Here is a 56,686-nt window from a genome sequence, read left to right on the forward strand (position 1 = left end):
TGTTAAATTGTTTATATCTGAAATAGTTCATACAAAAGATTCCTTTTTATTAAAGTTATACTATAAATTCAACTTTGCAACAGAACCTAATTATACATGTATCTAAGAACTCAATAACTATCGTTCAACTTAATACTCGTGTTACGATAATATCGATGCAAACGCAATAATTGATTATACGTATTAATAATACTTAAAGGAGAATCGTAATGACATCAAAAGCCGATTTATCTCTATCTGTGTTTACTAATGAACACTATAAAAGTAAAAAATATACCAATAGTACCTTTAGAAACGCTATGTACGACGATTTAGAAATTAATAAGAGTTATTTTAAAAACTGCGACTTTTCTGAGGGCATATTTAAAAATGTTCATACCGTGTCTAACACTAAATTAATTAATTGTGACTTTAGCAGTAGTATTTTTGTAAACATTAATTTCTTTAAAACTCTAATGAGTAAAGTAAACTACAGTGTAACTACATTCGATGATAGTCAATTCAACACACTAACTATAGAACAGACTTCCTTCAAAGACTGTAGCTTACGCAACGTCACTTTCAACGATGTTGTTTTAAAGAAAGTCGTGTTTGAAAATGTCGCATTAGATTTATGTAACCTAGACAATGTTAAAATTAAAGATTGTGTTTTTAAAAATGTTTCAATCAACAATTCAGCAATTTCTGAGAAAGTGATGAAAGAATTACGCAAACAAGATGTTCGTTTTGAAAACATGTAATCCTACTGTTTCCCATTTATATCATTTCTAACTTATCCCTTTTTAATATCAAAACTGATATGTTTTAGATGTAGTGTTAAAAGGAATAAAGTATCAAAGTATCTTAAGGGGGGAATGATTGATGTCTACACATGAAAATGATCACTATGAAGCGTTTGAATCGAGTCAACTTAACCGTGAAGATTTAATGGATTTAAGCGAGTTAAGACAACAAGTTGACGCATTTAAAACAAATAATAATGATTCAGAATTAAAAGAACATATTGCTTCAGAATTAATTAAGTGGAAAGAGTATGTACGAGATCAATATAGACCAGAAGATCCAGCTGAACAGTCAAGATTGTCTAATATTGCTGATAAAGTTCAGGGTGATATAGACTCAGCTTTTGAATATAATGATGGCTCAAAAATATTTGCTTTTTTAGAGGCTTCTTATCAAAGAAGTAAGGAAGATTTAGTGTACGGTCGTACGTTAATCCTTTTTTCTGAAAAAGATACAATAAAAAGAGCACTTTCATTCTTTGACTCTGATGATGAAAACCATAAACTTGCTGACTTTATTGTTTCTAAAAATATTGAAATTGGTAAAGAAATCATGTCTAAAGATTATTTAGAGTTATTAGAAATTGAACGAGATTATATAAATGCTCGTTTCAAGTAGTAAAAAAGGTTAGCCACATATGTGTGACTAACCTTTTTATATTGTATGATCTTTAGAATAATTGAACGATGAACACGAGTATAATAACGAGTGGCATGACGAATTTAATTAAAAAATACCATGGCGCAAAGAATTTAAACTTGTCGCGACCGAAACTTTCTTTTAAAGCTTCTTTATCTAATAATTGCCCTACTACTAATGTTGTCCCAAGTGCGCCTAAAGGCATTAAAATATTTGAAACTATGAAATCCATATTATCAAAAATAGTTCCTGCACCAAATTTAACAGCACTTAAACTACTAAATGATAGCGTAGCTGGAATACTAATAATTAATACCAATATACTTGCGATAAATGCTACAGATTTACGCTTAGAATTATCATTTTTAGTGAAATTAGATACGTTTAATTCTAATAGCGAAATAGACGAAGTTAATGCAGCAAATAAGAATAGGATTAAGAATATGAAATAAAACATAACGCCAAAGCCCATTTGACTAAATACTAACGGTAAAACTTTAAATAATAGCCCTGGCCCCTCCTGAGGTTCGTATCCAAAAGTTTTTAAAGCTGGGAATATGGCTAAACCAGCTAATACAGATACTAAAATATTCATGATTACTATTGAAATTGCTGATGACTTTATTGTCATTTCTTTTGGCGCATAACTTGCATAAGTAATCATCCCAGTTGTTCCCAATGATAACGTAAAGAATGACTGACCTAACGCAAATAGAATCCCTTCCATTGAAATATCTTCTAGACGTGGCTGTAGAATATAACGCACGCCGTCTATCGAGCCGTCTAAAGTTAAAGATTTGACTACCACGATAATTAAAAAGATAAATAATAGTGGCATCATTACTTTAGATGCTTTTTCTAACCCTTTTTCAACGCCTAACATGACGATAATCATTGTTAAAAAGATAAAAATCCCCTGACCAAGAACCGTTAGCCATGGATTACTAATAATTGCTTCAAAATTAATGTTTGTTAGTGTCGTTTTCTCAATGGATAACATTTGTAAAATGACATTACCGATATATATAATGATCCATCCACCAATAACACTATAAAATCCAAATAATATAAATACTGCTAAATTACCATTCCATCCAATAATATTTAGCCAGTTCTTATCAGTTAACTTACTATATATTTGAGTAGTGTAAGTACGTCCCATCTTACCTACTGTCAATTCCATAATTAATAGCGGTAACCCTACAAATATAGTAAATATTAAGAATAAAAGTAAAAAAGCCCCACCACCATAAATGCCTGCCATGTACGGAAACTTCCACATTGCTCCTAGTCCTATTGCCGATCCCGCACTGGCTAAAATAAATCCGGTTGATGTCTTCCATTGTGACTCTTTGCTCAATTCATCCACTCCCTTTAACGCATTAAAGCGTTTATGCACTTAAGTAATACTTTAACACGTCTTTCTTATAAGTGCAATATACATAGATTTTTTATCTTTATAGTAAAATTTAACTAATATTGATTGCCTAAGGGGGGATATAATGAATTTACTTCATAAAAGAATTAAAGCTAATTATTGGAAAGGCGTAGAAGCTGTATGGGCCACATTGTATTTATGGATGATGGATTTAGATTTACTCCTCACTCATTTAACATTCAAGCTGATTCAGTCTTCGTAGCTTATCAACATATTCAAGAAATTTCGAAAGTTAATACTTTATTCGTTGTCCCAAATGGAGTCAAAATAATTGATAAGGACAAAAATGTTCATAAAATAGTTATTAATCAACGAGGAAAAATCATTGAATTTCTAAACCAAATGAAGTGATTCGTATTAGGTATAATGATATTCATTGTCTTATACTTAGTTAAACTAAATTATCAATAGGAGCACAATATTTAAATTTATAGATCAAGTCGTTGTGCATTTTGTAGCATAAAAAAGAGCCTAGGACATAAATCAATGTTCAGGCTAAAATTACATATTGGCAGTAGTTGACTGAATTAAAAATGCATTCGTAACAAGCTTTTTAATTCTAGTCAACATTGCCTGGCAGGCGAGGCCCCAGCAAAGAGAATTTCTTAAAAAATTTCTCTTTGCTGGGGATACAACGAAATAAATTTTGGAAAATATTATTTCTGTCCTGCTCCCTCTATTTACATTAGTCACGCTAATAATTAAATTAACCATTAAAATCGTACATTACGTTTTGTCCCTCAGTAACTTCTTGAATACTCAAACTTTCAATATGATCAACATTGATATAATGAGATTGTTGGCCATCTTTTAAAAATAAATAAGCAAGTTCATCAAATTCATCAATAAGACGTTGAATACATGCATCTTTATCAGGACCATTTTGAAAAGTTTTAAATTCAGTATAATTTTTTCCAGATGTTGTTATATAAGTTAGTAAAAATGTACGTTTCATCACATTCGCTCCACTCAATTAGTCATGAAAAATTCTGCAATTTGTGTTTCTACTTTATCACTGCCTTCACCATGCGTCATGAGATGCTTGCATAAAGGATGACTTGTTAAATCTTTATCTTCACTATTAATGTGCTCATAAATATAATGTGCACTATCTTGATAAGATTGTTCATCTTTTTCTCCATAAAGAATTCTCGCTGGTGTCTTGATATCGCCTAAATGCGCAGTAATATTGGAAATGAAATCTTTGAATACACGAACACTTGGGCGATAGTCCTCTATATGATTAAACTGTGCCTGTGAAACATCACTATCTAAATTCATTAACTCATTCATGCGCTGACCATAGCGTTCCATACGCCATACTATACCAGCTTCTTCTTTTTCACTTGGTGCTGACATAACCGCAATTTTCGCTACATCTACCGTTTCAGCTAATTTCAATGTGAATAATCCGCCCAATGATACGCCTGTTACATAAATGGTTTCATACCCTTCATCTTTCAAGTATTGATAACCATTTAAGACATCATTCCACCAATCGTGAACAGTATATTGCGTAAACTGATCTAGTGGTAATCCATGTCCTTTATAATTAGGTGCGTAACATGTATAACCCTCTTGATTAAGTTTTTGTGCTAAGGGTTTCACATCACGAATCGTTCCAGTAAATGAATGAAGCAATAAGACCGCTTCTTTACGTGTCCCCTTTAAATTAATTGGGCGTGGTGATTTTACTTTCATTCTTACTCTCTCCTTATTCTAAAATTAGCATATTATAATACTGCGCGTAGCCTTAAAATCTTCAAATCATTCAACCCACTCGAAAAATTCCAGATGAATACGTTGTGCAAGTAACTTTCCTTGCTCATAACCAGCATTGCCAATTTTTAGTATGTTATTGGGATTATAAATGTTATCTCCAATTTCAGCTCTACTCTTACTATCTGGACTAATTACTAAAACATGACTATGCTCGCTTAATAATTTCGCATCATCAAATGCACCTGGCATCATACCTAAACCATCTGCTATCGGCGCTAAAATAATAATACTGTCTGCACCTTTAGCTAACATAGCATTTGTCGGAGAAACCATACCTCCATCAATCCAATCATGATTGTTCAAACGTATATGTGGCCAAATGCCAGGTACTGCACCGCTCGCTGTCACGGCTTCCTCAAGTGTTACATTGCTATGTGAATGAAATGTAGCGACTTCTCCTGTCTTAGCATTCATAGCAGTAATTTCCAAATTATCATGCCACCCTACATCACCTAAACGTTGACGAATGGCTTGTTTACGTTTAGTTAAATCAACATGTGAAGGTCTCGTATATACAATATCACCCATCATTTGACCTACTTTAGTCGCATCATCACGTCCTACGATAAATGCATTCTGCCATAACCGATAAATATCTGAAGAAAGCTTCGCATGATCACTATCATCTCTTCGTTCATTTAGCTCATAGTAATATGTACGCATATCATAACCGTTAGCTAGTACTGCACCTACAAACGAACCTGCAGATGTGCCTATGATTCTATCTGCTAACTCTAAACCTACACCACTTTCAATCAATCCAGCTAACACGCCAGATTCCCAAGCAATTCCTGTAATTCCGCCTCCGCCAAGAACTAAAGTACGTTCCTTATCTTTTGACATTGCCATCTCCCCTTTGTAAAAAAGATATTGAACTATTTATTATTAGGTTTATTACGTAAATTAAGATAAAACAATGGTAATATCATTAAAAATAATGCTACCCAAATGATACCTAGTGTAACGCCTCCAACTACATCTGTAATATAATGCGCATGAAAATATAGTCGGCAACACAGTACACCTATCCAAATGATAATAGTGATAATACTGGCTATTATCCTTATTGCTTTGAATTTTATTAAAGGAATTAAAATAATTAACAATATTAAAGCAAGTAACGTACTTGCATTAGAATGCCCACTTGGAAATGAATATCCGTGGTCTCGCATCAAATGATTAAATGGACGTTGTCTCTCGATGAGTTGTTTAATTAAATAATTTAATAACGTACCACTCGTTATAGTTAACATCATCCAAATTGATAATTTATAATGTTTAAACAATAAAACAATTGCTAAAAATAGTGTGATATAGATAACTGACTTTACTTCTCCTATCTCAGCACAAAAAGTCATGAAATTATGCCAAATACCATCGCCGTATTTACGTTCCGGCTTACCAAAATAATCTGTCAGCCAATGTAAAGAACTTATATCGATATTTTGAACCAATAATGTATCGTGAATTACATTTATTGCAACAACGACAAAAATAATTAACCCGATCATGAACATAGGCACCGTCATCTTAGGTGAAATTCCACTTATTTGTTTATTCATACGCTCACCAGTCCCTAATTTCATTATTTCCAAAAATAATTAAAAATGTATTTTACTTATTAAAAGTCATTTAAATGTTTAATTTGTTGTCCCTCCTGATCAAAATTAGATGGTTTAAGCCAGTGTTCAAATCTTGCTTTTACATCTGGCCACTCACTATCCAACATTGAGAACCAAGCAGTATCACGATTACGATCTTTACAAATATTAGATTGTCTAAATAATCCTTCATATGTAAATCCAAATCGTTGCGCAGCATGTTTGGAAGGTGCATTTAAGTTATCACATTTCCATTCATATCGTCTGTAGCCTAACGTTTCGAACACGTATTTCGCTAACAGATATTGAGTTTCTGTAGCCACACGTGTTTTCTTTAACGTTTTAGAGTAGATAATATTGCCTACTTCTATAGACCCTTGTTCTGGATTTATACGCATTAATGCTAGAATACCTAAAGGTTTTTGTTGCACATTATCTAAAATCGTAAAGAAATATTTATCTTTACTATCAATAAGTTGTTTAATGTATTGTTCAAATTCGGTCTTAGAATCAAAAGGGCCCTCATAAAGATACGTCCAAATGCGTCTCGATTCAACATCACATAGAACGTCATATAAATCATTTATGTGTTCAATACTCAGCTTTGTTAGCCTTCCATAACTGCCCTCTAGCGTTTGTGCATCAGGAAAAGACGGCGTCACAAAATCATCTAATGCTTCTCCAATTGGTTGCTTAAACTCATTTACGCGCATCACTTTCAACTCCTAGATTCTCTTTGTGTAAATTGTACACTAATCCAATAAAATAATCTCTTAATTAGAAATGTTTAAATATAAATGGATAATTCATTAATTAAAACGCTTATACGTAAAAGCACCCTACAAAGTCAGCATAATAATCTAACTTTTAGGGTGCCTCTTTAAAATTGTATTAACATTAACGACATTGAGTTTAAAGTTGCTTTTCCAAATTAGTATCTAGTTTAAATACAATCACTCGTTCGCCTGTAATCGTACTTAAATCACTATGGAAACTACTCACACTGACGCCAGTAATATCTAAGATTAATTGCATCAAATCATCTTGTCCTGACTCCACAAGTTCCGAACGCGTACGTTTAATGTTAAGTAGGCCTTCTTGTGTCTTGCATACTCGATATTCTGCAGGAGTTAATACGCCTTGTAAGTTGACGATAATCATATCGCGTAGTATATCAGTTTTTACTGAAAGCGAGCCACGTCCGAGAAAATCCTTTTCCCATTGTGTAATTGCCTTACTAATCTCTGCCTCATAAGCACCTTTAGATTTAGCCATGATTAATCATTTATCTCCTATTAATTGATTAACCTTATTTTATCACTTTTTCCGAAAAAACCGAACTCTCTACCAGTCTTTCCAACTACCATTCTCATCAATACTTGCCAAACGTACCCATTGATTATCAACTTTCTGTTTGAATTTAATATTATTCTCAAGTAAGTCTTTAATATATTGATCTGGCGCTTGGATAACAACTAACAATCGAATTGGAGAATGATAAATTTTGTTATCTGCAGCCATAACCGATTGCCAAGGTAACCCAGCCAATAAGTCACTTGAATTACCTTGCATAACGCCAATACCAGATGTTACTGATTGGGTAGTCTTATTTCCGCTTCCATAAAAATGTGGTGCAACAGTCGACGCGTAATATTGTAGATTAATCCACTGTGCTACTAAAGCTGGACCCGAAATAATTGTATTTAGTAATTGCCCATCAGTGTCTTTCTTCCAATCATAATTATGTAAGAAAGCTCGTCCTTCTAAATTGGTACCTGCAGTAATATTACGCTGACCAATAATAAATTCTGCATTACGAGCTAAGCCCCATTCTGGACGGATTTCACTCCAGTCATTCGCAAAGCGATGCGCTTCTGCAACCGGGTCTTTCAAATTATCTTGATCTAAGCCAGGAAGATTAGCGAGACGTTCCGAATTCGCTTTATAACTTATACGTGGCATAGCTTCATTTAACATATCCAATGCATTTTGAGCTTCCTTAGTTAATTCTGGCATATAAATAAATTCTAATTCATCGATAGAGGTCTTATGCTCTGCAGCAACAAAGACGGTTGAGTCAGGAATCACTATACCCTCATTTTTTAAAGCTTTACGTACATGTGGTAAATTACACATCATTGCCAATAGCTTAGCATTGAATCCACTTGACGCGCCTCCACAAGCGCCACATTCTAACGAAGCATGATAAGGATTGTTATTGGACACACTTCCATGACCACCTAATACAATTAAAGGTGCAAAGTTTGTCGTTAAATCCATCAACTGTAATGCCTGTCTTGTGAAAGCAACTTGTTCTTCTTCAGTAAATCCTATTGGTAAATCACTATAAATTTCATGCTCACGATCTATTGTTAATTTAGCTTCAGGTTTCTTCAACCAATTCTTCGTAAAATTACGAACAAAGTGGCCTGTCTTCTTCGGCATTAATGTACTCGCTATCGTATTTAAGCTTAAAAATGATCCGCTTAATTCTGGTAATAGTAGACTCGGTAAGACATTATGTTTCATCAATTTGAATGTATAAAACATGGATGTAACCGAATGTTGTTGTTGGTTATACGTATTTAAATCATGGCGATCGGCATACTCTTTAATGGCATAGGCTGGTGGTACCATGACAGGTAATGAATTATGCGTAAATTGTTCATCTAACACTTCTTTTCTAATTGGAAGGCCAAAGAATCCTGCAATACCTATCGTCTCAAACGGTCCTTCACTCTCTAAATGACGACGAAAAGGCTCTGAACGCACATCAATGCAAAAAGCTAATTGGACTTGAGTTTCTTGCTCTACTGGCTTAACAGATTTATCATAAATCGCTTCGACTAACTCACGTTCATGTGTTTCTTCCCACGCTTCAAGCCATATTTTTTTGAAATAGAGTGGGTTAAAATCGTGAGCAAACCTTAAATGTTCCAGTTGGTCTTCTATAGACATTGAGGCCCAATCATCAATTGACATCTCTCCATAATATAACCATTTACTTACAAGTTCTTTGATTCGTCTTTCAACATTTAAGACTGCCGGACGGCTCATTTTTTCAGTATCTAGTAAAATACACTCCATCGTTAATCTTATAGCAAGATACTGTGTTAACAAATCCGCTTCATGTTCATGTTGTTCAGCACGGTAGTACATCATGCCTGCCCAACCTGGTAATGATAGGAAATGACCTGTTAAATATGATTCACGTTCATCTTCAGCTATATCTAAATGATTTAATGCCATGATTAAAGCCTCTCTATAATCTTGAGGCAGTGTCTTAATCATTTTACGTTGTGTTTTAGTAAGCATTGGATCATGCTGTGCTAAATGTAGCCAAGAAATATAGAATCCTTCTTCTCTTTTAGGCATAGTCCAACTTGATTGGAAATTATCTAAATATAATTTGGACCACTTAATAATATGTGTATTAAGTTCATCCATTAAAGATTCACCTTTAGCATTAAATGCATTCGCACTTTTTGATCGTGCATATTTAAAAGGCTCATTTTCAAATACACGTTTGAGCTTAGATACTTCAATCTTTAAGTATGCTTCTTTAGTAATTAGGTTTGTAGGCAAATCTTTGATGCGCATCGCATTTTTACAATAAATATCTATATGTGATTTTGGCACTGAAGTGTCGTAGTCTTTAATAGCTTGTTGTACTTCTGTTTCTACAAGTTTTTGGTCTATCTCGCCATTTTCTAAAGCAGTCATCACTGACGCGTGACTTGGGTATAAATCTATATCACGAACATGTTTAAACCATTGAGCTACTTGATCAAACGTTTCATGTTCCATTTCTTCCCATGGATTACGTGCTGCAAAGATAGATATAGGAGATAGTGGTGTAATCACACGACGTGCCGATTTAACTGTTTCTTCTATGTTATGTTTAGTTATTGTCATGTTAGATTTCACCTCTTATAAATAATTCTTTAAGTAGTTCGGATGACTTTCAACCGATTTAAATTTTGCTTCTCCAATTTTTACAAGCCATAAATATACTTTAGCGAAAGCTGTTGATGAACGACGACGTGCTACCCAAATGCTAAAGATACTACCTAATACTAGAATGGCCACACAAATGATAACGCTAATTAATGGTGGATGTGGCGTTACCATATATACACTATTTAAAATATTAACAAATACTTCATGTGTCACAACGTAAACGAGTGCCACAATGATAAGCATCGCAATACCAATTACTCTTCCCATCATACCTCTATTTAGTGCAACCATTTGATTCCACGATACAGATAATGACCATGCTAGGATAAAGACGCTAATTAATGTGTAAGGTGTATGCGAACTTGTTAAAAAGAAGGTAATAGCAATAACAACGGCTAATGTTCTTCCTAATACTGTCCAAGCATAAGAACGCTTAACATTTGGTGGTGTCGGAATATTAAAGCGTTTAACAACTGACCCTGATTGTAAAAATAGCGTTGCTTTAAATACGCCATGTAAAATCAAGTGAATAATCGCAGCAGAATAAACACCCAAAGCACATTGCACAAGCATGAAACCCATTTGACTCATTGTTGAACCAACAAGTTGTCTTTTGTAGTCAACATGCACTAAACTAATTCCTGATCCAATAAGTACTGAAATACTTGAAATAATAAGTAATAACGTTAATGCAATATTATTATCAAATACTGGTGAAAAACGCGTTAAAATAATACCACCAGCATTTACAATACCAGCATGCATAATTGCAGATACGGGTGTTGGTGCTACAACAGACTCAATTAACCAACTTTGAAATGGATATTGTGCTGCTGGGATAATAACAGCAATAACAAGTAATAAATCTACAATTAATTTCAGTCCATAACTCATTGAAACATCGTAATCTTGTGATGGATCGATAACCCAATCGCCAGTACCGATGAAAAATACAACTACAGCTAATAATAAAGCAACCCATCCAATGATAAATAAACGCGCAGATACTTTTGCTGCTTCAGCCGGCACTTTCCAAGAACGGTTTAGTCGTATAAGTTGTGTTAGACAAAATAATGTTAGTCCCCAACAAATAACCATCAAGCGTAAATCATTACTTAACCAGCCAATAGACGCAAATACTGTTGTAAATGTGTATAACGGGAAGTATTTACGATAATTACGATCGCCTAATAAGTAACGTGCAGAAAATTTCTGAATAATAAAACCTAAAGCTAACACAAAGGCACCTACTAACCAAGCTAGTTTATCTAGAGCAAAGATACCTATAACTTCTCTGCCATTAATAGTGATTAATCCAATTACTCCTACAATGACAGGTAATAGAAGTAAAGTTAAATGTAAACGTATGTATTTTACAGGAACCGATGGCACTAAAAAAATCAAGCCACTTAACACTGCAATGACAAGCGTTACGAAAAATAATGTTAGTAAAAAACCAGAACTTAACATTGCCGCTCCTCCATGTCTTCAATCTATTTCAACAAAAAGTTTCCTTATACTATTAACAATATAAGAAAAAACCTACAATAGTCTAGTTTTATCCTTAGGTATCAGATATTTACTAACTATTGTAGGTTTCTATGAGAACTCATTTACTTAATATGTAAAAATGCTTTTTCAAGCTACCTAATATGTATGGTTGAACATATGCCTTATCCTTCAAATGAACAATGGATATTGAAAATCCTTGCACAAATGCTTGATAAACACCTATGTAAAAATCATCGTAATACATACAATATATGAAAATATTGCTAAAAAGTCAATATATTATAGTAATTGGAAGTTCTTTCATACATTTAATAACACGTTACTCTTCAATCTTTCAGATAGGCATAATTTATCGTGTTAAGTTGTCTGAAATCTAACGAATACGAAACGCTTTCATTGAGTTAAGAATTATCAAACACATCCTCTCAAAGTCACGATATACTTTATTTAACATTTAATAAGGAGGTACTCAAAATGGGAATCATTTCTGGTATTATTGAACTTGTTAAATTCATCATCGACTTAACTAAAAAATAAGTCTCGCATTACGCACATAAACATTCCATATAAAAAAGAGTGAAATCGGATGATTTCACTCTTTTTTTGTGCCCATAAACAAAACGCTCAATCCCTATATATAAAGATTGAACGTCAGTGGATAAAATGAATTTATTTGTTTAACTATAAAGTAACATATTTTAACGATCATGCATGTAACAATTTTGTGAAAACGCTTAAAAATATTTCGAAAATTTTCTCAAAAGCTTAAAATAAGTTAATATTTAGTGAATTTTTCTTATTAAAACTTCTATTTCACACAAATACTACTAAAATTAGGGTAATAATCAAACAAGTAATAGAGACGCGCATAAAAATACAATTTATAATTTACAAAAAAGGACTGATTTAAATTCATATACTATCCATAATACTCATTTTACTTGTAGCGATTGAATTTCTATTTATTATGTATTTAGAGACCATAGCAACGACTTCCGATAGAACGAGCAAAGTCTTCGGTATTACTGTCAGTCAACTCAATAATAAAAACATAAATACCCTTCTTAAGAACCAAGGAGTGTATAATGGCTTGATTGGTTTACTTCTAATTTATGGTCTTTTTTTCAGTAGTGCTCCTAAACAACTATGCATTCCAATTCTAATTTACACCATTATAGTAGCTATTTACGGTGGCTTAACGAGTCATATTAGTATTTTCCTTAAACAAGGAACCCTTCCAATTCTAGCTTTAATCTCTTTATTACTTTAGTTATCTACTAAACAAGCAAAGTTGGTGTCTGCTATGATAGAACATTTAAAAAAGAAAAATCGTAAAACTATAAAAGTATTAGGAAACATTTGGCTTAATGCAAATTTAGATACACATACCTTTATTGATAGTTTCTACTGGATAGACAACTATAGTAATGTGCTTGATTCACTTAAAGATGCCGATGTTTATGTGTATAAGGCAAATGAACAAATAGTTGCTTTCTGTGGCTTAAGAGATAATTATATAGCCGGATTGTTTGTGAAAGAAGAATACCGTAATAAAGGTATAGGTCATGCCCTCATCAAACATTTACAATCTGAATACAATCATTTATCTTTAAAAGTATTTGAACAAAATAATAGAGCTGTTCATTTTTATGAAAGTTTAGGATTTATAAAAATGGAGTCCAGCGTTGATAAAACAAACCATACAAACTTACTAATGCAATGGAAGAAATAAAACAGTTTACAATTTAATATGTATGATTGGATAATCCCTACCCTGTCCATCTTTTGCAGATTCATCATATTTTTTGAATCCATTTTTAAGGTAAAATGACAAGGCATTGGGATTATCTTTATTTACATCCACATATTGAACCTTATGCTCTTGAATTAAAATTTGTAGTATTTCCGTGCCACAACCCTGTTTAAAGTATTTAGGATCTAAAAATAGCATTTCCAAATTAGCATCATTAGTCCCTGAAAATCCAATGACATCATCACCATCAAACCACAAATATGCCTCAACATGCCGGAAGTATGTTGGGATTTCCTTTTTAAGTTCTACTCTATCTTTCTCTTTTAAAAAGTCATGTGTAGCAATAACTGAACGCTCCCAAATAGCCAATGCCTTAGGATAATCCTTTTCTTGAAGCTCGATTTTGCTTAGTTTCATTTTATAACCTCACATAATAAAAAGGTTAGAAACCCTATCAAAAAGTGTTTCTAACCTATAATTATTTATTGTCCTTTATTCCCACTCAATCGTAAGTTTTATTTTATACAACATCATAATCTTTCAAAAGCTCTTTATATCAGTGCTTATAACTATATATTCTGAAAAATATATTCATACCTTTGCCCTTATTATCAAAAATATGCCCTTTTTCTGCCCTTAAATTTTCAACAATAAAATTCCATCTAATTTAGAATAACTCTCTAAACTTAAAAAAGGATTACATTGAATAAAACATTGTCACTTTGCCATATTGTTTAAATCAAGCATACTTTTTTTAACTCTTTCTTTTTCTTGATAAGAAAACTTTGTACCAACTTCATCCTTAGGTATTATTATTTCATTTACTTTTTTATTTTTATCTAATTTTTCAAATATTAAAGTAGCCCTTCTCACATGATCACCACTTGTGATAAGGCTTAATGAATTAAAATCTCTTTTGTCTGCTATTTTTAATGTCTCTATAGCATTCTCAATAGTATCACTTGAATTCTGTTCAGTAATAATATCCTTTTCCTTTACACAGTGCTGTATTAACCACTTTTTCATTTCATTAGCTTGTGTATTCCCATTTACTGGTCTTCCACCAGATACAATTATATATGCTTTTTCATTCTGTTTTTTAGCTTTCAAACATGTAGCTAAACGCTTAATGGTTTCTCTTTTCAATGTTCCATCTTTAGACAAGCTTGTACCTAAAACAATGTAAGCATGATGATTATTATTAAAATCAGTGGAAGTCTTCGTATTTAAAATGAGTTGATCTATATTTTGACTATTATATCGACCTAATACCATAGATTCTTTTGTAGTATCAGGAAATAATAAATTATGTAAGCATAGAAATAATAGAAAAGAGAACAAAATTTTATTTTTCAAAATATCCACCTTTGATTAACTTATAGATATTCTCTGTGTTATTACCATCAGTTTTTTCAACAAGTTTATTAAAATTTTTTCTATATTGTTTATTTTCATAATTGTTATAAAAATTATCTTTTATAGTTTTCAATAATTTATTATCTATACCATAAATAATATCACCAAAGGCATTTTCTTCTTGGAGTATATTTTTAGCACCATATTGCTTTTCACTTTCTTCTTTATCTCCCCAAAAGAAAATAACTTTACTTCCTCCAGCATATGCATAAAAACAGATTGATGAATAATCCGTAATTAATACCTTTGATTTCATTAGAGCTTCTTTTATATCACCCTCATATAAATACTCTTCTATACTTTTTAAAACATCAGGAAACTGTTCAGTTAATATTTCTCTAGCTTTAGGATGTAATATCACATTTACATTTTCCGCAAAATGTAATTCATTTATTAACTTTATGAATTGTAAATATCTATCAATATAACTATTTGATGAAATTTCACCCACTAAATCCCAAGGTCTCCATGTAAGCATAAAAGTAATATCTGTTTGTTTTTTTGTATTATTAACATATAAATCTAAATTCGGTGTCCCAGTCAAAATTAATTGTTTTGGCTTATAATCTGTATATATTTTAAATAAATTTTGTTCCACTTCTGAATTGGTTACTATAAAATCTGGTGCAATAGGTACTTTAGGATTAAAATACCCTCTTTCAAATACATTAGTAGCTAATGAAATACCATGTTGTAAAAAAATCTTTTTATTATTATTGTTTATTTTTGATTTTAAGAATCTACTGTTATCATATAATGTTCGGAACATATGTGTAGATAAATCAGAAGATATAATTTTATTAGCATTAAATATATTTATAAATCCTCTTATTGAATTATGAGCTACTACACTTTTCTTTCCATATATTTTTCTTAGTTTATTAAATTGGTCATGATTTTTGTCTAAAATATATACTGAATTTTTATCATTATACTTTTTAGATAATTTAAACACTTCAAAAGCTGATTCATTTGCCCCTTTACTGAATTTCTCGAAGTATATATCTTTATTTGTTCTTATAAAAAGACTTAAAAACTTACCTATTTTTTCTTTAAATATAATACTCTTCTTTAAGTAATCAGTCATAACTATGACATATTGTCCTGTTATTGATTTTCTAATAAAGCTATATATTTGTCTTTTTCTAAGTTTTATTCTTTTTGTGCTATATACATAATGTTTTTTGTTATATTTATCATAACCATCATATTTTAACGGATAAAAATAATTTAAACCTTCTTCAGTAATAGACTTTATGTAAACTGGATTATTAATCTCACCAGACTTTTCATATTTAGATAGTATATCTTTTTTATCAACACTAAAATAACCAGAATGAGCCAATAATGCTAATTTATTAGTCTTCTCAGCAAGAAAATCTCTAATTTTATGTGGGAAAAAATAAGTAAAATTATTACTTAAAGACTTATCATATCCAATAGCTAATTCCACTTTTTGCATATTAGCATATCTAAATCTTATAACACCAACAAAAATTAATTTTTTAAAAAATGATATTGGAATCACCTTATGAGGTGGATTACTTTCAGCCTTTTCAATAACTTTTTCCAGAGTTAAAACTTTGTGTTCTTTAACTATCATAAAAGATAATCTACCATTTGGATCAATATAAATTACAATTCTTTTTTCTTCATCCTCTGGATGTTTAATATTTTTTAATATTTTGACATTTTTCTCAGGATTGTTTTTTACTACAATTTTTCCATCTTCATATATGTAAAACTTTTTGAATTCCAACCTTTTTTTCTTATTGATAACTTTTGTATAATTAAAATCATGAAAACCATTAGACAAACTTACTTGAAAACCATCAATATTTATCATTTAATATTTCCCTCTCTAAAATTTTACGATTAAATAAAAAAACTATTAAAAATTTTAACATTTATTTTTGTGGTTTTGAAGGTTTGAAAAAAATATTAATGCTTTCTTTAAATTTTCCAACTTTATCAAAAAAATACTGTGTGGCCATATTTAATTATTATTTATAAATATCCTTTCATCATCTAACTTTATAGATGGCACTATTCTTCTATCTACGCCATTCTAGAACATACGGTTATCAGTCCTCATCTGGAATATCATTAATGATCATTGTTCTATTAGGATGTTGTTCATGTATTTCATCTAATGCTTTCCGTTTCTCCTCTTCCTCATCTTCTGGCCATTCACCTATATTAATTAAAATTGGTGTGTCCGTAGCTAACTCTTGCTTATCGGTAAATAGCTTATGATACTTTCCGAGCATATCTCTAGCACGTAAACGGTCACTAGGCTTAATAGGTACTTCCACCATTTCTACATGCTCATTATACACGAGGTTCATTCTGTCAGTATCTGGGTTACGTTGAAATTCACCACGTTTAACAACGACCTCCCTCACTTCACTCTCATCACCTACTGCTGCATTACTTAGAATATGAAGTAGTTCGTTAGCAGATAGTACACCTTCATCAATTACTTTCTTACGTTGCTCATCAATGTACTTAGCCACTTTTTCATTCTTTAGCAACCTACTACCTTGTACAGTTGCAGTATGAGGACTATAACCGGCCTTAATTGCACTTTGCGTTACATTTAGCGTCTTTAGGTACTCAGATATAAACTTTTCTTGTCTAGGGTTTAAATCACTCATATTATCCCTCCTATAATTTATCTAATAAACCATTCAATAGTTGACGTATTCTTTCTCTACTTAAATTGAATATCTTTGCAATTTCATTCATTGATTTTCCTTCACATAGTAAGAAAAAAATGTAGTATTCCCTTCTAGTACCTACTGCATAAATAAGTTGATCTAGTTCATTAAAGAATACTTGATTATCAGTATTCTCATTTAGTGCAAAAGGCTCGACTTCATCACTCAATGAAAAGAAATCATCTACATTAGTATCATCATAGCTTACAACATCTGACCCTTTCTCTTTGTGATAGTCCTTTATAAACTGTTTAATTGCTTGTTTATCGTACATCATGTAACAACACTTACTTTATTCTTGTAAGTGTATAAATCACGTTGTAGGCGTTCTATGAGGCTATAATCTATCGTTGAACCATTAGACTGCATGTAATACATGATTTTCTTTTGTTCATTAGGTGTATATTGCTTAATGACTTGTTTTAATTGCTGCATGTTTCTATTCGATTTTATTTTGAAGTGTTTCAATTTTTCTTTTTCACCTATAATATCAATCACTAACTTTTCTAGTGGATAGGATATTGATACAATGCCATGAACATCATTTGTAGTCATATGTGAGATATTTAAGTGATACATCATCTCTATTTGTGTAGTAATGGCTTTAATCTTGGTATTGATAAACTTTGGGTTATATTCTGTTAGTAAAGTATATTCAGATATTTTAGTTTCATAATATGATAGTGAGTAGTTTACTCTTCTAAGGTTCATGTATGCACCTCACAAATAAAATGAGCCTATCGCTGAGGATAGGCAAGATATTTATTTTTTAACTATGCGATTTTCTTCGGCCATTCTCATAAGTCTTACATCTCTTTGTGATTTTTGGGACAATTCGTCTTTTTTCTGTTCTCGGATATTTTGAGAAAATTGTTCTTCTACGACATCTAATACTTTTTGACATTCGTCTGCCGATAACGTTGTTTCTGTTAAAAGATAATTGCTAACCTTATCTAAATTGTATTTTCTAGCCATTATTTAGTGCCTCCTACTTCCATTTTATTTTTTATGTTGATGAATGGCAGTTCGCTTTTACTCACATAATCAGTATATTGATTAGCTCGGAAATGATTTCTTATTTCTTCTCTTACTTCTTTATCCTTCTCAAAGTTTTCTTTGTCATAAACTCGAACAAATCTATCAAATTCTATTTCATATTCATCATTTAATGCTGCGATTTCCCCTACCACTTTGTTATATTCCTGAACGATTGGCTCAAATTTTGCTAATATACGTTCTTTGTCCTTTTTGTACAAATGAGGTAAATCTGCTTGATGTTTAATAAGTTCAATCGCCTTTTTACATCTAGCCTCATCAAATACTTCTTTTTTAGTCGATAAGCGTTTCTCTAAGGCTTTCAATTTCTTCTCATTACTATCAAATGTAGTATAGAGTGCGTCAGCCTCGTCATCTTGTGAGTTAGCAATTAATTCTTTATACTTTGCTTTATCTTCTTTAATTCGTTGCGATAACTCTTGACGCTCATTTTCAATTTTATTGATATTCTCTCTTTGACCTGTGACATATTCGTTGTATTCATCAAAATATTTTGCAGTTTTCAATTAAGTCCCTCGTTTCAATTAGTATTTAAGCCTATTTCTCTTATGTAGTTATATGGCTTTTTAATCTCTTTTTGTGGTAATCGTTTCGGTATAGTTTGCAGTAATATTAAGACTTTCTCAAAGTCGATATTATTTTCATTTCTGTTATAAATAAATTCTTTAAATGATTTCTTATCTAGATCATTCAACTTTGCTACAAACTCATCATTATTCATACTCTTTTCAGTAGCACCATCTTCTTTTTCCCTGAGTGCTTTCTCTTGGTTAAGCGTCAACTTATGAGGATAAGTCTTTAATTTTTGATGCTTGTCATTTATATATGAATAATTGTTTTCTATACCTTTATTACGCTCATTTCTATTTGTTTGAATATATTTGTATAGTTCAATCTTAAAACGCTCTACCATGTTCATATGAGCCTCTGAGCGTGTATTAATGTAATCTTTAATATACTTTTGTTCTTTAGTAGAGAAACGCCCTAGAACAGTATAAAAGGCGTTTAAATCTCTTTGACTTTTCCTTTTATACCATTCTAATTTCTGACGTTCTTCTAATATAGCGATTGCTAGATTTTCAACGGAATAACTCTCATAGTAAATACTTTCTGATACAGTATCACTACATAAACTAGGTGTAGTTCGGTCATACATATCCTTAATATCGCTTTCTATGAGTGCTATTCTTGATTGAATGTAGTAAGTATTAAATCTAGTGAACAATTCATAATCGCTAACTTTCTCTTGAATAATTTCAATCGCTGCACTCACTACATCACCTTAAATCTCAGTTTTCTTTAATGCCTCATATCGTTTCATACTGCCCTCGATATGACGCTTGATACTTAGTAATGCTAATTCCTTTTGTTCTTTCGACTTTATCCAGAAATAGCCTCTAGTATCTTTCTTGTAGCTATATCCGATTGGATAGCCATAATCTACAACTAAACTATTAATAGTATGTTGTAACCATCTTTCATTGCTTTTAGTAAACTCCATATTCAATTGATTGAATATATTTTGTTTAGTAATAATATCGTGCTTAGTGTTGCGTAATACATTTAATACTTTAATATGATCTTGAGTTAATTCTTTTTCAATTGTTATTGTCATTATTTAATACCTCATTTTTTTAGTTATTTTGAGCAGACCTAATTAATGAGGAGGTTTTAAATGAAAATCTAGTGAATTTACATTTTTAACTATTGTATTCATGATTTCAGAGAACAAGAAAACTAAACAAATTATATAAAAGTATAATTACTTCTATAACACTATTATACTAAATTTACACTTAAATTACAAACTTATGTTCGCTTTTGAATAGTTTTATAGAACTTCTTAACATTCTATTTAACACTGTTATAAAAGTGTTTGTAGTATATTTCATATACTTTCATACATGTTCTTTTACAGAACAAATGTTTGTGTTTAACTAAACTCAATCTAAAATCATTAACAAATCTTAACAATTACGATTTACATACAAAAAAGCCATGCACCTACTAAGTGCATGACCGATAAATTTATGCTTTCACTTTATTGTAATAAGAGTGTTTCAATTCCTTTAATCGTTCAATTAATACTTTACTATCATCTGCATTAGCCTTTTCATTCTGAATAAATTCAGTAATAATTTTCAAGCCCTCAACTAATTCTGGTTCTGGCTCATTAATGCCAGTAGCTAACTGATACAACATTTCCATATTACCTATAACATCTGCATTACTAGTTTGAACGCCCTCAAGTTCATCTATATTAAAATCTCTACTCATATAATCGAACATGTCACTATTATTGCTTTCTGCGAATGTCTCCAGTCCATACATGAAATAATCATTATCAAACATGAAACTAGCCATCATATCGCTTATAGTGTCATGTGTGCCATCTGGTATTTCATAACCTGCATAATGACCCTCGATACTCTCTATAAGTCTCTCGGTATGCTTTTCTGAGGCTATCTCAAAAGATTTTCTCACTTCACAATCTTTTATTAATACATGAGCGTACATTTTACCTTTATTTACTAGATACACAGTATTAAATGGATCATTATATATCTTAAATGCAAAAGGTAATTTATAACTACTTTCACACAGTCCAGTAAAATACCTTAATAGTGTTGCTGCTCTAGTTTCAAATTCATTTGCTATAATTTCAACGTTCATTTTATTCCCTGCTTTCTTTTAATGTAATTTAAATAGTTTTTAGTTCTTGCAGCTACTAATTCAAAACTGCCATCTGCTATTGTTCTATACGATACTCTTTTATCATTCTTAAAGTCGTAAGTTTCACGCCATGCTATCCACTTAGTCCCAAAGTTTTCAAGATACAATGTTGAGATGCGACTAATTGAGCAATAATATATTTCTTCAGATATTCCAACTAATAAACCTAGTTTTCTTAATTCGTCATCTATATTAAATTCGTAATGAGTTTCTTGCACTGTTATATGAGGCCTCCCACTCTTCTAAAGTAAATTCATCACCATTTGCTTTAACATCACCAATAATTACTTTTAGAGGCTCTATATCTACGTTACATTGTAATGCGTAACTAATAGCCTTATATACATCATTATTACGTTCTATGCTTTCACCATTAATTACACGATTGTATGCCTCTTTACCTAGTCCACCTTTACCAGTATGTTGTAAATGATTGAAATTGTGATTAGGCAACACACTTTTTACTGAGAACTTTTCCATAGTCTGTTGTAGGTAATTCCCATGTTTTGAAAATATACGATCTTCAAATTCACCATCATAAGCGATTACTTTTTTCTTATTACTTGTGTATATTCCTTTAGCTGTTTTACTTCCAGCTAATACAAAATAGTTATTATCATGTGCTTTAATGTCTACTGATGGTAAATATCCTATTTTCTGAGCATATTCAACGCCCTCACGTTTTTTAAATATTACATGTTTTCCTCCACTTGCTGTTGTCTGCACTAGCGTATTTTGTGCATTAGAAACAAACTCATCATAGTAAGGAATGTCTTTCAAACTATCAAAGCCACTTTCACCATTTACGTGATTAATATCAATGTCGATACACCATAAACCACGAGTAAGAACACCTAATACATTTGTGTTTGCATATGCTAAAAAGTGATTATCTATAAAATCATCGTCAATAGTTACATTCTTAAATGATACTGTTGGCTTTTTATTATCGTTTAAGGGTACAACTTGCACATCTTTACTAAGTAGATATTTTGCTGCATTGTACATTTTCATGAGAATACCTCCAATAGAACACTAACCCTTTAAACTCATTATTTTCTCTATACATACATCTATTTATTTATATATAAAATATGCTAAAGAATATTTAAGTTATAAAGGTTAGTGCCTGTTATTAAAGTGATTTCAAAGTTAGTACAAAGGTTAGTAAGAGTTAAACTAACCTAAGTTTCAATTAAATCTAAAGCCATTTTGAATAGTTCTTTATTTTCTACAATATGAACTTTAGTATTTTGTCCCTCTATCCATTTTTGCTTATTGATAGCTACTCCTATTTTTTTCATATCTTCTTTTGCTTTTTTATATTTTAGATTTTTATAATCTTCTTCAATAGTTTTTTGTAGTATCTCATCACCTGAAAAAATGAAGTCCTGTTTAGATAACGTTTCTAGTATTAAGATTTGAGTGTCCGTCAATTCATCTTCGGTGTAATAGTTTTTAAGTGTTACGTTATTGAACTTAAATTCTTTGCCTATTTGTTTAAGATACTCAAGACTTAATATTAAAAATGATACTGACGCATTGACTGAGTTTTTCCCGTTAGGCTTAACAAAGTCCCAAAATGGTTTAAATACTTTATAACGTTCTTCATCAGTTTCGTTCTTTGGTCTATCCTTAAATGCAATCTTAACTGTACGTGTTCTATTTGCTGTAATTTCACCAGTATCAACACTTTCATTAGTATCTAAAATTAACACTGCATTATTTTTAAATTTAACGTTATTTCGCTGTATGCCACGCCCTGAAATATTTTCACCAGTAGCTATTTTGCGTAATATTCTCATCATGCTTTTATTAATTTCACCTGTTTCATTTGCATGAGCAATATCTGCACCATAAAAGTTAAGCCATTCATTTGCAGCCTCAAAGCCAGATGATAATAAGCTATCAAAATTGACTTTATTTACATTTAGAAGTTTCTCAAAAGTTTCCATAAATAAACCTTTACCAGATCGGCCAAAGTCTTTGATTAAGAACCATTTTTCAGCTTGAATAAGTTTCATTTTTCGATACATAGTATAAGCATGTACCAACATTAAATTATTTTTACTGCGTTCATTGTCACTTACTAAGTCAAAGAATTGTTTTGCTAGGTTAGTGTTTATATTCTTTTTATCTACATCATATTTAATGATATAGTAATCGTTACTAGTAATTTTTTTATCTACAAATTCTAATTCTTTGCAATTATATATCCAATCATTACCTGCAATAGCGTAAGGATAGATATTATACTGATAATTTGTCTCTAAATGATTTCTGTATACTTCAAGCATGACATCAAGAAAATCATTAATGTAGTATTTCTTATCTATTGAATACTCCAAAGCAAAGTTAGTATTATCTATAATTTCATACTGATTATTTTTCAACTTAATAAAGCTATCTAATTCATTTGAGTAAATAACTTTTTCAGAAATCAAATCAACTATAAATCTGGCATAGTTATTACCTTTACTATACTTAAAATGTGCTTGTTTATTTTCCTCACCGTTTTCTATTGTTGTTTTGACTGAAATAGTCCCGTAGACTGCACCAATTTTTTTGGGTTCTATGGTATAATTTAAAGTGAGATTATTAATGTAATCACCTACAAAATCATCTTTTTTACAGTGATAAACATTTCCTTTATTTTCATTTGATTGATTTTTTGTTGAAATTGACGCAAAATTTATCCTTTTACTAATTTCTTTAATAGGTGATAAATTAGGCGTATCAACGTAATCTAATTTCGAATGAAACTCATGATGTTTTTTATATAAAGAAACTTCGTCCATTTTAATCAGCCTTTCATTTTTGTGTTTTAAGAATAAGCACAGAAATGTTATATTATTCCTGTGCTTTTGATTTGAAAATTGCACTTACTCAGCGTTATCTGATTTAGTCGCCAAACTATTCGCATCAGATGACGCTTTTTCTATTTCTTTAAATCTTTCAATGAGTTCACCAAACTCTTTTTGATAGATCAACATTAAATCAATTGTATGTGCGTTTTTAATTCTATGTTCATGGTATCTATATCCATGATTTAAAATATCCTCTTTATTTAATACGTGGTTAGGTTCATGAGTGAAATAATCATCATTAAACCAAACAAAAGATGTTACTACATCATCTATTCTTTCTTTTAATACTTCTAAATCACACAACGCATTATTTAATTCAAAATTCATTTACTACTCCTCCAAACTTTTAACAAAAATTGTCATTTCTTCAATAGCTATTTTTAAGTTTTCAATATCATCTAAAGTTAAGAATTTACCAATATTAGAACCTTCGTAAATGATAGGAAAATCTGTAAAAGTTTCTGTTGCTGATATTAAATTTTCATATTCTCGATAATCTGCAAGAATTTTTGAAATTTCATTATCACTTAAATATGGATATTCACTTTTAATAACTGATAAATTTTTAGCATGACGTTTTTGTAATAATTTAACCATTTTACTAGTATGTTTTTTTCCATTCGCCATATGCTCATAGTTCAATTTGCCTTTAATATTTTTAAAATCTTGATTAGTTAAATTTTTCATTTTTTCATTTTCCTCTCTGAAATTATTTGTTGTGTTTAATTTTTGATTAATGTTCATTTACTGCTCCTCCATTTTCTTCAATATTTAATGCTGCAATCACACTACCTAACATGTAAATTGTGAAAGCTACATGTATTCCTAAAAGCCAACCACTAAGGAATGAAATTACTGAAATTAACATTAGTTTGAATAAAAATTTGGCCATGTTATCCCACCTTCAATCTTTTTATAAATATTTTTTGTGTTTTGCTTTCAAATACTTTTCAAACTGTTCTACGTTCACAAGCGTTAGCGTGCTACTAATGTCGATATACATATCTTCAATACCTAAATTGTCATCTTCGTAAGACTTTAGAAGTCGGTAGAAAGTTGAATAACTAATATTGAAAATTTCACAGATTAATTTTGGCTTTGCGTATTTCACTGGAAATACGATTTGCTTTTCTTCAAGTGCAGTATTCTGTTTAGTTGGTAAATCTTGTAATTTAGTATGTGCCATTTTTATGCCTCCTCTTTTTGTTCAATTTCAAAAATTTCACTTATTTCTACATTTAAACCATTAGCAATTTTTTTAGCGTATTTTCCACTAGGAATTACTTTGAGGTTTAATACATCACTTAAATAAGGTGCTGATAAATTATTAGCGATAGAAAAACTTCTAAGTGAATGTCCTTTTTTAAACATTAATAATTTTATAATTTCTGTTTTTGGTTTTATATTCATTTTCTCACTCCCCTCATAATGTAACTAGATAGGGTTACATTTTTGATTACAAATACATAATATAACTATTTTAGGAACATTTCAAGAACATTTTTTTAATTTAATACTAAATTTAACTTTTTTTGTTACAATAATAAGGAGGAGGTAGAAAAATGGAATTATTTGCAATGAGTGACTCTCATGGAAGATTAATACAAAGTTATAGAAAACAAAAAAATATGACGCTTGTTGAATTAGGTAAAAAAACAAATTTATCTCATGCATATCTAAGTAAAATCGAGAATAATAAAGCTACTCCTTCTAGAGAAGTTTTAAAAAAAATAAGCGAAATACTTGATCCAGATGGTAACGAGGATTTATTCAATAAATTAGCAACTGCTACTGGTAAAACTCATCAAGTTGAAAAAGATAGTGAAGTATACAAATGGTTGCTTAAATCTGGAAGAATTAAAGAAAACGGATTAGGAAAAATTGAAGTTTTAGAATACTCATATTTTAAATTGAATTACATTCTAGAAGAATGTAAACCACTTGTTTACGATGTTAAAAAAGAAATTGAAGGTGAATCTCTGGCTACTATACCGTTAACAGAAAGAATGATTAATAAAATCTATGCAGCTATTAATACAATTGTTTTTCAAGAATTAGTTGAGAATCCTGATTTATTAAATTCTATTGAAAATGAAGAGATTTTGAATAACCATGTGAGAAAACAAGAAGATAAATTACACCTTTTATCAAATTCAATAAATAATTTAACTTTAGAAGAATTAGCTATGATAATACATGATGACGATAAATTAGTTTAGGTAACTATATTTAATTAAATTTATGTGCAATCATTTAACAGTAAAGCGTGACGAACAATTTCTAATACACTATAGAAAAACGAATATAAAGGGTAATAAAAATTAGGGAGCATACATATGAAAAAATTACTAGGAACATTATTTGCAGCTACGCTTGTTTTAAGTGCTTGTAGTCAAGATGACGCTAAGGAAGATGAGAATAAAAAGGCAGAAAGTACTACTGAAAAGAAAGCTGATGATAAAAAAGAAAAGAAAACTAAAGAGGATAAAAAGTCTAAAGAAGAAAAGAAAACACAAGAAAACGAAGATAACAAGTCTACACAAGAAGATAGCTCTACTGAAGAACAAACTACACAAGAAACTGCTTCAAGTGAACAAGTTCATTCTCAACAACAAACACAACAAGCTAATAACACTCAACAAACTCCACAACAACAGCAAAATAACCAAAACTATAATCAAACTCAACAACCTAATCAAAATGTAAAGTTACCTAAAAATACAGAGATTGATGATCAGTATATACATGGTGAAGTTTCTAACGCCCTAGACCGTAAAACTGAAATCGAAAGACAAGCTAACGAAGATTATGAAAATGGGAAAATTAGTGAAAGTGAAATGATGAATAGACAACAACAAGCTTCCCAAATTTTAAATCAAGCAGTAGAAAATCAATATGGACCACAAGATTAAGTAAAAGGAGGCTCACTCACATGTGGCATCAAGAATTTGCTTATAATAATGACTCTTTTAACACATAACATTAAAATACAAATAATTAGGAGGACATTATGAAATTTGGTAAATACAAAATTGATGAATTTTATCTAATCATGATTGGTGGGTTTTTAGTAACTTCTATTTTTGTACCGTTCATGCTTATTTCAGTAGTGATAATGCTAATTATAGGATTGGAGAAAGAATAATAATATAAATAAAGGAGGATTTTATGTTAATACTCATCATTATTATATTTTTAATAAGTGCCATTTTGTATATATTAAGTTTCTTTTTAGCTCAAAATGAAGGTTTATATTATAAAAATAACTGTAGAACTATATCTATTATTTTTATTGCAATTGGGGTGCTTTGCTTAATGGGTTACCTTGTGCAGTATTTATCTTCGCATTATTTAGGAATATAAAACTTATCTTTTAGCGTCCTAGTGGCGGTTTAATATAAATATATAAACAAGGGAGGGATGCATAATGAAAAAATTCTTAGCATTAATTTTCGCAAGCACATTAATTTTAGGAGCATGTGATACTAAAGATGTGGAAGATAGCACAAAGAAAAGGAAAGATCCTAAAACTGAAGTGGATGATAAAGGTAGAGCTAAGGGTGAAAAAATTGAAAAAGAACTAAAATAATATTTCACAGATTAATTATTTCACCATTCTAGTGGCGCTTTAATATAAATTAAGGAGGAATTAAAATGTTCGAAAAATTATTAACTTCAATAGGTATAGAATCATTAGAAATAGACACTGTGTTAAAAACACAACAAGTTCATAGTAATGGTATATTGGACGGAAGCGTGGTCATAGAAAGCGGCGCATCTGAACAAACTATTAATCAGATTGAGCTTACATTAATTGAAAGATATGATAATCCCGATGAGCGAAGTCAATTTCCTATTTTAGATAACGAATTACAAACATTTACTTTACACGTAGACCGTAGTATATGTGAAAATACCAAAGAAATTGAACATTTCCATTTTAATATTCATGAACTAGAATTTAAAACTAATCCTAATAAATTGATTTTAAAAACACATGCTTACCTTTCTCACTCTGTTGATGCTTACGATGAAGATGAAATAAAGCTGATTGATTAATTGTGTTCTACTTTTTCAACATAAATAAAGGAGGTTGAGGAATGGAATAATCTTTTGTATTTAACAATTTCATTTTAAATTTGACTAATAAAGAAAATACATCTATAATGCAAGTTTGAAATAGTTGTTCTGTGAAACTACTCAAGAAACCTCTCATGCTTGCATGAGGGGTTTTTCGTTGTAGGAGAGAATTCTATTGAAAGTTTAATCAATAATTTTTGGGTAGCTCGCCTACCCTTATTATTTTTTTACCTTTTTAGGAGGGATAGCATGTGGCATGAGAAATTTACTAATAAACATGGTGAAACTAAATATCGCTATTATGAGAAGTATAAAGATCCACTCACTGCTAAATGGAGACGTGTTAGCGTGGTACTTAATAAGAATGGTAAGCAATCACAGAAAGAGGCTCAAAAGCGTTTAAATGAGCGTATAGAGGCAAAGGTAAATGACAAGACACCTACTACACTCAAGACGCTAACTTTCCATGCTACATGTGATGAGTGGTTTGAACATTACAAAATAATATCTGGATCTAAACAGTCAACTATCACTACTAAAAGCTATAAGGTTGCTCACATCAAAAGAAATATAGACAAAGATATTCTTGTTCAAAATATGAATGCTAAAGTTATACAAGATTTAATTAACTCATCATTAAAAGATGGACTAAGCCATAAAGTAGTTAAAGACGATTTAAGTATCATCAAAAATATACTTCGATATACTCAAAAGAAATATAACATCACTGATATATCATACATAGATGATGTTGTTATGCCTAAAAAAGCGACTACAAGAGAAGAAATTAAAGCTAAACGTGAGAATTATTTAGAAATGACTGAAATTCTGGCTATTGCTGAAGAATTAAAACGCATAGCAAATAAAAAGCGTGCTAGTTATATGAAAAGATCATACTTATTTACTGCTTACATAGTTGAATTTCAAGCATTAAATGGCATGCGTATTGGCGAACTCTTAGCAATTCAACCCGATAATATTGATTTTGAAAATAAGAAACTTCTCATTGATGGCACTATACACTGGCGTAAAGATGGTAACAAAATAGGTTTCAAAGATACTACAAAAACAACATCATCATATCGCACTATATCTTTAACTACTAGAAGTTGCGATATTTTGCGTAAGGTTATGTTGGAAAATAAGAGAGCGACACAATGGGAAAACATGTATGTTGATAGAGGTTTTATATTTACAAGTCATAGAGGTAACCCTCTACCTCTTACATCAATAAACAGAAACATACAAATAGCTACACAAAATATAGGGATAGAAAAACATGTAACAAGCCACAGTTTGCGCCACAGTCATATATCCTTATTATCACAGTTAGGTGTATCACTGCGTGCAATAATGGATCGTGTAGGTCACACAGACCATAAAACAACATTACAGATATATAGTCATGTAACTGAGCAAATGGATAAAGATATGATGAATAAATTAGAGAAAGTTGGAAATTAATTTAATATGCCCTTTTTCTGCCCTTTTTATAATTTAAAAATCATAAAAACAACCTCTTAAGCCTATGCCTAAGAGGTTTCTTCATTTTATGTTATTATTCCCACTCAATCGTGCTTGGTGGCTTAGAAGTGATGTCATAGACTACGCGGTTAACGTGGTCTACTTCGTTTACGATACGACTTGAGATTTTTTGTAGGACTTCCCAATCAATGCGGGCGAAGTCACTTGTCATACCGTCAATAGATGTAACTGCACGAATACCTACAGTATGATCATACGTACGATAGTCTCCCATAACACCTACAGATTGAATGCCAGGAAGTACTGTGAAATATTGCCAAATGTCTCTCTCAAGACCTTCCTCACGTACAACTTCACGTAAAATCGCATCTGATTCTCGTACGATTTCTAATTTATCTTCAGTAATTTCACCTAATACACGGATTCCTAAACCTGGACCTGGGAAAGGCTGTCTCCACACTAAATGTTCAGGAATGCCTAATTCTATACCTAATGCACGCACTTCATCTTTAAATAACGTGTTAATCGGCTCAATAAGTTCAAATTCCATATCTTCAGGTAATCCACCTACGTTATGGTGAGATTTGATAGTTTGTGCAGTTTTAGTACCTGATTCGATGACGTCAGTGTAAAGCGTACCTTGTGCTAAGAAATCAACGTCAGTTAATTTTGCCGCTTCATCATCAAACACATATACAAATTCATTACCAATAATTTTACGTTTTTGTTCTGGATCAGATACACCTTTTAATTTATCCATGAAACGTTCCTGTGCGTTCACACGAATAATATTCATATCGAAACCTTCACCAAATTGTTCCATAACCATGTCACCTTCGCCTTTACGAAGCAAACCATGGTCAACAAAGATACATGTCAATTGATCGCCAATCGCTTTATGTAATAAGACAGCTACAACTGATGAGTCTACGCCCCCGCTCATCGCACATAATACTTTGCGATCTCCAACGCGTTTACGGATTTTTTCAACTTCGATATCGATAAAGTTTTCCATTGTCCATTCGCCTGTGCATTCACACACACGGCGTACGAAGTTTCTTAATAAATCATTACCGTATTCTGTATGACGTACTTCAGGGTGGAATTGAACACCGTAAATTCGGCGTTCTTTGTCTTCAATTGCTGCATAACTTGTACTTGGACTATCCGCAATCACTTCAAATCCTTCTGGAATTTCAATCACTTTATCAGAATGACTCATCCATACAGTTTGTTCAGCTGGTAACCCAAAGAATAACTCATCTGATTTTGCATTAATAATTGCTTTACCATACTCACGTTCATTAGCGCGCTCAACTTTTCCTCCTAAAAGTTTAGTCGTCAACTGCATACCATAACAAATACCTAGTACAGGAATGCCTAAATTATAAATTTCAGGGTCGATAGTGAATGAACCTTCCTCATATACTGAATTCGGACCACCTGAAAGAATAATACCTTTAGGATTCATACGTTTAATTTCATCAACCGAAATTTCGTGATCATGTAATTCACTGTATACGCCCATTTCACGAATACGACGCGTAATCAATTGATTGTACTGACTACCAAAGTCTAAGACAAGAATCAACTCTTGCTCTTGAGCCATTTCCATAATTGTGAATCTCCTTTTAATTGAATTTTATGTAAATAATAGAGAGACACTTCCCACAATGCATTGCTTTTAGATTCTTCTTAAAAGTGAACAACCTCTATGACAATCACATTTAAAATGAAAAGTGCTCCCCATTCTTTCTAACAAATTGACTTCATCACACTTGATTTAAATTAAAATGAATAGTTTGGTGATTCTTTTGTAATTTGTACGTTATGTGGATGGCTTTCTGCTAAACCAGCAGGGCCCATACGTGTGAATTGTGCTTCATCACGTAGTGTTTTTAAATCAGGTGAACCTGTATAACCCATACCAGCTCTTACGCCACCCATAAGTTGATAAATTGTATCTTGTAAAGGACCTTTATATGCAGTACGTCCTTCAATACCTTCAGGGACAAATTTTCTAGGCGTTTTGTCTTCTTGGAAGTAACGGTCGTTTGATCCTTTTTCCATAGCGCCTAAAGAACCCATACCACGGTAAACTTTATATTGTCTGCCTTGGAATACTTCAGTTGCGCCTGGGCTTTCTTCAGTACCAGCTAATAAGCTTCCTAACATTACTGCATGTCCACCAGCAGCTAATGCTTTAATAATGTCACCAGAGAATTTAATACCACCATCCGCTATGATTGCTTTACCAAATTTACGAGCTTCAGTAGCACAATCATAAATCGCAGTAATTTGAGGCACACCTACACCAGCTACGACACGTGTTGTACAAATTGATCCTGGTCCAATACCAACTTTAACGACGTCAGCACCAGCTTCAAACAATGCACGTGTAGCTTCAGCAGTGGCTACGTTACCAGCTACGATTGTAATCTCTGGATATTTTTCTTTCATTTTTTTAACTTCTTGAATAACGCCATTAGAGTGACCATGTGCTGTATCGATAATTAATGCATCTACGCCAGCTTCGACTAATTTTTGAGCACGAATTTCTGTATCTTTAGATGTACCGATAGCTGCAGCAGCTAGTAAACGTCCATGTGCATCTTTCGCTGCATGAGGGAATTCAAGCACCTTTTCAATATCTTTAATTGTAATTAAACCTTCTAAACGACCATTTTCAACTAAAGGTAGTTTTTCAATTTTGTGTTCTTGAAGAATTGTTTCGGCTTCATCTAACGTAGTGCCTACAGGAGCTGTAATTAAGTTTTCTTTAGTCATAACGTCAGAAATTTTGATTGAAAAGTCTTCAATAAAACGTAAATCACGATTAGTTAGAATACCTACTAGCTCTCTTGATTCTTTATCACTAACAATTGGTACACCTGAAATACGATATTTACCCATTAAAGCTTCTGCTTCATACACACTTTCGTCTGGCGTTAAGTAGAATGGGTTTGTAATTACACCGTTTTCTGAGCGTTTCACTTTTTGAACTTCTTCAGCTTGCTCTTCGATGCCCATATTCTTATGAATGACACCTAGACCACCTTGACGTGCCATTGCGATTGCCATTTTAGACTCGGTTACTGTATCCATACCAGCTGATATAACTGGAATATTTAATTTAATTCGTTCTGATAATTCAACACTAAGATCCGCATCACTAGGTAACACATCTGATGCAGCTGGGATTAATAAAACATCGTCAAACGTTAAAGATTCTTTAGCAAACTTATTTTCCCACATTGATAATACAGCCTCCATTTTTTATATAGTTATTTCTATTATTTCACATTTTCTTCGCTTTGTTTATACTTTAGACCATTAAAAAAGAAATTAAGAATAATTGCTGAAATAGCACCTAGTACAATGCCATTTTGAGTTAGCCAAGCAAATTGCTCACCTAACGCTTTAAATGCTTGAGGTACTGCACTAATGCCTGTACCTAAACCTACGGATACTGCAATAATTAGTAAATTATTTTGATTTTTAAAATCAATATGTCCTAAAATGCTAACACCATAAGCCATAACCATACCAAACATTGCAATCATTGCACCGCCTAATACAGGTAATGGGATGATATTAGCTAATGCACCTAATTTAGGAATACAACCACATATTAAAAGTAAAATAACCATGCCGTAAATGACATTGTTTTTCTTAGCACCTGATAAAGATACTAGTCCAACATTTTGAGAGTATGCCGTATAAGGAAATGCGTTAAAAATTGATCCTAATACAATAGCAAGACCTTCCGCAGTGTAACCTTTACGAAAATCTTTTCTTTCCAACTTTTTACCAGTAATTTCACTTAGTGCATGATATACACCTGTCGATTCTATTAAACTTACGATGGCTACAATTGTAAATACAAGTATCGCACCTAAATCAAAACCAAAACCAGAAAAACGAAATGGTTGAGGTATTCCTAACCAATGGGCTTCTCCCACTTGTTTAATATCTACTAAGCCAAGCACATTTGCCAATATTGTACCTGCAACTAGTCCGATTAAAATCGCAATGGATTTTAAGAACCCCTTCGTAAATCTTTGTAAAATAAGAATAATGACTAAAGTAGCGCCTCCTAAAATTAAATTTTTAGGATTTCCATAGTCTTTAGCACCTTCTCCACCAGCTAAATAATTCATTGATACTGGCATTAAATTAATTCCTATAATTGTAACCACACTTCCAGTTACGACAGGTGGAAAGAATTTAACTAAATAAGAGAAGAATGGTGCAATAATAACAACTAAAATACCTGATACAAACAATGAACCATATAGCACATCCAAGCCCTTCGTTTGACCGATTAAAATCATAGGTGCTACCGCAGTAAATGTACATCCTAGTACAATGGGTAATCCTGTACCTGTCACTTTGTTAGCTTGTAAAAATGTTGCTACACCACACATAAAAACATCCACTGTGACTAAATACGCAATTTGTTCCGGCGTAAATTTAAGACTGGTACCAACAATAATTGGTACTAATATCGCTCCGGCATACATTGCTAATAAGTGTTGTAAACTTAAAATGAACGTCTTCATTCATTTTCACCTAGTAGTGTCACTTGGTTTCCTTTTAATGAAGCCACTTTACATAATGAAGAAACGTTTAAACCTGCCTCTTCTAATCTTTGTCTACCATCTTGGAAACTCTTTTCAACAACAATACCAATACCAACCGTTTTAGCTTTAGCTTGTTGCGCAATATCATATAACCCAAGTGAAGCATCGCCATTGGCTAAGAAATCATCAATAATTAAAACCGTATCATTCTCATTTAGAAATTCTTCCGAAACAATAACCGTACTTGTTTTATTCTTTGTAAAAGAATGAATATCGGTACTATAAAAGCCATCTTTCAACGTACTTGGTTTAGCCTTTTTAGCAAATAAACAAGGAACATCAAAATGTAAAGATGCCATAATAGCTGGAGCAATGCCTGAAGCCTCGATTGTCAAAATCTTTGTGACACCTTTATCTTTAAATTGCTCATAAAATGTTTTGCCTACTTCATGCATCAATTTTGCATCGATTTGATGATTTAAAAAACCATCCACTTTCAATATTTTTTCGTCAATTACTACGCCATCTTTTTTGACTTTCTGTCTAAGCGATTCCACGTCAAAACCTCCTAAATTTGTATACAAAAAAAGCCTCAAACTTTGCGAAAAAGTTTCAGGATCCATGAGCGTACAGGCAATACATAGTATTTTGAAATTTCAAGAAGCCGTATATTTAAATGTCTTCTTCTTCAAACACTTTATAATTTTAAATTTGTTTTACCTCATAGGATGAAGTGGGTGTATATACAACCTCCAAAGCTAAACAACTTTTATATAGTATTCTAGATAGCTATTTAAATAAAACTTGCTCTTTTATGTATTGAGTCTGAACTCATAGTCATGTCGTTTGTGGCAACATGGTAGAAACTTCTAAAGCCATATTCTTTAGATTATATGAGCGATATAAATTATTTAACGATAATACCAAACTTTTGCTTTATTTTCAATATGATAGAAATTGTTACAAGCCCTTTCATAATAATATTTTCAAGTGTAAGCGTTTAACTAAATATTGTTCATCACTATTTGTAAACCATTCTTAATTAATTATATAATAACTATAGTTGAGTTTTATAAATATTCTTAAGGGTATATTTTTATTAAAAGTAGGACGAAAAGATGGAGGGCGATTAATATGGCAGATTTTACCGTATTAGACAAGCAAGATGAGATTTATAACGTTATTGATAAGAAAAAAGCTGAAGGATACTCAGAAAATGAATTACTCGTTGTAAGTAAACGTAAATTACATTTAGATGATTTACATGATTCTCAAGTTACTTTAATTGCTACAAGTGGCTCTTTTAGTGACCGTATGTCTAAATTATTAACTGGTGAGGATGGCGAAGAAGCCGTTTTAGCTCGTTATGAATTATCTGAAGAGCAAACAGAAAAATACAAAAAAGATATTTTAGATGGTAAATTTTTAGTAATTGCCAACAAAGATAACTCTTCACATGACGAAGTTGAGGAAAATAACTCAGCTTATGAAGAAATTGATATTTCACATTATGCAAACGAATCTAAAGGTCCTAAATCATAATCAATATTCATTTTAAACTTTGAGACCGTGAAATGAACGTAGTTTTAAGTTCATTTTACGGTTTTTTTCAATCTCAATATCTTTTTAACAATGACGTCAAAATGTTTAAATATGCTATAATTAAACAAACTATCGTGGGGGTGACATAATGAATTTTCACGTTATTCAATCAATAAAAGATGAATATTATGACAAAGCAATCACTTTTTATAATCAACAATTAGATGAGAATTTCTATGAAGATAGCTATATTATTGAAAGATCCTTAAAAAATAATAAGACCGAAAATGATTACGTATTTCTTGTGGGCATACAAGATGATGAGATTATTAGTTTAGCAACGGCACATTATGAAGCAACAACAAATTCGGCATTTTTAATACATTTAATCGCCAATGATACACCAGATTATGAATATGTCCTAATTAATACACTTCAAGAAATAGAACATCAATTAAATCAACTTTCTAATAAAGTTCATTCTCGTGATGTTAATTTTGTAATGGTGGAAGTTCCTAAGACGGTTCATCCATTAAAAGACATCAATCAACAAGCTTTAACTCAACGCCAACAATTATTATTATCAAACGGCTTTGAACGACAAAGTGAAATTGATTATATACATCCTAACTATTCAAAAATTGACTCGCCTTTTAAAGTAGACTTATTCATTAAATCAAATATAGAATTAACAAAAGATATCTATCCAGCAAGTGTTAAATCAAATTACATTTTAAAATATGTGTTTGCTAACGGCATTTCTCGAGATATTATTTATCCTTTATTAGTCAAAATGAATTTACGCCTACCCCATTAGGAACACTTGAAATGAGCGTTATAAAGGGTTAAACTAATATTTGAGGTTAGACTGACGTTTCACTGACAGAAGACAAACGTCAGTGTACATAAATCAAAGAACGAAAGGACTTTCAGCTATGTTAACCAAAGAATTCGCTCAGCGTGTCGAACTAAGTGAAAAACAAGTCCGTAAGATAGTCCAACACTTAGAAGAACGTGGCTATCAACTTAGTAAGACAGAATATCGTGGCCGTGAAGCTACTGACTTTAAAGAAGAAGATATCGAACTTTTCCAAGATATCGCTGAAAAAGTAAAACAAACGAATAGTTATGATTTAGCTTTTGAAGAGCTTGAAAAAGAAAAAGACTTCTTACAAGTGATTGTCAAAGAAGATAATGAACAACTACCTGCTGATCAAGGTGCTACACAATTGGTAGAAGAATTACGCACAGAAATTCAAAAAATGCGAGAAGAACGTCAAATGCTCGGTCAAATGATTAGCCAAGTTCACCAACAACAAACGGAATTAAAAGAACTTCAAAATCAAATCACTGAAAAATTAGATACTCACAATCAATCATTATTGGCTATTCAAAATTCACAAGAAGCCATCCAAACAGCTCAAAAAGAGCAATCTGAATACACTAAAAATAGTTTAGTTAAAGAAATTAATGATAATAATCAACAATCTATCGATACATTAAAAGAAGATATTAAAACGCAATCTTCTCTTAATAGACCTAATGATGAGAAGAAAGGTTTCTTTGCGAGATTATTTAATTTATAAAGATTTCAATTATTTAATGATTGGTAACAGGACCTATTTGTCGCAATACTAACTCTTTATACAAAGGTGAGACAGAATTCATTTTGAATTCATTGTCTTACCTTTTTTCGTTTCTATATTAATATGATTAATGATTTAAATCTTTAAATTATTTTAATTCAATTAACTATTGTGTGTTTTCAAAAACTTATAATTTATACTTTTTATTTCAAGCTATTGAAATATAAAATAAATAGTATTATCCTTATTAAGTATGTCGGAATTAGAATATTCAAAGGAGAATAATTATGGGGACTTTTTTTACAGTTATTAATATTGTCGTTATGATATTGTTTTTAATTGGGTTATTCATAATGGCTAAAAAGCACGTCTCATTCCCTAAAAGAGTATTTACCGCATTAGGGTTGGGAATTGTGTTTGGTATAGCGTTACATCTTATTTATGGAGCAAACTCCAAAGTACTTGAAACAACTACTGACTGGTTTAGTATTGTGGGAGACGGCTATGTGGCTTTGTTACAAATGATTGTAATGCCACTTATATTCATTTCAATTGTGTCAGCATTCAGTAAAATACAAATTGGTGATAAATTCGCTAAAATTGGTACTTATATTTTTATGTTTTTAATTGGTACTGTAGCTATTGCTGCTATAGTAGGAATTTTTTATGCCATTGTATTTGGACTTGATGCCTCAAGCATTGATTTAGGTAGTGCAGAAAACTCAAGAGGAAGCGAAATTAGTAGCCAAGCTAAAGATCTGACTGCTAATACGTTACCACAGCAAATTCTTGAATTATTACCTAGCAATCCATTCTTAGATTTCACTGGTCAGAGAACAACTTCTACAATTGCAGTGGTTATCTTTGCAATCTTTGTAGGATTTGCATATTTACGTGTTGCTCGCAAACAACCAGAAAGTGGTAGTTTGTTAAAACGCGGTATCGATGCTATATACGCATTAGTAATGTCTATCGTTACATTCGTTTTAAGACTAACACCATATGGTATCATCGCGATTATGGCATCTACCATCGCTACGAGTGATTTTCAAGCGATATGGACATTAGGTAAATTTATGATTGCATCTTATGTAGCATTAATCACAATGTACATTATCCATTTAATATTATTAGCAGTAATGGGAATCAATCCAGTGCGTTACGTTAAGAAAACTTTAGAAGTGCTTATATTTGCATTTACTTCTCGCTCAAGCGCTGGTGCATTACCTTTAAACATTCAAACTCAAACACAACGATTAGGTGTACCAGATGGTATCGCTAATTTCTCAGCATCATTCGGCTTATCAATAGGTCAAAATGGTTGTGCGGGAATTTATCCTGCTATGTTAGCCATTATGGTAGCACCAGTTGCAAATGTAGATATTGATTTACCATTTATTCTTACATTAATTGGCGTTGTTATAATCAGTTCATTTGGTGTAGCTGGTGTCGGCGGTGGTGCAACTTTCGCATCTATCTTAGTATTATCAACTTTAAATCTACCAGTTGCACTTGCAGGGGTACTTATTTCAATAGAACCAATTATCGATATGGGACGTACTGCCCTTAACGTTAATGATTCAATATTAGCAGGTACTGGAACTGCAAAACTTACAGGTAATATGGATAAAGATAAATTCAATTCAAATGAATATGGAGATTTATCAACAAATTAATATTTAAAAAAAGCGTAGCTAAAACATTACAATGTTTATTTCGAACAATTGTAACCATTAGCTACGCTTTTTTATTAATAGCTTATTTTTTCATTAACCCAGATTTATTTAGCTCTTCCAACATATCTAAACGTGTTTTACCACTTAAGAACCCAGCAACTTGTTGTGACCATGTTTCTTGACGCTTTCCATTCGTACGTTCTTTATAATACTCACTGATTTTCTCATCATATTTCTGAATAGCTTCTCTTTGTTCTTTAGCATTGCTATTATAAACGTTTTTATGGAATACATGCTCAAACGGTAAACGTGGCTTAGGTGCACCATTTTCATCATCTGCTGGCTCGCCAACAGCCATTCCAAATAATGGAAAAGCATATTCAGGTAAATCTAAAATTTCTTTGACACGCGCAACATCATTTCGTAGTGAACCTAAGTAAACAATACCATAACCCATATCCTCAGCAGCTAAAGCAACATTTTCAGAAACTAATGCCACATCAATAGCCCCTACCAATAATCCTTCTGCCGATTCAAAAGATGTTTGCATATCAAAGTCTACATTTTCATTTATTAAATTATGACGATAATAATCTAAAACAAATACAAATAAATAGCCATTATCGACAACATATGACTGTCCTGAAACTTCTTTCAATTGTTTTTTAATTTCAGGATCATCTACACCTATAATTGAGTATGTTTGTAAGTAACTTGACGTTGATGCGCTTTGCCCTGCTTCTACTAACTTTTGAACTGTTTCATCACTTAGTGCTTTATCTTTAAATTGTCTCACTGAGTGGTGTTTTTTCATCAAATCGTAAACATAGTCTGACATGGTATCTACTCCTTCAAGTCTATTTATTACATCGTAACAATTTATATTTCATTTTGCTTTTATAAAGGTTTAACTATCTTCCGTAAAACATTTGCATGATAATAATTTTATAGTTATCATAATAATAACAATTTTCAGATATTTAAGGGGAGATATCATGAGTCAAGCAAACAAAGAAGTATCAAATGCCTTATTTCAAGCATACATTTCAAAAGAACCTATCAAATTTGTAAGCAAAACATATAATCTAACTGAACCAGAAGCTTACAAAACACAAGATGATCTTATCCATCAAATTCAAGCCGAGAAGAATGTACCTATTAAAGGTTATAAAGTTAGTATGACGAGTGCTGCAACTCAAGCAATTGCTAACACTAATGAACCAGCATACGGTACTATTTTATCTCATCAAGTCGTAGAAAACGGTCATGGTGTGTCTCTTACAACGTTATTTGCACCACTATTGGAGCCTGAAATTATTTTCGAATTAACTGCGGATTTACCTGAAGATGCTGATACACAAACGATATTAGAAAGCGTAAAAGTCGCACCAGGCATCGAAATTCCCGATGCACGTTATAAAGATTGGTTCCCAAATTTCACTTTAGGTGATTTAATTTCTGATAATACAGCTACTGGACTTATTGTGGTTGGTGAACGTATCACACCTCTTGATTACGAGGCATTTGCTGATATTAATTTAAAGTTATTCAAGGATGATAACCAAATTGAAAGGGGTCACTCTAGTGAAGTGCTTGGCAATCCAATTGAATCAGTAAAATGGTTAAACAAAAAATTACATTCTCATGGTAAATCATTAAAAAGAGGACAATTTATTTCATCTGGAACCTTCATTTCTCCTTTAAATTTAGAAGAAGGTACTTATACTGCTGACTATGATAGAGTAGGATCTGTCACAGTTAAAGTTATTGATTAACTGACTATTTAAGTTATAAAGAACTAATCCATACATTAGCCATTGTTGAACGGGATATGAAATCTTCATCATTAATGTTGATTTCTATTCCGTTTTTTTAATTATTCATATTATTTATTATCAAAAACATATGTTTAGTTGAGAATGGAAAAGGTTAATTGATATTTAGAAGCACTTTTAAAATAACATTTTCAAAATAAACACTAAAACTTAAACACATATTTACTTTCTCAATATATGATTCAAAAAACCTATTTGAACAATGTTAAATCAACATTTCAATAGTTATAAGTGCATTAAGTTGACGAATAGGAAATAGCATGTAATAATATTATTTAAGAAATTAGAATTATTATAAACAAGCAATAATTATTATGTAGTTCTAATTAATATTCATGATAATCAGGAGGAATTTAAGTTATGTCATTAATCAATAAAGAAATTCTACCATTCACAGCGCAAGCTTATGATCCTAAAAAAGACGAATTCAAAGAAGTAAGCCAAGATGATTTAAAAGGTTCTTGGAGCGTAGTATGTTTCTACCCAGCTGACTTCTCATTCGTATGCCCAACTGAATTAGAAGATTTACAAAACCAATATGATAAATTACAAGACTTAGGTGTAAATGTATTCTCAGTATCAACTGATACTCATTTCGTACACAAAGCTTGGCATGATCATTCAGATGCAATCAGTAAAATCCAATATCAAATGATCGGTGACCCTTCTCAAACAATCACTCGTAATTTTGATGTATTAGATGAAGAAGCTGGTTTAGCTCAACGTGGTACTTTCATCATTGATCCAGACGGCGTTGTTCAAGCAGCTGAAATTAATGCAGATGGTATTGGCCGTGACGCAAGCACATTAGTAAATAAAATCAAAGCCGCTCAATATGTACGTCAACATCCAGGTGAAGTATGCCCAGCTAAATGGGAAGAAGGTTCTGAATCATTACAACCAGGATTAGACTTAGTAGGTAAAATTTAAGGAGGCATTAAAGAATGCTTAATGCTGATTTAAAACAACAATTACAACAACTTTTAGGACTAATGGAAGGCGATGTAGAATTCAGAGCTAGTATCGGTTCTGACGACAAATCTAAAGAACTTAAAGAACTTTTAGATGAAATCGCTGAAATGTCTGAACATATAACAATCGTAGAAAAAGAATTAAAACGTACACCAAGCTTCTCAGTCAGCAAACCTGATGAAGAAGCTGGCGTAACGTTTGCCGGAATTCCATTAGGTCATGAATTTAATTCTCTTGTATTAGCAATTTTACAAGTAAGTGGTCGTGCACCTAAAGAGAAACAATCAATTATTGATCAAATTAAAGGTTTAGAAGGTAAATACAACTTTGAAACCTACGTTAGTTTGACATGTCAAAAATGTCCTGACGTTGTTCAAGCATTAAATCTAATGAGTGTTGTTAACCCTAATATCACTCATACAATGATTGATGGTTCTGTATTCCGTGAAGAATCAGAAGATATCATGGCTGTCCCAGCTGTATTCTTAGATGGTGAAGAATTTGGCAATGGACGTATGACTATTTCAGATATCTTAACTAAATTAGGCAGTACGCAAGATGCTTCTGAATTTGAAGGTAAAGATCCATATGATGTTTTAATCATCGGTGGTGGTCCAGCTAGTGGTAGTGCCGCAATTTATACGGCTCGTAAAGGACTACGTACAGGTATTATTGCTGACCGTATTGGTGGTCAAGTTAATGATACTGCTGGCATCGAAAACTTTATCACTGTAAAAGAAACAACAGGTTCTCAATTCTCAGCTAATTTAGCTGCTCATATTGAAGAATATGATATTGATACAATGACAGGTATCCGTGCTACTAATATCGAGAAGACAGACCAAGCTATTCGTGTCACACTTGAAAATAATGCAGTTTTAGAAACTAAAACCGCTATTATTTCAACAGGTGCAAGCTGGCGTAAACTTAACATTCCTGGTGAAGATCGCTTAATCAATAAAGGTGTTGCTTTCTGCCCTCACTGTGATGGTCCTTTATTTGAAAACAAAGACGTTGCAGTTATCGGCGGAGGAAACTCTGGTGTTGAAGCTGCTATCGACTTAGCAGGAATTGTTAAACATGTTACTTTATTTGAATATTCATCAGAACTTAAAGCAGACACTGTATTACAAGATCGTTTACGTTCACTATCAAACGTAGATATCCACACTAATGCACGAACTGCTGAAGTATTAGGTGAAGATCATGTAACTGGTATTAGTTACGAAGATTTAAATTCTGGCGAAATGAAAGAATTAAGTTTAGATGGTATCTTCGTTCAAATCGGACTAGTTCCAAATACAAGTTGGATTGGTGATGCAGTAGAACTAAATAACCGTGGCGAAGTTGTTATTGACCGTAATAACAATACAAACGTTCCAGGTATATTTGCTGCTGGTGACGTTACCGATCAGAAAAATAAACAAATTATTATTTCTATGGGTGCAGGTGCCAATGCGGCATTAAATGCATTTGATTATATCATTAGAAATTAATAATCTTTTTAGGATATGTTAGAAGTTTATTTACTTCACATTTATCCATATTAAACACTTAACCTATCAAATATCTTCATATAAAGCAGAGACGTTTTTTACAAACGTCTCTGTTTTTTTATAACTTTCACTTTATCTTTGCTAATCTATGTTTGTACAGATAAATAACATTGGAGGTCACAGTATGGCACGAATCTCTTTCCCTAATTTCAGAAGAACAATTGAGTAATTTGAAGCTACTTGTAAATCCATCATCTCATTACAGTAAAGTCTATACGCTACTTCAATTCGCTTCACAATCCGAAACATTAACACAACTTTACAATGAGATGATCCAATATGAAAGAAATTATATTAATACTTTTTTTAAAATAGTGAATCACTTATACTAATTAATAAGAGAAAATTAAAAAAGTTACCTATGACCCATAAAATCCTAGATAATCTTTTAGCCGATTTACAAACTATGTAACTAGATAAATGCCACAAATTGTTCATAGATGGCTATGAATTTAAGTACTTAACATTCAATTATTTTTCGATAAATGATAATCTATTATTATGTAAAATTATAGTTGCGTTACTAATAAAGGAGATTTATAAACCTATGAAGAAGAATATATTAATAGGTCTCTTTTTATCATTATTACTAACATTAAGCGCTTGTGCACCTGAGGATGATAATGATACAACAGACCATCATAGTAATGGCGTTAATGCACCAAAACACGCTAAAAATTTAACAGAAAGTGATATTTTCACTTCAAATAAAGAGAACCAAAAACTTAGCGAAGATGAAATGAATAAAGCCATTAAAAAATATTTAGATGTTAATAGCGATATTTTAGATAATAAATACGTGATGCAAAGTCAAATTGACCGACAAAGTACAGGACAAACAAGGGTCACTGATAAACAAGCTAAAAAGCTCAGCAAATTATCAAACTTAGCTGTTAAAAATGATTTACATTTCAAAAAATTCGTTAAAAACAATACCTTACCTTCTGGGTATAAGGAAAACACTGAGCGTATTATTAATTATTTCCACGCCTTAAATAGCACAATCGCAGATGTTGATAAGAGCATTGAGCAGCTTAATTATGAACCACAAAATACAATTAACGTTGTCGATGTGCCTACACATTATGCAGGTGATGTAAATGGTAAACAACAAGATAAAATTCAAAAATTCCTAGACGATAAAAATATTAAATCTGACGTTTTAGATAAATAAAATGTTGTGACTGACATACTTTTCTAGGCACATAAAAATCCAAACCGTTAAAATATACGGTTTGGATTTTTGCGTGTTAATTAATTGTTATTATACATTTTATACTTCTAAAAAGTATGGTTTACAATTTTCAACATTGTAATCTAATGCTTCTTCTTCACCAATTACATTGAAATATGCAAATATACAACGAATAACTACTTGATGTGCTACGATTACAATTATTTCATCGTCACTCATATTCATTTGTTCAAAGAATTGATGAACTCTATTATATACATCTCTATAACTTTCACCCATAGGCGCTTTTTGAGTGAAACTATGACGAAAATCTTTATATTCAGGATCGTTAAAGTAACGATGATATTGTGCATCTTGCATTAACTTATCTTTATACTCTCCTTCAAATACTCCTAAAGAACGTTCTCGAAGCAATGAAGTGATAGTAGAAGGTATGTCATATGGAAAGATATAATGATAGGTTTCCTGTGTTCGAGTTAAATCAGATATATAAACATGATCAATATGTTTGTCTTTAAAGTAGCTTTCCAAATTTTTTGCGCCTTCAATACCTTTCTTGGTTAATGGCACATCTAATTGGCCACAGAAATAAGCTCGATTATGTTTATTATCATAATTTGATTGTGATTCTCCATGTCTCACTAAATATAATTTCATATACTACAATCCTTTACTGAAATTTAACTACTCTTGCTTAATAATAAATTAATTGATAATCCTATTAAAATAAAACCTACAGTATAATCAAATATAGCTTTTACTTTAGGCTGACTGAATAATAATTTAATATATTGAAATACAAATACACAGAATAAAAACCAAATTAAGATAATCATAATGACTGCTAAAGATAAAATGGCTACTTGTGATTTCACTTCAATTCCGCCAGTTGACAAAAATTGCGGTAAAACACTCACATAATAAAGTAACGCTTTAGGATTCAAAATTGTGCTTAGAAAGCCTTGTCGATATGAGGTAAAACAACTCACATCATTGACTTTAATACCACCCGTATTAAAGTTCATCGACTGATGAGCTGAACGAATACTTTGTACGCCTAGATAAATCAGATAACAGGCACCTAGAATTTTTATAATCAAAAATACGTAATATAAACTTGTAAGAATATATATAATTCCCAATACAGCTAACGATGAATAAATGATATGAGCAGAGGTAATACCTAAAGCTGCCATAGAACCATTTAGTTTGCCCGAATGGATTGTGTTTTTCATGACAATCAAAAAGTCTGGACCAGGCACAATGATAATAAGTAGCGTAATAGTAATAAACGTTATTATTCCATCCATATATACACCCTCTTCAATAAAATATTAAAAACATTATGCCATAACTTATATAAATATGTAAGTCTACGCGTAGTCTAAATGTTAATAAGCAACACAATCATTTTAAGTTTAATAAATAACTTTAATATAACTTTTTACAAATATTAGTACTAAACGGAATTTTTTTATATTTTAAGCACTTTTTATTGTCATTATGGTAGGTAACATGGTAATATTAGGGTGTAGTTAAATAATAACTACAAAGTCTTTTATATTCATGAACATAATACTCCTGGGTGACGCCTTAACCCGACGTCACCCTCTTTTTATGCCCAATTTTAGCTACTTTTAAAATATAACCCCCCTCAAAAAGATAAGTGAAATGATAATCATTAACATTTAAGTAAAATTACTGTCATCATGCCTTTTTACATGCTACATTATAACTAAGTAATCACACTTATTGGAGGGGAATCAATAATGGAATTACTAGGTTATAAAATGGTAAACGACGAACTCATGGCAACTGTTAAATCGGATCACGGACATATATTTAGGTATTCATTTAAAATTGAAACGCCTGAGTATGAAATTCTGGAAGTATTAGAAGAAGTTAATAAGCACGTTGATAATGGTAGACATCCCTTAGGATGCGAAATTATAAAGAACTATGATTTTGAAGATATTCATAACCATCAGGCTTTAATTAATTAAAATTTCATTAAACTAAAAAAGAGAGCTACTATTAAAGTAGCTCTCTTAATATCGCTATTATTTTCTAAGTGCTTTTAAAATTAAAGAAACAACGAAAATAACAATAATTGCACCGATTAGTGCTGGAATGATTGGTACGCCACCCCATACAGGTCCCCAAGTACCTAACAATTTACTACCTACAGCTGAACCGATTAAACCAGCGATGATGTTACCGATGATACCACCTGGGATATCTTTACCCATGATCATACCGGCAACCCAGCCGATTAATCCTCCGACTATTAACATAACAATAAAGCCCATATTCAGAACTCTCCTTACATCTTCTATTTTTATATACTTCTTATATATACCACGCATCAACATGAATAAACATTAGGATATAATTTTATTATATTTTTATTTTAACTTATATCAAATCTCATTATAAAAATTATGGATAATTTATATATTCGTTTTCCACTACTACAAATTCGATTTTCATTCTGAAATTCTGTAAAATTTTAATGCATTTTTATAAAAGATCTTCTCTTGTGTCTCTTCATCAAAATGCTTTTGAATTAACTCAATATCTCGTTCACTAAAAGGACGCTTTGCTCGCGTGGAAGGTAAATCTGTACCAAACATAATGGCATCAGGATTAATGTCAATCAGTTCCTTAATGGCTGCAATAGGCTCAACTTCTATACGTTCAAATCCTGTTGCTTTAACATAAACACCTTGTTTGACTAATGCTTTTAAATCTTCAAAACCCTCTACGGTCAAGCCAAGATGATCGATTGATACTTTAGGTAACGAACTTATAATTTCTTTATAGTCTTTTAATTGTTTGGATTCAATATATATTTCAGAATGCCAGCCAACTAAATCATAGACTCTTTGTGCAAACGTCTTAATAAGCGTTATATCTTCAGACCCACCACGTTTAACATTAAATCGAATACCTCTAACTCCTTCATCATATAATCGAAGAATTTCATCGTCAGATGTAGATACAGGTAGCTGCGTTATCCCAACAAATTGACCCTTAAAGCTGATATTAAATAATCTTGGTCAAATCCTTGAAATGACCCTGATACAATTGCGCCACCAACAACATTTAATTGCTGAGTATAATTTAAATAGTCATTAACCTTAAATGATGGAGGCATATAGCCGTTATTTTCCTTCGCCGGAAAATCATAATCAATGATATGAAAATGCGAATCAAATAGTTTCATTATAAATTTCCACTTTATTTATATTTCTTGAAATAAAGATAACATAATTAATATTTATCAGCTAAAAGACTTGATAATTATTGTGAACAAGACTAGTATAGTTAAATAACTTAGGTTGTATATAAAAACTCAAATTATTTACTTATAATTAATGAATTGGAAAGTAAGTAAAAATAATTTAAATTCAAACTTGTTTTTTAGGAGGTTATGTTTCATGAGTTCACATACACTTTTTAATTTAAGAACTAAACGAAATCTTGAAATTAACGAATTAACAGAATTAATTAATAAAAAATATGGTACACATTATGAACCCCATCAATTATGGGAATGGGAAAATCATCAACATGAACCTAAGTTTAAAGATGCAATGATTCTCGCAGACTTCTTTGACACACCTTATCAAATGTTAGTCGAAAGTAAATACAAAGAATATCAACAGCAAATTGACGATATCGATATTCGTTTATAATTTCTATTAAATGCCTCTCATACTATATATTTAGTGTATGACAGGCATTTTTATCATAATTTTCGTTTTAAATAAAATTAATTGCGATATAATGACTTGAATTTAAATTAATGTCACAAAATAAATTTTATAGCTATTGTATGTAAATTTTAATTTATGTATGATTGTAATTAGTGTTAACCAACTACAAGGAGGATATTTTAATGGCATTTAATGAAGAGCCACCAAATAATACCAATTCATCTCAAGAACAATCACAAGAAAACAATATACATAATCAAGATAAAAATGAAAATGTGAGTAATAATGAAAGTACTCAAAACGATGATTCCAATAGTTCTAATAAAGGGAAATATTGGCTTATTGGATGCGGCGCCGGTTGTGGCTGTCTAGTTATTTTAATTATATTAGTACTAGCAGCTTGTGTGATTTTTATGAAAGTCTCAGACTCAATTTCATCAAGTGATAGTGAAAATGCAACACATGAATCCAAACAAGAAGGTAACTCTCGTAAAGCTGGCGGGAATGATAAAGAAGAAGCTTTGCAACGTGCTGAAACTTATGCTAAATCGATGTACATGTCTAAAAAAGGTATCTATAACCAATTGACTTCTAGTAGTGGTGATAAATTTAATTCTAGTACAGCTAAATATGCCGTTAATCATTTAAAAGATGTAGATTATAAGGAAAATGCGTTAAAAACTGCAGAAGAAAGTAGTGATAACTTACATTTTTCGAAAAAAGAACTAACTGATTATCTTAAAAATGATGAAAATTCAGGTCAATTTACTAGTGAACAAGTAGATTATGCGATGAAGCATGCAAAAATTGACTATAAAGAAAATGCGTTAGAAACAGCAAAACATATCAGTGACCAATCTTATTCTTCAAAATCGCAACTTGAAGACGAACTTACGTCTAAAGATGGGCGTCAATTTACGAAAGATGAAGCAGATTACGCAATGAAACATTTGAAGACGGATTTTAAAAAGAATGCATTAAAAAATGCCCAACGATATATGCAAGACTCTATCGAATCAAAAAGTGAACTTTATAATAAGTTAGTAGAATACGACGATTTCACAGAAGATGAAGCAAAATATGCTGCCGATAATGTAAAAGTAGACTACAAAGAGAATGCACTAGAAAGAGCCAAATCTTTATCTAAGAATGGCGATACTTCTAAATCAGATATTAAGGATATGTTGTCTTCTAAAGATGGTTTCAAATTCACTGAAGAAGAAGCACAATATGCCGTTGATCATTTAAAATAATGATTTAATGACCATAAAATATTAGTATTTATAATATTAAATCCCCTTCAAGCTAAATTATCAATTTAGTATTGGTGGGGATTTTTTTGTGTAGTACTACTAAGTGCTTTATGTAAAATTATTATTATATCCCTTTTCTATCCTTTCCCTAAAATTCAAAGCACAAAAAAATAACCCCATAAGCCTTAAGCCTACGGGGTTTAACCAATACCTATATATTAGTTTTCGTCTTTAACATATGGTAATAAAGCCATATGACGAGCACGTTTGATAGCTGTAGTCAACATACGTTGATATTTAGCTGAAGTACCAGTTACACGACGTGGTAAAATTTTACCGCGTTCTGAGATAAAACGTTTTAATAATTCAGTGTCTTTATAGTCAATGTGTGTAATACCATTTGCTGTGAAATAGCATACTTTTTTACGACGACGTCCGCCTCTTCTTGGTCCACCTGCCATGGTTAATTACCTCCTTTGGAATATTTTTTTATACGTTCATTTTGTTATTAGAATGGTAAGTCATCATCACTAATATCAATCGGTCCGTTTGCGTTTGCAAATGGATTATCAGATTGTTTATTGTTTGATGAATTATTGTTATTGTAAGACGTATTTTGTCCTGATTGTTGACCACCAAATCCTTGACCGTAGTCTTGGAAATCATTGTTATTACTTTGATTACGTTGGCCACCTTGAGCATTTTTAGGTTCAAGGAATTGAACACTATCTGCTACAACTTCAGTAACAAAGATACGACGACCTTCTTGATTTTCATAACTGCGTGATTGTATGCGACCATCAACGCCAGCTAGACTACCTTTGAATAAATAATTATTCACATTCTCTGCTTGTCTTCTAAATACAACAACATTGATGAAGTCAGCTTCGCGTTCCCCTTGAGCATTCGTGAAAGTACGATTAACTGCTAGAGTAAATGTCGCTACACTTACGCCTGAGGGAGTGGTTCTGTATTCTGGATCTTTAGTTAAACGACCTACTAATACAACTCTGTTTATCATTAAAACGCCCCCATTAATTTATTACTTATCTTGGTCTTCACGGATAACGATATAACGGATGATATCGTCACTGATTTTAGCTAAACGTTGGAATTCGTCTGTAGCTCTGTTGTTATCAGTTTTAATGCGTACGATGTTATAGAAACCTTCTTTGAAATCTTCAATTTCATAAGCAAGACGGCGTTTACCCCAGTCTTTTTCTTCTAAAACTTCTGATCCTTCTGAAGCTAAGATACCGTTGAAGCGTTCAACAACTGCTTTTTTAGCATCTTCTTCAATGTTTGGACGTACGACATACATAATTTCATATGTTCTCATTTTATACTTGCACCTCCTTGTGGTCTATGCGGCCTATCGAATACTAACGATAAGCAAGGAATAATTTTCATTACTCACAATCAAGGATTATAGCACAGAGTATTACTTTTTACAATATATTTTATTCAGCATCTGTCCCGCTAATTTACATTGTTCATAACCTTATTTTTCTACATATGTATCGTGTCAATTATAAAGTTGAGAATCATTAGTTTTTGTACTAACATCACAACTGCATTTTGCATATTAATATTATTTTAAAAAAATAAAATATCTAAAGGAGAGCTCAAATGTTCAAGAAAACAACATCATCTATTGCATGTTTAACTATTATGGCAACTTCTATAGGTGCGTTAAATGCAAACGCTTCTGAACAAACTGAAGGTAGCCAAAAAGGAACGATGGGGTATGGATATCAAAAATATCTAAAAAATCATCCCAATGAACAAAACAACGCTACTAGTAACCGTTCAACCTTTTCAACAAAATCTAAAGCAATCACAACACAAAATGGTGATCGTGTGTTAGATATTTCAGAATGGCAAGGAAACTTAACGGATGCACAAGTTAAACAACTAAAGCAAGATTATGATTTCATCATTATCAGAGGTCAATATGGTTCAGAATATGTTGATCAATGTTTGGAGAATAATTCAGCTTTATTAGATAAAAATAATATGAAATTCGGCGTCTATTCATATAGCCTGTATGAAAATGCTGATGATGCTCGAAATGAAGCTCAAACGCTTTATAGTCGTGCACCTAAAGCTTCATTCTATGTAAATGATTTTGAACAAAATTCAATCACTTCTGGTGATGCTGACACTGCTACAAAAGCTTGGGCTGATGAAATGAAACAACTTGCAGGGAATAAAAAAGTATTATTTTATTCTTATGAGAACTTTATGACCAACAACGTTCCGAATGCTGTAAGTGCCTATGATGGTTATTGGTTAGCAGCTTATCAAACGCAAGAACCTAATAGAGAGAAAGTTTTATGGCAATACACAGATAGTTACTATGCCCCTGAGCTAAACCAAAACGTTGATGCGAATTACTTAGATGCGAATGTTACTGCTGATTGGTTTACTAGTTAAAAAATTTATACATAGCACTTTATTTTTACGAACACTTGTTCTATAATATAGTCGAGGTGTAAAACATGCAATTAGATTTAGATTGGAATAAAGATTTTCAAGAATTTCAAGAAGTCTTAAATTGCGGTATCAATCCAGAATGGTTATATTGTGCGAAAGCCAATATGATTCTAGAACCTGCTTACACTGGAGAAGGTAAACAGTTTTTTAGCACCAAAGATATTATTGAAGCAAGTAAAGTTATACCGTTCTTTTAAGATATAATGAAATAAACAATATAAAAAAGCAATGTAAGTCTCCTGTCACTCAAGCCAAGCGAAACTTACATTGCTTTTTATTTTTTTATCAAATATTTAATTTTTACTATGCATATCGCTATAAATAATTAGATGTGATTATTAAACGTTAAATCTAAAGTGTACGATATCGCCATCTTGCATAATGTATTCTTTACCTTCTAAACGTTGTTTACCCGCTTCTTTAGCACCTTGTTCGCCACCATGCTCAACATAGTCATCATAACTTGTCACTTCGGCACGGATAAATCCACGTTCAAAGTCAGTGTGAATAATACCTGCACATTGTGGTGCTGTCATACCTTGTCTGAATGTCCAAGCACGCACTTCTTGTACACCTGCAGTAAAGTATGTTGATAAACCCAATAAATCATATGTTGTTCTGATAAGTACGTCTAGTCCTGGTTCCTCAATGCCTAAATCTTCTAAGAACATTTCTCTATCTTCGTCATCTAATGTAGCGATTTCTTCTTCGATTTTTGCACTAATAACGATAACTTCAGAATCTTCTTTCGTTGCATATTCTCGAATTGCTTTTACTTTATCGTTATCTTCATCACCAATCTCGTCTTCTCCAACATTGGCAATATATAACATTTTCTTAGACGTTAGTAATTGTGCTTGGTTAACGTATCTTTGATCTTCTTCATTGAAGTCTAAGCTACGTACAGGATCACCATTTTCAAGTGCTTCTTTGATTCTAGACAGAATTCTCATTTCCATTTCAGCAGTTTTATCTTTTTGACGCGCCATTTTTTCAATTCGAGGCAAACGTTTCTCAACAGATTCTAAGTCTGCTAATACTAATTCCATATTAATAACTTCAATATCATCTAAAGGATTTACGCGTCCTGATACGTGCGTTACATTTTCATCATCAAATGCACGTACAACTTGGCAAATTGCATCTACTTCACGAATATGTGAAAGGAATTTGTTTCCTAATCCTTCACCTTTAGAAGCACCTTTTACAATACCTGCAATATCAGTAAACTCAAAAGTTGTAGGAATAGTTTTTTTAGGTTCAACCATTTCTGTTAATTTATTTAAACGTGAATCTGGCACCTCTACGATACCTACGTTTGGATCAATTGTTGCGAATGGATAGTTAGCGGCTAACGCTCCCGCTTTAGTTATTGCATTAAATAATGTAGATTTACCTACGTTCGGTAATCCTACGATTCCTGCTGTTAAAGCCATTAATCATTCTCCTAACCTTCAGTATCTTGATTTGATACTAATATTTTCTTTAATTTTTTATTGAACGTTTGACGTGGAATCATAATACTTCGTTGGCAATTCTCACATTTGATGCGAATATCAGCACCCATACGAATAATTTTAAATCGATTAGTTCCACATGCATGTTGCTTTTTCATCTCTACTATATCATTTATTCCATAATTTGACGTCATGAAATTACCCCTCAATAATAATTAAGATTTTCCTTGTTGATTATTATTTTTAATATAAATTGGTTGTGGTAATTTAATACCTTCTTGAACAAATACTCTTTGAATTTCTTTACGTAATATTCTTGAGCCGGATGCACCTTCACCTGGAATGGTTTCAGCAGATATTCTAAACGTTACTTTAGTTTCATCCAACGAATCAATACCTTCTACGACTGGATCAGTGATAAATAAGTAATATTTGCTGCGCATTGCAGTAAATAGTTTATTTAGACGCTTTTCTACCTTGTCTAAGTTTTCTTCTACAGATACCGGAATTTCTACTATAGAGAAACCATTGGTAATAGAGAAATTAGTAATTTCTCCCATACTACCATTTGGTAAAATCGTTAATTCACCAGTGATTGTGTTAATTCGCGTTGATCTTAAGCCAATAGATTTTACTGTTCCTTCTGCTACTGTTGTACCACCGCTATTGATTTTAACATAGTCCCCAACATCAAATTGATTTTCAAATATAATAAAGAAACCAGTTATGATATCTTTAACAATCGTTTGAGCACCGAAACCAACCGCTAAACCGACGACACCGGCACTAGCGATGATACCTTCAACACTAATTCCAAATTTACTTAAGATAGTAGTAATCACAATGAACCAAATAATGTAGCTCACTACGTTTTGCACAAGAGAAATAAGCGTTCGAGAACGTTTCTTATTGCCTTTGCTACTGCGATTTTGAATTTTAAATGCTTGTTCAATTACTTTGTTTAATATTGCTATGACGATAAGTGCAACAATAATATATATGATAATTAATGCTATTTTAATAGCTAAATTTTCATATGTTTCTATTTTAGTTAACGGTTCAAATAATGAAGACAATACATTTTTGACCTGATTCATGTAATAGTAACCTCCCTATTCAACTTTTTTATAATTAAATTATTATACTCATTTATTGCGCAATATGTATCCGTCTTAAGCTTTATTTTATTACTTATTTCCTTGGCAAAGCCTAAGATGTAACACATCTTAACTCACTCTTTCATAGAATATCACTCTATCAATACGATTGATTACGTATCATACTTCGTCATTGAGTTTTTGAATGAGTCGTTTAAATTCTTCTTCTGTTTTGAATTCAAATGTTATTTTACCTATATTCTTGCTAGTTGAAATGTCTACTTTAGACCCAAACTTTTCTTTCAGTCGACGTTCTTGCTTTTGAATGAATTTAGGTTTTATTTGCGTTGTTGCTTTGCTTTTTTTAGACTGCCCACCGTCTTGTAATTCATTTACAACCTGTTCAAGATATCTAACACTCCAATTTTCACGTATGGCTTGTTGGCTTATCTTTTTCATCATAGTGACATCTTTAATGCCTAACAACGTGCGTCCATGTGCACTAGATAACGCACCTTCTTTGACTTGATTCGAAATGTCTTTGGGTAAATTTAGCAATCTTAGCATATTTGCGATATATGGTCGTGATTTGCCTAGTCGTTCCGCTACTTTTTGTTGTGTTAATCCTAAATCATTCATGAGGCGCTGGTAACTTTCAGCTTCTTCAATGGCATTGAGATCTTCTCTTTGTAAATTCTCGATAATTGCTAATTCCATCATGTCAGAATCGGACAATTCTTTAATAATGGCAGGTATCTCGGTTAACCCTGCTAATTGAGATGCTCTAAATCGTCTTTCGCCAACTACTATATAGTAGCCCTGTACAGTCTGACGCAATACAATGGGCTGTAATACACCATGAGTTTGTATTGACGTTGCTAAATCACTCAATCTATCATCGTCAAATGTTTTACGAGGTTGATATGGATTAGCTTTAATTTTAGAAAGATCAATTTTTTGAATTTGTTCATTTTGACTTATCGCCAATCGCTCATCTTGCTTATGACTCACTATTTTCACCTCTCTAAGCCATTATTGATATCGTATTTGAAGCATTATCTAAGAACTAGTCTTTTACAATCACAACAAACTTACTTTTACACTATAAATTCAATGGCGTGCATTTTTTAATACTTATTTATTTTAAAAAATATAGAATAGGTTTAACAAGTAGATTAGAAAAATGTAATGAAAAAATTAAATTTTTTTATATACAATTATCGCTATGCTATCAATACTTAAAGCGTTTTCTGAATCACCTTTATAATTTTAATTTTCAGAAAAGTTGTTGACAAATGTAATTTAGGTCTGTAAGCTATGAATTAACTTAAAAAAACACAAATTACACACTGTAATAAGGAAAGTAGAACTTACACTGCTAATACAGAGAGTCTCCAAAGCTGAGAAGAGACATTGAAAGAAAGTTTGAAAATGGCCTTTGAGTGTTGATGCCAATACGAGGTGTCAACGGGTTCGCCCGTTATAGCGATACAGTATTAACATTTATTGTTTAATGGCGTACTGGAATTCTAGACGTCGCTAATCATCGTTAATACTCATTTACTTATAATCAAGTTAAATGAGTTTTTTAATGTGTCCCTTTCATTCGACTAAAGTGTTACATAACGATTAAATCAGCGTCCACTATCTCAGTACACTTTTATTCATAAAATGGCGTACTGTTTGAGGTTACTTTAGCAATAAAGTAATAAATAAAGGTGGTACCGCGAAACAGGCTTTCGTCCTTTACATCCGATGCATATCGGGTTTAAAGGACGGAAGCTTTTTTTATTGGACAAAAAATGAATGGAGGATTTGACATGAAAGATACTCAATTAGCACAAATATCATTAACTAAAGATATTACTGGCGCAATAGCCAATCCTATCTATTT

Annotated in this window: 68 protein-coding genes, 2 pseudogenes, 1 riboswitch and 1 other annotated feature (1 of these 72 cut by a window edge); of the genes and pseudogenes, 26 read left to right on the forward strand and 44 right to left on the reverse strand. The window is 31.7% G+C overall.

Features of this window, described 5'->3' with window-relative positions; translation table 11 throughout:
- Positions 1–209: 209 nt before the first annotated feature.
- Together HMPREF2715_RS09940 and HMPREF2715_RS09945 are read left to right on the forward strand one after the other, a co-directional pair.
- On the forward strand, positions 210–740 hold the full coding sequence (locus HMPREF2715_RS09940) for a pentapeptide repeat-containing protein (RefSeq protein ID WP_037551702.1): 531 nt from the start codon (positions 210–212) through the stop codon (positions 738–740).
- A gap of 121 nt (positions 741–861) precedes the next feature.
- Positions 862–1,401, forward strand: a complete 540-nt coding sequence (locus HMPREF2715_RS09945) for a hypothetical protein (protein WP_070581695.1) — start codon at positions 862–864, stop codon at positions 1,399–1,401.
- Between the two features lie 52 nt (positions 1,402–1,453).
- Here HMPREF2715_RS09945 and HMPREF2715_RS09950 read toward each other — a convergent pair whose 3' ends face one another.
- The gene (locus HMPREF2715_RS09950) at positions 1,454–2,782 is read right to left on the reverse strand and encodes a sodium-dependent transporter (RefSeq protein WP_070839953.1); all 1,329 of its coding nucleotides are present in this window, start codon (positions 2,780–2,782) and stop codon (positions 1,454–1,456) included.
- Positions 2,783–2,980: 198 nt separating this feature from the next.
- Between HMPREF2715_RS09950 and HMPREF2715_RS09955 the strand changes: the two genes are divergently transcribed.
- Positions 2,981–3,211, forward strand: coding sequence for a hypothetical protein (locus tag HMPREF2715_RS09955; RefSeq protein ID WP_240565643.1), 231 nt, complete (start codon positions 2,981–2,983; stop codon positions 3,209–3,211).
- Positions 3,212–3,566: 355 nt separating this feature from the next.
- Here the strand turns inward: HMPREF2715_RS09955 and HMPREF2715_RS09960 are convergent, their stop codons facing one another.
- From HMPREF2715_RS09960 to HMPREF2715_RS09995, 8 genes are all read right to left on the reverse strand, one after another.
- Positions 3,567–3,815 (reverse strand): hypothetical protein, encoded by a 249-nt coding sequence (locus HMPREF2715_RS09960; RefSeq protein ID WP_070442212.1) that lies wholly within the window; start codon positions 3,813–3,815, stop codon positions 3,567–3,569.
- 14 nt (positions 3,816–3,829) lie between these two features.
- On the reverse strand, positions 3,830–4,561 hold the full coding sequence (locus tag HMPREF2715_RS09965) for an alpha/beta hydrolase (RefSeq protein ID WP_070678999.1): 732 nt from the start codon (positions 4,559–4,561) through the stop codon (positions 3,830–3,832).
- Positions 4,562–4,627: 66 nt separating this feature from the next.
- A complete protein-coding gene (locus tag HMPREF2715_RS09970; RefSeq protein WP_070581700.1) occupies positions 4,628–5,485 on the reverse strand; it encodes a patatin-like phospholipase family protein in 858 nt (285 codons plus the stop codon).
- Positions 5,486–5,517: 32 nt separating this feature from the next.
- Positions 5,518–6,204, reverse strand: a complete 687-nt coding sequence (locus tag HMPREF2715_RS09975; protein ID WP_070839956.1) for a phosphatase PAP2 family protein — start codon at positions 6,202–6,204, stop codon at positions 5,518–5,520.
- A 59-nt stretch (positions 6,205–6,263) separates the two neighbouring features.
- On the reverse strand, positions 6,264–6,956 hold the full coding sequence (locus HMPREF2715_RS09980; protein WP_070839959.1) for a GNAT family N-acetyltransferase: 693 nt from the start codon (positions 6,954–6,956) through the stop codon (positions 6,264–6,266).
- Between the two features lie 199 nt (positions 6,957–7,155).
- Complete coding sequence (locus tag HMPREF2715_RS09985; protein ID WP_011276808.1) at positions 7,156–7,518, reverse strand: Na-translocating system protein MpsC family protein; 363 nt, start codon at positions 7,516–7,518, stop codon at positions 7,156–7,158.
- Positions 7,519–7,587: 69 nt separating this feature from the next.
- Positions 7,588–10,158 (reverse strand): DUF2309 domain-containing protein, encoded by a 2,571-nt coding sequence (locus HMPREF2715_RS09990; RefSeq protein ID WP_070839962.1) that lies wholly within the window; start codon positions 10,156–10,158, stop codon positions 7,588–7,590.
- Between the two features lie 15 nt (positions 10,159–10,173).
- Positions 10,174–11,673, reverse strand: a complete 1,500-nt coding sequence (locus tag HMPREF2715_RS09995; protein WP_070839965.1) for an NADH dehydrogenase subunit 5 — start codon at positions 11,671–11,673, stop codon at positions 10,174–10,176.
- Positions 11,674–12,189: 516 nt separating this feature from the next.
- Here HMPREF2715_RS09995 and HMPREF2715_RS12465 point away from each other — a divergent pair.
- The 3 genes from HMPREF2715_RS12465 (at position 12,190) to HMPREF2715_RS10005 (ending at position 13,447) form a co-directional block, all read left to right on the forward strand.
- Entirely contained in the window at positions 12,190–12,252 is a 63-nt protein-coding gene (locus HMPREF2715_RS12465; RefSeq protein ID WP_089046351.1) for an alpha family phenol-soluble modulin, read from the forward strand.
- A 373-nt stretch (positions 12,253–12,625) separates the two neighbouring features.
- Positions 12,626–12,985 carry a DUF1304 domain-containing protein gene (locus tag HMPREF2715_RS10000; RefSeq protein WP_037551719.1) on the forward strand — a complete coding sequence of 120 codons (360 nt, stop codon included), beginning with the start codon at positions 12,626–12,628 and terminating at the stop codon, positions 12,983–12,985.
- 33 nt (positions 12,986–13,018) lie between these two features.
- A complete protein-coding gene (locus HMPREF2715_RS10005) occupies positions 13,019–13,447 on the forward strand; it encodes a GNAT family N-acetyltransferase (protein ID WP_070442233.1) in 429 nt (142 codons plus the stop codon).
- Between the two features lie 6 nt (positions 13,448–13,453).
- Here the strand turns inward: HMPREF2715_RS10005 and HMPREF2715_RS10010 are convergent, their stop codons facing one another.
- The 19 genes from HMPREF2715_RS10010 to HMPREF2715_RS10095 all read right to left on the reverse strand — a co-directional run bounded on the left by HMPREF2715_RS10010 (position 13,454) and on the right by HMPREF2715_RS10095 (position 25,670).
- A complete protein-coding gene (locus HMPREF2715_RS10010; RefSeq protein WP_176744753.1) occupies positions 13,454–13,885 on the reverse strand; it encodes a GNAT family N-acetyltransferase in 432 nt (143 codons plus the stop codon).
- A gap of 300 nt (positions 13,886–14,185) precedes the next feature.
- Positions 14,186–14,824: a YdcF family protein gene (locus HMPREF2715_RS10015; RefSeq protein WP_242305171.1), complete on the reverse strand. Its 639-nt coding sequence runs from the start codon at positions 14,822–14,824 to the stop codon at positions 14,186–14,188.
- On the reverse strand, positions 14,814–16,730 hold the full coding sequence (locus tag HMPREF2715_RS10020) for a CDP-glycerol glycerophosphotransferase family protein (protein ID WP_070839968.1): 1,917 nt from the start codon (positions 16,728–16,730) through the stop codon (positions 14,814–14,816). Before HMPREF2715_RS10020 ends, HMPREF2715_RS10015 begins: the two co-directional genes overlap by 11 nt.
- Before the next feature lie 238 nt (positions 16,731–16,968).
- Entirely contained in the window at positions 16,969–17,541 is a 573-nt protein-coding gene (locus HMPREF2715_RS10025; protein ID WP_070839970.1) for a terminase small subunit, read from the reverse strand.
- Between the two features lie 10 nt (positions 17,542–17,551).
- Positions 17,552–17,881, reverse strand: coding sequence for a sigma factor-like helix-turn-helix DNA-binding protein (locus HMPREF2715_RS10030; protein WP_049366228.1), 330 nt, complete (start codon positions 17,879–17,881; stop codon positions 17,552–17,554).
- The gene (locus tag HMPREF2715_RS10035) at positions 17,878–18,315 is read right to left on the reverse strand and encodes a pathogenicity island protein (RefSeq protein ID WP_070839973.1); all 438 of its coding nucleotides are present in this window, start codon (positions 18,313–18,315) and stop codon (positions 17,878–17,880) included. Before HMPREF2715_RS10035 ends, HMPREF2715_RS10030 begins: the two co-directional genes overlap by 4 nt.
- A gap of 51 nt (positions 18,316–18,366) precedes the next feature.
- A complete protein-coding gene (locus HMPREF2715_RS10040) occupies positions 18,367–18,579 on the reverse strand; it encodes a hypothetical protein (RefSeq protein ID WP_070581715.1) in 213 nt (70 codons plus the stop codon).
- Positions 18,579–19,166 carry a BAR domain-containing protein gene (locus HMPREF2715_RS10045; RefSeq protein ID WP_070581718.1) on the reverse strand — a complete coding sequence of 196 codons (588 nt, stop codon included), beginning with the start codon at positions 19,164–19,166 and terminating at the stop codon, positions 18,579–18,581. The genes HMPREF2715_RS10040 and HMPREF2715_RS10045 overlap by 1 nt, the downstream gene beginning before the upstream one ends.
- A 14-nt stretch (positions 19,167–19,180) precedes the next feature.
- Positions 19,181–19,933 carry a hypothetical protein gene (locus tag HMPREF2715_RS10050; protein ID WP_070581720.1) on the reverse strand — a complete coding sequence of 251 codons (753 nt, stop codon included), beginning with the start codon at positions 19,931–19,933 and terminating at the stop codon, positions 19,181–19,183.
- A gap of 9 nt (positions 19,934–19,942) precedes the next feature.
- Positions 19,943–20,275: a hypothetical protein gene (locus HMPREF2715_RS10055; protein WP_053028396.1), complete on the reverse strand. Its 333-nt coding sequence runs from the start codon at positions 20,273–20,275 to the stop codon at positions 19,943–19,945.
- A gap of 413 nt (positions 20,276–20,688) precedes the next feature.
- The gene (locus HMPREF2715_RS10060) at positions 20,689–21,333 is read right to left on the reverse strand and encodes a pathogenicity island protein (protein WP_070839976.1); all 645 of its coding nucleotides are present in this window, start codon (positions 21,331–21,333) and stop codon (positions 20,689–20,691) included.
- The gene (locus HMPREF2715_RS10065; RefSeq protein WP_049390900.1) at positions 21,330–21,611 is read right to left on the reverse strand and encodes a hypothetical protein; all 282 of its coding nucleotides are present in this window, start codon (positions 21,609–21,611) and stop codon (positions 21,330–21,332) included. Before HMPREF2715_RS10065 ends, HMPREF2715_RS10060 begins: the two co-directional genes overlap by 4 nt.
- Entirely contained in the window at positions 21,586–22,407 is an 822-nt protein-coding gene (locus HMPREF2715_RS10070) for a bifunctional DNA primase/polymerase (RefSeq protein ID WP_070678981.1), read from the reverse strand. Before HMPREF2715_RS10070 ends, HMPREF2715_RS10065 begins: the two co-directional genes overlap by 26 nt.
- A 170-nt stretch (positions 22,408–22,577) precedes the next feature.
- Positions 22,578–24,191, reverse strand: coding sequence for a phage resistance protein (locus tag HMPREF2715_RS10075; RefSeq protein ID WP_070678979.1), 1,614 nt, complete (start codon positions 24,189–24,191; stop codon positions 22,578–22,580).
- 84 nt (positions 24,192–24,275) lie between these two features.
- Entirely contained in the window at positions 24,276–24,587 is a 312-nt protein-coding gene (tscT, locus tag HMPREF2715_RS10080; protein WP_070839979.1) for a type II toxin-antitoxin system toxin TscT, read from the reverse strand.
- 3 nt (positions 24,588–24,590) lie between these two features.
- The gene (locus HMPREF2715_RS10085) at positions 24,591–25,004 is read right to left on the reverse strand and encodes a pathogenicity island protein (RefSeq protein ID WP_070839981.1); all 414 of its coding nucleotides are present in this window, start codon (positions 25,002–25,004) and stop codon (positions 24,591–24,593) included.
- Complete coding sequence (locus tag HMPREF2715_RS12105; protein ID WP_176746486.1) at positions 24,994–25,152, reverse strand: hypothetical protein; 159 nt, start codon at positions 25,150–25,152, stop codon at positions 24,994–24,996. The genes HMPREF2715_RS10085 and HMPREF2715_RS12105 overlap by 11 nt, the downstream gene beginning before the upstream one ends.
- A 21-nt stretch (positions 25,153–25,173) precedes the next feature.
- Positions 25,174–25,446 (reverse strand): helix-turn-helix domain-containing protein, encoded by a 273-nt coding sequence (locus HMPREF2715_RS10090; RefSeq protein WP_070678974.1) that lies wholly within the window; start codon positions 25,444–25,446, stop codon positions 25,174–25,176.
- A 2-nt stretch (positions 25,447–25,448) separates the two neighbouring features.
- Entirely contained in the window at positions 25,449–25,670 is a 222-nt protein-coding gene (locus HMPREF2715_RS10095; RefSeq protein WP_070678973.1) for a helix-turn-helix domain-containing protein, read from the reverse strand.
- A 152-nt stretch (positions 25,671–25,822) separates the two neighbouring features.
- Between HMPREF2715_RS10095 and HMPREF2715_RS10100 the strand changes: the two genes are divergently transcribed.
- The 6 genes from HMPREF2715_RS10100 (at position 25,823) to HMPREF2715_RS10115 (ending at position 29,804) form a co-directional block, all read left to right on the forward strand.
- Positions 25,823–26,479 carry a helix-turn-helix domain-containing protein gene (locus HMPREF2715_RS10100; protein ID WP_070839984.1) on the forward strand — a complete coding sequence of 219 codons (657 nt, stop codon included), beginning with the start codon at positions 25,823–25,825 and terminating at the stop codon, positions 26,477–26,479.
- Between the two features lie 117 nt (positions 26,480–26,596).
- Entirely contained in the window at positions 26,597–27,172 is a 576-nt protein-coding gene (locus HMPREF2715_RS10105; RefSeq protein ID WP_070678969.1) for a hypothetical protein, read from the forward strand.
- Positions 27,173–27,270: 98 nt separating this feature from the next.
- Positions 27,271–27,405, forward strand: coding sequence for a hypothetical protein (locus tag HMPREF2715_RS12350; protein WP_256262261.1), 135 nt, complete (start codon positions 27,271–27,273; stop codon positions 27,403–27,405).
- Between the two features lie 282 nt (positions 27,406–27,687).
- A complete protein-coding gene (locus HMPREF2715_RS12110) occupies positions 27,688–27,849 on the forward strand; it encodes a hypothetical protein (RefSeq protein WP_176743794.1) in 162 nt (53 codons plus the stop codon).
- A gap of 65 nt (positions 27,850–27,914) precedes the next feature.
- Entirely contained in the window at positions 27,915–28,319 is a 405-nt protein-coding gene (locus tag HMPREF2715_RS10110; protein WP_070839987.1) for a sporulation protein, read from the forward strand.
- Positions 28,320–28,589: 270 nt separating this feature from the next.
- Positions 28,590–29,804 carry a tyrosine-type recombinase/integrase gene (locus HMPREF2715_RS10115; RefSeq protein ID WP_070839990.1) on the forward strand — a complete coding sequence of 405 codons (1,215 nt, stop codon included), beginning with the start codon at positions 28,590–28,592 and terminating at the stop codon, positions 29,802–29,804.
- 94 nt (positions 29,805–29,898) lie between these two features.
- On the opposite strand, the gene guaA is transcribed toward HMPREF2715_RS10115, so the two are convergent.
- The 4 genes from guaA to xpt form a co-directional block, all read right to left on the reverse strand.
- The gene (gene guaA / locus HMPREF2715_RS10120) at positions 29,899–31,440 is read right to left on the reverse strand and encodes a glutamine-hydrolyzing GMP synthase (protein WP_070839993.1); all 1,542 of its coding nucleotides are present in this window, start codon (positions 31,438–31,440) and stop codon (positions 29,899–29,901) included.
- A gap of 173 nt (positions 31,441–31,613) precedes the next feature.
- Positions 31,614–33,080: an IMP dehydrogenase gene (gene guaB / locus HMPREF2715_RS10125; RefSeq protein ID WP_037551767.1), complete on the reverse strand. Its 1,467-nt coding sequence runs from the start codon at positions 33,078–33,080 to the stop codon at positions 31,614–31,616.
- 38 nt (positions 33,081–33,118) lie between these two features.
- Entirely contained in the window at positions 33,119–34,387 is a 1,269-nt protein-coding gene (gene pbuX, locus HMPREF2715_RS10130; RefSeq protein ID WP_070839997.1) for a xanthine permease PbuX, read from the reverse strand.
- Positions 34,384–34,965, reverse strand: coding sequence for a xanthine phosphoribosyltransferase (xpt, locus tag HMPREF2715_RS10135; protein WP_053026836.1), 582 nt, complete (start codon positions 34,963–34,965; stop codon positions 34,384–34,386). Before xpt ends, pbuX begins: the two co-directional genes overlap by 4 nt.
- 257 nt (positions 34,966–35,222) lie before the next feature.
- Positions 35,223–35,325, reverse strand: a riboswitch (purine riboswitch).
- Between the two features lie 217 nt (positions 35,326–35,542).
- On the opposite strand from xpt, the gene HMPREF2715_RS10140 reads away from it, so the two are divergent.
- The 4 genes and pseudogenes from HMPREF2715_RS10140 to HMPREF2715_RS10155 all read left to right on the forward strand — a co-directional run bounded on the left by HMPREF2715_RS10140 (position 35,543) and on the right by HMPREF2715_RS10155 (position 39,212).
- Complete coding sequence (locus tag HMPREF2715_RS10140; protein ID WP_070581740.1) at positions 35,543–35,950, forward strand: general stress protein; 408 nt, start codon at positions 35,543–35,545, stop codon at positions 35,948–35,950.
- Between the two features lie 148 nt (positions 35,951–36,098).
- Positions 36,099–36,767, forward strand: a complete 669-nt coding sequence (locus HMPREF2715_RS10145; protein ID WP_070581742.1) for a hypothetical protein — start codon at positions 36,099–36,101, stop codon at positions 36,765–36,767.
- A 118-nt stretch (positions 36,768–36,885) separates the two neighbouring features.
- Positions 36,886–37,384: pseudogene (locus HMPREF2715_RS10150) on the forward strand (DNA-binding protein); the annotation flags it as partial.
- 439 nt (positions 37,385–37,823) lie between these two features.
- Entirely contained in the window at positions 37,824–39,212 is a 1,389-nt protein-coding gene (locus tag HMPREF2715_RS10155) for an L-cystine transporter (RefSeq protein ID WP_070840000.1), read from the forward strand.
- An 82-nt stretch (positions 39,213–39,294) separates the two neighbouring features.
- Here HMPREF2715_RS10155 and nfsA read toward each other — a convergent pair whose 3' ends face one another.
- Positions 39,295–40,050 carry an oxygen-insensitive NADPH nitroreductase gene (gene nfsA, locus HMPREF2715_RS10160; RefSeq protein ID WP_070840003.1) on the reverse strand — a complete coding sequence of 252 codons (756 nt, stop codon included), beginning with the start codon at positions 40,048–40,050 and terminating at the stop codon, positions 39,295–39,297.
- Positions 40,051–40,207: 157 nt separating this feature from the next.
- Between nfsA and HMPREF2715_RS10165 the strand changes: the two genes are divergently transcribed.
- The 4 genes from HMPREF2715_RS10165 to HMPREF2715_RS10180 all read left to right on the forward strand — a co-directional run bounded on the left by HMPREF2715_RS10165 (position 40,208) and on the right by HMPREF2715_RS10180 (position 44,749).
- A complete protein-coding gene (locus HMPREF2715_RS10165) occupies positions 40,208–40,987 on the forward strand; it encodes a 2-keto-4-pentenoate hydratase (RefSeq protein WP_070840006.1) in 780 nt (259 codons plus the stop codon).
- Between the two features lie 420 nt (positions 40,988–41,407).
- Positions 41,408–41,977 (forward strand): alkyl hydroperoxide reductase subunit C, encoded by a 570-nt coding sequence (gene ahpC / locus HMPREF2715_RS10170; RefSeq protein ID WP_037538531.1) that lies wholly within the window; start codon positions 41,408–41,410, stop codon positions 41,975–41,977.
- 14 nt (positions 41,978–41,991) lie between these two features.
- On the forward strand, positions 41,992–43,515 hold the full coding sequence (gene ahpF, locus HMPREF2715_RS10175) for an alkyl hydroperoxide reductase subunit F (protein ID WP_016931188.1): 1,524 nt from the start codon (positions 41,992–41,994) through the stop codon (positions 43,513–43,515).
- 607 nt (positions 43,516–44,122) lie between these two features.
- Positions 44,123–44,749 (forward strand): NDxxF motif lipoprotein, encoded by a 627-nt coding sequence (locus HMPREF2715_RS10180; protein ID WP_016931187.1) that lies wholly within the window; start codon positions 44,123–44,125, stop codon positions 44,747–44,749.
- A 99-nt stretch (positions 44,750–44,848) separates the two neighbouring features.
- Here HMPREF2715_RS10180 and HMPREF2715_RS10185 read toward each other — a convergent pair whose 3' ends face one another.
- Positions 44,849–45,427, reverse strand: coding sequence for a histidine phosphatase family protein (locus HMPREF2715_RS10185; RefSeq protein ID WP_070840008.1), 579 nt, complete (start codon positions 45,425–45,427; stop codon positions 44,849–44,851).
- Positions 45,428–45,450: 23 nt separating this feature from the next.
- Positions 45,451–46,080 (reverse strand): LysE family translocator, encoded by a 630-nt coding sequence (locus tag HMPREF2715_RS10190; RefSeq protein WP_070840011.1) that lies wholly within the window; start codon positions 46,078–46,080, stop codon positions 45,451–45,453.
- Between the two features lie 459 nt (positions 46,081–46,539).
- On the opposite strand from HMPREF2715_RS10190, the gene HMPREF2715_RS10195 reads away from it, so the two are divergent.
- A complete protein-coding gene (locus HMPREF2715_RS10195) occupies positions 46,540–46,773 on the forward strand; it encodes a hypothetical protein (protein WP_070581753.1) in 234 nt (77 codons plus the stop codon).
- Positions 46,774–46,830: 57 nt separating this feature from the next.
- Here the strand turns inward: HMPREF2715_RS10195 and HMPREF2715_RS10200 are convergent, their stop codons facing one another.
- Entirely contained in the window at positions 46,831–47,079 is a 249-nt protein-coding gene (locus HMPREF2715_RS10200; protein WP_011276862.1) for a GlsB/YeaQ/YmgE family stress response membrane protein, read from the reverse strand.
- A gap of 177 nt (positions 47,080–47,256) precedes the next feature.
- Positions 47,257–47,996 (reverse strand): annotated as a pseudogene (locus tag HMPREF2715_RS10205) (amidohydrolase).
- A gap of 214 nt (positions 47,997–48,210) precedes the next feature.
- On the opposite strand from HMPREF2715_RS10205, the gene HMPREF2715_RS10210 reads away from it, so the two are divergent.
- The gene (locus tag HMPREF2715_RS10210) at positions 48,211–48,468 is read left to right on the forward strand and encodes a hypothetical protein (protein WP_011276864.1); all 258 of its coding nucleotides are present in this window, start codon (positions 48,211–48,213) and stop codon (positions 48,466–48,468) included.
- 203 nt (positions 48,469–48,671) lie between these two features.
- Complete coding sequence (locus tag HMPREF2715_RS10215) at positions 48,672–49,742, forward strand: Ltp family lipoprotein (RefSeq protein WP_053019361.1); 1,071 nt, start codon at positions 48,672–48,674, stop codon at positions 49,740–49,742.
- A 218-nt stretch (positions 49,743–49,960) separates the two neighbouring features.
- Here HMPREF2715_RS10215 and rpsR read toward each other — a convergent pair whose 3' ends face one another.
- Genes rpsR through rpsF form a run of 3 tightly spaced genes read right to left on the reverse strand, consistent with a single transcriptional unit; the run spans position 49,961 to position 51,081 of the window.
- Positions 49,961–50,203: a 30S ribosomal protein S18 gene (gene rpsR / locus HMPREF2715_RS10220; protein WP_002447994.1), complete on the reverse strand. Its 243-nt coding sequence runs from the start codon at positions 50,201–50,203 to the stop codon at positions 49,961–49,963.
- 47 nt (positions 50,204–50,250) lie between these two features.
- On the reverse strand, positions 50,251–50,763 hold the full coding sequence (gene ssb / locus HMPREF2715_RS10225; protein ID WP_011276866.1) for a single-stranded DNA-binding protein: 513 nt from the start codon (positions 50,761–50,763) through the stop codon (positions 50,251–50,253).
- Between the two features lie 21 nt (positions 50,764–50,784).
- The gene (gene rpsF, locus HMPREF2715_RS10230; RefSeq protein ID WP_011276867.1) at positions 50,785–51,081 is read right to left on the reverse strand and encodes a 30S ribosomal protein S6; all 297 of its coding nucleotides are present in this window, start codon (positions 51,079–51,081) and stop codon (positions 50,785–50,787) included.
- A gap of 290 nt (positions 51,082–51,371) precedes the next feature.
- Between rpsF and HMPREF2715_RS10235 the strand changes: the two genes are divergently transcribed.
- Positions 51,372–52,178, forward strand: a complete 807-nt coding sequence (locus tag HMPREF2715_RS10235) for a glycoside hydrolase family 25 protein (protein ID WP_037551792.1) — start codon at positions 51,372–51,374, stop codon at positions 52,176–52,178.
- A 65-nt stretch (positions 52,179–52,243) separates the two neighbouring features.
- Complete coding sequence (locus HMPREF2715_RS10240) at positions 52,244–52,435, forward strand: hypothetical protein (RefSeq protein ID WP_011276869.1); 192 nt, start codon at positions 52,244–52,246, stop codon at positions 52,433–52,435.
- A gap of 141 nt (positions 52,436–52,576) precedes the next feature.
- On the opposite strand, the gene ychF is transcribed toward HMPREF2715_RS10240, so the two are convergent.
- The 4 genes from ychF to HMPREF2715_RS10260 form a co-directional block, all read right to left on the reverse strand.
- Positions 52,577–53,674 (reverse strand): redox-regulated ATPase YchF, encoded by a 1,098-nt coding sequence (gene ychF, locus HMPREF2715_RS10245; protein ID WP_053019363.1) that lies wholly within the window; start codon positions 53,672–53,674, stop codon positions 52,577–52,579.
- 11 nt (positions 53,675–53,685) lie between these two features.
- Entirely contained in the window at positions 53,686–53,889 is a 204-nt protein-coding gene (locus tag HMPREF2715_RS10250) for a DUF951 domain-containing protein (protein WP_011276871.1), read from the reverse strand.
- 21 nt (positions 53,890–53,910) lie between these two features.
- Positions 53,911–54,792, reverse strand: coding sequence for a mechanosensitive ion channel family protein (locus HMPREF2715_RS10255; RefSeq protein WP_037551795.1), 882 nt, complete (start codon positions 54,790–54,792; stop codon positions 53,911–53,913).
- 180 nt (positions 54,793–54,972) lie between these two features.
- Positions 54,973–55,803, reverse strand: a complete 831-nt coding sequence (locus HMPREF2715_RS10260) for a ParB/RepB/Spo0J family partition protein (RefSeq protein WP_070840014.1) — start codon at positions 55,801–55,803, stop codon at positions 54,973–54,975.
- 331 nt (positions 55,804–56,134) lie between these two features.
- Positions 56,135–56,542, forward strand: a binding site (T-box leader).
- Between the two features lie 70 nt (positions 56,543–56,612).
- Between HMPREF2715_RS10260 and HMPREF2715_RS10265 the strand changes: the two genes are divergently transcribed.
- A protein-coding gene (locus tag HMPREF2715_RS10265; RefSeq protein ID WP_070840017.1) for a PLP-dependent transferase crosses the window boundary here: on the forward strand, positions 56,613–56,686 show its 5' end (the start). The gene runs 1,030 nt beyond the window's last position; 74 of the gene's 1,104 nt are visible here — the first part of the coding sequence; the start codon lies at positions 56,613–56,615; the stop codon falls past the right edge of the window.

Source organism: Staphylococcus sp. HMSC062A01 (assembly GCF_001836805.1).
GTDB classification, from domain to species: Bacteria; Bacillota; Bacilli; order Staphylococcales; family Staphylococcaceae; genus Staphylococcus; species Staphylococcus haemolyticus.

What these genes read in the sequence shown, in the direction of transcription:
- ahpF (WP_016931188.1), top strand. Translation starts at nt 41,992, where the DNA reads ATGCTTAATGCTGATTTAAAACAACAATTACAACAACTTTTAGGACTA.
- HMPREF2715_RS10090 (WP_070678974.1), bottom strand. Translation starts at nt 25,446, where the DNA reads ATGGCACATACTAAATTACAAGATTTACCAACTAAACAGAATACTGCA.
- HMPREF2715_RS10060 (WP_070839976.1), bottom strand. Translation starts at nt 21,333, where the DNA reads ATGAACGTTGAAATTATAGCAAATGAATTTGAAACTAGAGCAGCAACA.
- HMPREF2715_RS10040 (WP_070581715.1), bottom strand. Translation starts at nt 18,579, where the DNA reads ATGGCTAGAAAATACAATTTAGATAAGGTTAGCAATTATCTTTTAACA.
- HMPREF2715_RS10185 (WP_070840008.1), bottom strand. Translation starts at nt 45,427, where the DNA reads ATGAAATTATATTTAGTGAGACATGGAGAATCACAATCAAATTATGAT.
- HMPREF2715_RS10100 (WP_070839984.1), top strand. Translation starts at nt 25,823, where the DNA reads ATGGAATTATTTGCAATGAGTGACTCTCATGGAAGATTAATACAAAGT.
- HMPREF2715_RS10215 (WP_053019361.1), top strand. Translation starts at nt 48,672, where the DNA reads ATGGCATTTAATGAAGAGCCACCAAATAATACCAATTCATCTCAAGAA.
- HMPREF2715_RS10075 (WP_070678979.1), bottom strand. Translation starts at nt 24,191, where the DNA reads ATGGACGAAGTTTCTTTATATAAAAAACATCATGAGTTTCATTCGAAA.
- HMPREF2715_RS10190 (WP_070840011.1), bottom strand. Translation starts at nt 46,080, where the DNA reads ATGGATGGAATAATAACGTTTATTACTATTACGCTACTTATTATCATT.
- HMPREF2715_RS10115 (WP_070839990.1), top strand. Translation starts at nt 28,590, where the DNA reads ATGTGGCATGAGAAATTTACTAATAAACATGGTGAAACTAAATATCGC.
- HMPREF2715_RS09960 (WP_070442212.1), bottom strand. Translation starts at nt 3,815, where the DNA reads ATGAAACGTACATTTTTACTAACTTATATAACAACATCTGGAAAAAAT.
- HMPREF2715_RS10020 (WP_070839968.1), bottom strand. Translation starts at nt 16,730, where the DNA reads ATGATAAATATTGATGGTTTTCAAGTAAGTTTGTCTAATGGTTTTCAT.
- HMPREF2715_RS09990 (WP_070839962.1), bottom strand. Translation starts at nt 10,158, where the DNA reads ATGACAATAACTAAACATAACATAGAAGAAACAGTTAAATCGGCACGT.
- HMPREF2715_RS10140 (WP_070581740.1), top strand. Translation starts at nt 35,543, where the DNA reads ATGGCAGATTTTACCGTATTAGACAAGCAAGATGAGATTTATAACGTT.
- HMPREF2715_RS10055 (WP_053028396.1), bottom strand. Translation starts at nt 20,275, where the DNA reads ATGACAATAACAATTGAAAAAGAATTAACTCAAGATCATATTAAAGTA.
- HMPREF2715_RS09975 (WP_070839956.1), bottom strand. Translation starts at nt 6,204, where the DNA reads ATGAATAAACAAATAAGTGGAATTTCACCTAAGATGACGGTGCCTATG.
- HMPREF2715_RS12110 (WP_176743794.1), top strand. Translation starts at nt 27,688, where the DNA reads ATGAAAAAATTCTTAGCATTAATTTTCGCAAGCACATTAATTTTAGGA.
- ssb (WP_011276866.1), bottom strand. Translation starts at nt 50,763, where the DNA reads ATGATAAACAGAGTTGTATTAGTAGGTCGTTTAACTAAAGATCCAGAA.
- HMPREF2715_RS09985 (WP_011276808.1), bottom strand. Translation starts at nt 7,518, where the DNA reads ATGGCTAAATCTAAAGGTGCTTATGAGGCAGAGATTAGTAAGGCAATT.
- HMPREF2715_RS10195 (WP_070581753.1), top strand. Translation starts at nt 46,540, where the DNA reads ATGGAATTACTAGGTTATAAAATGGTAAACGACGAACTCATGGCAACT.
- ychF (WP_053019363.1), bottom strand. Translation starts at nt 53,674, where the DNA reads ATGGCTTTAACAGCAGGAATCGTAGGATTACCGAACGTAGGTAAATCT.
- HMPREF2715_RS10035 (WP_070839973.1), bottom strand. Translation starts at nt 18,315, where the DNA reads ATGAACCTTAGAAGAGTAAACTACTCACTATCATATTATGAAACTAAA.
- HMPREF2715_RS10105 (WP_070678969.1), top strand. Translation starts at nt 26,597, where the DNA reads ATGAAAAAATTACTAGGAACATTATTTGCAGCTACGCTTGTTTTAAGT.
- HMPREF2715_RS12105 (WP_176746486.1), bottom strand. Translation starts at nt 25,152, where the DNA reads ATGGCCAAATTTTTATTCAAACTAATGTTAATTTCAGTAATTTCATTC.
- HMPREF2715_RS10070 (WP_070678981.1), bottom strand. Translation starts at nt 22,407, where the DNA reads ATGAAAATGTACAATGCAGCAAAATATCTACTTAGTAAAGATGTGCAA.
- HMPREF2715_RS10165 (WP_070840006.1), top strand. Translation starts at nt 40,208, where the DNA reads ATGAGTCAAGCAAACAAAGAAGTATCAAATGCCTTATTTCAAGCATAC.
- HMPREF2715_RS09995 (WP_070839965.1), bottom strand. Translation starts at nt 11,673, where the DNA reads ATGTTAAGTTCTGGTTTTTTACTAACATTATTTTTCGTAACGCTTGTC.
- HMPREF2715_RS10005 (WP_070442233.1), top strand. Translation starts at nt 13,019, where the DNA reads ATGATAGAACATTTAAAAAAGAAAAATCGTAAAACTATAAAAGTATTA.
- HMPREF2715_RS10180 (WP_016931187.1), top strand. Translation starts at nt 44,123, where the DNA reads ATGAAGAAGAATATATTAATAGGTCTCTTTTTATCATTATTACTAACA.
- nfsA (WP_070840003.1), bottom strand. Translation starts at nt 40,050, where the DNA reads ATGTCAGACTATGTTTACGATTTGATGAAAAAACACCACTCAGTGAGA.
- HMPREF2715_RS10010 (WP_176744753.1), bottom strand. Translation starts at nt 13,885, where the DNA reads ATGAAACTAAGCAAAATCGAGCTTCAAGAAAAGGATTATCCTAAGGCA.
- HMPREF2715_RS10200 (WP_011276862.1), bottom strand. Translation starts at nt 47,079, where the DNA reads ATGGGCTTTATTGTTATGTTAATAGTCGGAGGATTAATCGGCTGGGTT.
- HMPREF2715_RS09940 (WP_037551702.1), top strand. Translation starts at nt 210, where the DNA reads ATGACATCAAAAGCCGATTTATCTCTATCTGTGTTTACTAATGAACAC.
- HMPREF2715_RS10095 (WP_070678973.1), bottom strand. Translation starts at nt 25,670, where the DNA reads ATGAATATAAAACCAAAAACAGAAATTATAAAATTATTAATGTTTAAA.
- HMPREF2715_RS09970 (WP_070581700.1), bottom strand. Translation starts at nt 5,485, where the DNA reads ATGTCAAAAGATAAGGAACGTACTTTAGTTCTTGGCGGAGGCGGAATT.
- HMPREF2715_RS10250 (WP_011276871.1), bottom strand. Translation starts at nt 53,889, where the DNA reads ATGACGTCAAATTATGGAATAAATGATATAGTAGAGATGAAAAAGCAA.
- HMPREF2715_RS09980 (WP_070839959.1), bottom strand. Translation starts at nt 6,956, where the DNA reads ATGCGCGTAAATGAGTTTAAGCAACCAATTGGAGAAGCATTAGATGAT.
- tscT (WP_070839979.1), bottom strand. Translation starts at nt 24,587, where the DNA reads ATGAATTTTGAATTAAATAATGCGTTGTGTGATTTAGAAGTATTAAAA.
- HMPREF2715_RS10025 (WP_070839970.1), bottom strand. Translation starts at nt 17,541, where the DNA reads ATGAGTGATTTAAACCCTAGACAAGAAAAGTTTATATCTGAGTACCTA.
- HMPREF2715_RS10110 (WP_070839987.1), top strand. Translation starts at nt 27,915, where the DNA reads ATGTTCGAAAAATTATTAACTTCAATAGGTATAGAATCATTAGAAATA.
- HMPREF2715_RS10255 (WP_037551795.1), bottom strand. Translation starts at nt 54,792, where the DNA reads ATGAATCAGGTCAAAAATGTATTGTCTTCATTATTTGAACCGTTAACT.
- HMPREF2715_RS10085 (WP_070839981.1), bottom strand. Translation starts at nt 25,004, where the DNA reads ATGAACATTAATCAAAAATTAAACACAACAAATAATTTCAGAGAGGAA.
- HMPREF2715_RS10210 (WP_011276864.1), top strand. Translation starts at nt 48,211, where the DNA reads ATGAGTTCACATACACTTTTTAATTTAAGAACTAAACGAAATCTTGAA.
- HMPREF2715_RS10155 (WP_070840000.1), top strand. Translation starts at nt 37,824, where the DNA reads ATGGGGACTTTTTTTACAGTTATTAATATTGTCGTTATGATATTGTTT.
- pbuX (WP_070839997.1), bottom strand. Translation starts at nt 34,387, where the DNA reads ATGAAGACGTTCATTTTAAGTTTACAACACTTATTAGCAATGTATGCC.
- HMPREF2715_RS09955 (WP_240565643.1), top strand. Translation starts at nt 2,981, where the DNA reads ATGGGCCACATTGTATTTATGGATGATGGATTTAGATTTACTCCTCAC.
- rpsR (WP_002447994.1), bottom strand. Translation starts at nt 50,203, where the DNA reads ATGGCAGGTGGACCAAGAAGAGGCGGACGTCGTCGTAAAAAAGTATGC.
- HMPREF2715_RS10240 (WP_011276869.1), top strand. Translation starts at nt 52,244, where the DNA reads ATGCAATTAGATTTAGATTGGAATAAAGATTTTCAAGAATTTCAAGAA.
- HMPREF2715_RS09965 (WP_070678999.1), bottom strand. Translation starts at nt 4,561, where the DNA reads ATGAAAGTAAAATCACCACGCCCAATTAATTTAAAGGGGACACGTAAA.
- HMPREF2715_RS10235 (WP_037551792.1), top strand. Translation starts at nt 51,372, where the DNA reads ATGTTCAAGAAAACAACATCATCTATTGCATGTTTAACTATTATGGCA.
- guaB (WP_037551767.1), bottom strand. Translation starts at nt 33,080, where the DNA reads ATGTGGGAAAATAAGTTTGCTAAAGAATCTTTAACGTTTGACGATGTT.
- HMPREF2715_RS09945 (WP_070581695.1), top strand. Translation starts at nt 862, where the DNA reads ATGTCTACACATGAAAATGATCACTATGAAGCGTTTGAATCGAGTCAA.
- HMPREF2715_RS12350 (WP_256262261.1), top strand. Translation starts at nt 27,271, where the DNA reads ATGAAATTTGGTAAATACAAAATTGATGAATTTTATCTAATCATGATT.
- rpsF (WP_011276867.1), bottom strand. Translation starts at nt 51,081, where the DNA reads ATGAGAACATATGAAATTATGTATGTCGTACGTCCAAACATTGAAGAA.
- ahpC (WP_037538531.1), top strand. Translation starts at nt 41,408, where the DNA reads ATGTCATTAATCAATAAAGAAATTCTACCATTCACAGCGCAAGCTTAT.
- HMPREF2715_RS10030 (WP_049366228.1), bottom strand. Translation starts at nt 17,881, where the DNA reads ATGATGTACGATAAACAAGCAATTAAACAGTTTATAAAGGACTATCAC.
- guaA (WP_070839993.1), bottom strand. Translation starts at nt 31,440, where the DNA reads ATGGAAATGGCTCAAGAGCAAGAGTTGATTCTTGTCTTAGACTTTGGT.
- HMPREF2715_RS10145 (WP_070581742.1), top strand. Translation starts at nt 36,099, where the DNA reads ATGAATTTTCACGTTATTCAATCAATAAAAGATGAATATTATGACAAA.